We start from the raw sequence: 55,323 nt of genomic DNA, 5'->3' as shown, positions 1-55,323 counted from the left end.
GCGGCTGGTGGCGCCGGTGCGCCTGGCCTCGGGCGCGACCTGGGCCATGGTGGTGGACGTCACCGAGGACGCCCTGCTGGCGCCGGCCCGCAAGCTGGCCATGGGCCTGGCGATCGGCGGCCTGGTGCTGCTGGCCTGCGCGCTGGGCGTGCTGGCCCTGGCCTCGCGCCGGCTGATCGCCCAGCCGCTGCTGGCCCTGCGCGGCGCCGTGGGCGTGCTGGCCGAGCACCGCTACGACCAGCCGGTGGCCGAAGCCGCCCGCGCCGACGAGATCGGGGCCATCGCCCGGGCGCTCGACACGCTGCGGCAGGAACTGGCCCGCGCCCAGGCCATGCGCGAGGAGCAGGAAGGCCTGCGCCGCGCCGCCGACGCCGACCGCGACCGGGCCGCGGCCCTGACCCTGTCGATCGACGAGCAGACCGACGTGGTCCGCCAGGTGGGCGAGGCCCTGGCCGCCGTGGCCGAGGGCGATCTGGGCCGTCGCATCCCCGGTCCGTTCGCCGAGGTCTACGAGCCGCTGCGCCGCGACTTCAACACCGCCGTCGAGAGCCTGGAGCAGGCGATCGGCGAGATCGCCGAGGCCAGCGCCGCCATCGGCGAGGCCACGACCGCGCTCAGCCGCGCCTCGGGCGAGCTGGCCGGCCGCACCGAGCGCCAGGCCGCCGGCATCGAGCGGGCCGCGGGCTCCTTGAACGAGATCACCCAGGCCGTGGGCGAGGCGGCCGGCGGGGCCGACGAGACCCGCCGCCTGGTCGCCGCCGCCCGCGCCGAAGCCGACCAGGGCGGGACGGTGGTCACCCAGGCCGCCGCCACCATGGGCGAGATCGACGCCTCGGCGCGCCAGATCGGCGACATCGTCGGCCTGATCGACGAGATCGCCTTCCAGACCAATCTTCTGGCCCTGAACGCGGGCGTGGAAGCCGCTCGGGCCGGCGACGCCGGTCGCGGCTTCGCGGTGGTGGCCCAGGAGGTGCGGGCCCTGGCCCAGCGCTCGGCCGGCTCGGCCAAGGAGATCAAGACCCTGATCGGCGCCTCTGCCGTGCGGGTCGAAGCGGGCGTAGGCTTGGTCGAGCGGACCGGCTCGGCCCTGCATGGCGTGGCCGGGCGCATGGCCGGCATCGACGCCGCCGCCACCCGCATCGCCTCGTCGGTCCGCGAGCAGGCCCAGGGCCTGTCGGCGGTCAACGCCGAGGTCGCCGAGATGGAGCGCTTCACCCAGGAGAACCTGGTCATGGTCGACCAGGCCCGCGTGGCCGACCAGGCCCTGGCGGGCCAGGGCGCACGGCTGGAGGCCCTGGTGGGGCGGTTCCGGCTGGGGCGGACGGCGGGGCGGCGTCGGGCGGCGGCTTAGGCTTCGAGCCTTCGCCTTTCCCTATCCGCCCGTCATTCCCGCCCTTGTGGCGGGAACCCCTCTGTCAGCCGCAAGGGCGGAGGGGGCGGCGTGCTGAGCACGCCGCTGGCATTTCACGTGACAGCTGAACCAGGGTTTCCCGCCACAAGGGCGGGAATGACGGGCGGATAGGGGGAGCGGGCTAAATCACGCTCTCGACGATGTGAGCGCGGTATAGCACGGCGATCAGGTCGGTCTGGGTGATCACGCCCACCAGCTTGCGGTCGCGGTCGACGACCATGGCCTCGTGGGTCTGGCCGCTCGAGAGGATCGGCAGCAGGGCGGCGATCGGGGTGCCTTCGCGGACGCGGTGGACGAAGGGGTCGAGCGCGGCTTCGACCGTGCGGCGGCGGTTGGCCTGGAGTTCGGCGCGGCGGGCCATGCCGATGACGCGGCCCTCCTCGTCCACGACCGGGGCGACGCGCAGGTCGTGGCTCTGCAGGAAGGCCAGGGCGCTTTCGGCCGACTGGGCGCGGTCGAGCCGGATGACGTCGCGGGACATCACGTCGCCGCAGCGGATCTGCGAGTGCAGGCGCTGGTGGGCCTCGATCTCGACCTCGCGGAACAGGGCGTCGAGGTCCTCGCGGCTGACGTCGAGCAGCTCGCCGTAGCGGGCCAGGGCCTTGTCGAGGTCGCCGGTGCTGTAGCCGATGCGCGAGGCGGGGGCCGGATCGGCCGTGCCGTGCGGGTTGGCCGGCGGGGCCGGGGCCTTGTGCGGATAGGAGCGGCCGACCGCGCGGTTGTAGACCATGCCGGCCAGGACCAGCAGGATCGAGTCCACGGCCACCGGATTGAGCGCGAAGAGATAGCCGGCCTTGGTCACGGCCGGTCCGCCGATGACGGTGATCAGGGCCACCGCGCCGCCGGGCGGGTGCAGGCAGCCCAGCAGCACCATGGCGGCGATGGCCAGGCCCACGGCCAGGGGGGCGGCGAGCAGCGGCTGGGCCGGCAGCAGCAGGGCCACGGTGATGCCGATCAGCGCCGAGACGACATTGCCGCCGATCACGCCGCGCGGCTGGGCCAGGGGGCTGGCGGGCACGGCGAAGACCAGCACGGCCGAGGCCCCGATCGGCGCCACCAGCAGCGGATGCAGCCAGTCGCCGCCGCCGACGGCGAAGCGTCCCAGCACCCCGGCGAACAGCAGGCCCAGCAGTGCGCCGCCGCCGCCCTTCAGAGCGTCGGCCGGTCGGATCGGGGTCTTGCCGCGAAGCAGGGTCAGCAGGCGGTCGGTGTTGAGCGCGGTCGTCAAAGCGGTCATGGGCGTTTTGATAGGCGATGCGGACCGCCGATGGCGCCGAAAATCGCTGTCGAACGGCTCAGCCGCGCTGGAAGGCGAGGACGACGAGGCCGGCGACGATACAGGCCTGGGCGAAGACGATCAGGGCCAGCCAGGCGCCGAACGGCTGCTTGCGGGTCTTGTGGCGCAGCCAGCGCTGGGCCAGCAGCGCGCCGGGCGCCGCGCCCAGGCAGGCCGACAGCAGCAGCACCCGCTCGGGCACGCGGCGGTCGCCCTCGACGGCGGCGGCCTTGTCGTGGGCGAACAGCATGAAGCAGAAAAGGTTGGCCGCCAGCAGGGCCAGGACGACGATGAAGGTCACCGCACCTGTTCCGGCGGGGCGTGGTCGAGGGGCGCGAGGTCGGGCTCCACCCAGCCGCGGCGGGCGGCGACGCTGAACAGGCGCTCGCGCGACCAGAAGCCCAGCGGCCAGGCCTTGTCGCCCAGCGGCGTGGCCAGCAGGCGGGCGGCCGCCTCGGCGTCGTCCGCATCGGCGGGCAGGGCGGCGACGAAGGCGCGGATGGCGGCCAGATAGGCCTGGGTGATGGTCTCGTGATAGCCGCTGGTGTCGTCGTTCACCCCGCCGACGGCTTCGTTATAGGCGCGGATGATGCCCGGCAGGTCGCGCTCGAGGCCCGCGTCGCGGGTGCGGACGAGGCGCAGCGTCGCGGTCAGGTGGGCCGCGTGGGTCCACTCTTCCTTGGGCAGGCTGCGGTCGAGCAGGCGCTCGGCCAGGCGGGCGATTTCGGCGGTGGCGTAGGCGGTCATGGCGGGTTCCGTGGAACCCGTCTGTAGGGGAGGCGGGCGAGCGAGGCTAGGGGAGACCGCCTTCGGCGGCCCCCTCAGTCGGCTTCGCCGACAGCTCCCCCAGAGGGGGAGCATCTGCGCCGCGTAGATCCTCCCCCTTTGGGGGAGGTGGCCCGGAGGGCCGGAGGGGGTTACCGCCGCACGTCCATCAGCTTGCCCTTCTGGTGCATGTCGAGCAGTTGGGCGTTGGAGATGAAGTAGGTCTCGCCGGCGACGTAGTCGGAGGGGCTGGCGCCCCAGGGGACGTCGGACGAGCGGTTGTAGATCTTCTTGCTGGGATGGATGTAGACGCCCTCGGCGTTGACCGCGCTGACAACGGCCGCGCCGTACTGGCAATCGGGGCACTCGGTGTTGCGGCTGTCTCGGCCGAAATCCATCGTATAGACGTCGTCGACGTGGGGCGCGTGCAGATAGGTCAGGTTGTTCTTGCCGTCGACCGCGGCGCTGATACCGACCAGCACGATCAGGGCGCCGACGCCGCCCAGGCCCACCAGCCAGCCGCGACGATCGATGAACGGGATCGGCGGCTTGGAGAGGCCCGCCTCGAAGGTCTTCGAGTTCAGCAGGCGGTCGGCGTGGCCGCAGGTTTCGCAGACCTTGTGCCAGACCTTGCCGGTGGTCCAGCGGAACAGGAACCACAGGTGCCGCACGGTGTAGTCCAGGACCACGGTGCTGGGCTGTTCCTTCTCGCAGTGACTGCACTGGAACGCGCCGGCGTTGGCGAACACGCGTCGTTGGCCCTGATGCCCCCAGGCAAAGAACATGGTCGTTTCCCCCTTGTCGGCCGCCATCGTGATGGTTCGGCGACCGTTGTTCCTCGATGCTAAGACACCGGTGTCCAGGCAGGCAAGCGGGATGCGTGTGTTCGCGGTGAAGTTTCTCGCGGGGCGCGTATGTTGAAGCCGCCCCCGTGGAGACCAAACGAAAAAGGCCGCCCGGATCGCTCCGGGCGGCCTTCCTGTCTCGAAAGCTCGGGGCGTCTTACGACGCGTAGCTTTGCAGCGGGCGCACTTCCAGGGCCTTGGCCGGGGCCGAGGAGATGGCCTGGGCGGCGGCGAGGGCGCCGGCGCTGGTGGTGTAGTAGGGCACCTTCATCATCAGGGCCGTGCGGCGGATGTCGAAGCTGTCTTCCAGGGCCTGCTTGCCTTCGGTGGTGTTGAACACCAGCTGCACGCCGCCGTTCTTCATCACGTCGACGATGTTCGGGCGGCCTTCCAGCACCTTCTTGACCAGCTCGACCTCGACGCCCTGCTCGGCCAGGTAGCCGCGGGTGCCGACGGTGGAGATGACCTTGAAACCGGCCGCTTGCAGCAGCTTCACCGGCTCGACGATCCAGGGGCGGTCGCTTTCCTTGACCGACACGAACGCCGTGCCCGAGGTCGGCAGGGTGACGCCGCCGCCCAGCTGGCTCTTGGCGAAGGCGCGGGCGAAGGCCGGACCCAGGCCCGTCTCGCCTTCACGGATCCAGTCGAGGCCCATGACCTCGCCGGTCGAGCGCATTTCCGGGCCGAGGATGGTGTCGACGCCGGCGAAGCGGGCGAACGGGAAGACAGCTTCCTTGACCGCGATGTGGTCGTAGGGCTCGTCCTTCAGGCCGAACTCAGCGAGCTTGGCGCCGGCCATCAGCTTGGCGGCGATGGCGGCGACCGGCTGGCCAATCGTCTTGGCGACGAACGGCACGGTGCGCGAGGCGCGCGGGTTCACTTCCAGCACGTAGATGCGCGGGTTTTCGCCGTGCGGCTCCTCGATGGCGAACTGCACGTTCATCAGGCCGCGCACGTTGAGGGCCAGGGCCATCTGCACGGTCTGGCGCTTCAGCTCCTCGACGGTCTCGGCCTTCAGCGAGAAGGGGGGCATCGAGCAGGCCGAGTCGCCCGAGTGGACGCCGGCTTCCTCGATGTGCTCCAGCACGCCGGCCACGAACACGCTTTCGCCGTCGCACAGGGCGTCGACGTCCACTTCGGTGGCGCGGCTCAGATAGTGGTCGAGCAGGATCGGGTGCTCGAACGAGATCTCGCCGGTGTTGGCGATGTAGCGCTCAAGCTGCTCGTGGTCGCGGATGATCTCCATGCCGCGGCCGCCCAGCACGTAGGACGGACGCATCACGAACGGGAAGCCGATCTTGTCGCCTTCGGCGCGCGCTTCATCCCAAGTGCGGGCGATGGCGTTTTCCGGCTGGGCGATGTTCAGGCCGTTCAGCAGTTGCTGGAAGCGCTCGCGGTCCTCGGCCAGGTCGATGGCGTCGGGGCTGGTGCCCAGGATCGGCACGCCGGCCTCTTCAAGCGCGTGGGCCAGCTTCAGCGGGGTCTGGCCGCCGAACTGGACGATGACGCCGGCCAGCTCGCCCTTGCTCATCTCGACATGCAGCAGCTCCAGCACGTCCTCGGCCGTCAGCGGCTCGAAGTACAGGCGGTCGGAGGTGTCGTAGTCGGTCGAGACGGTCTCGGGGTTGCAGTTGACCATGATCGACTCCACGCCGATCTGGTCGAGCGCGAAGGCGGCGTGGCAGCAGCAGTAGTCGAACTCGATGCCCTGGCCGATGCGGTTGGGACCGCCGCCGAGGATGACGGCCTTCTTGGCGCCCGACGGCTCGCTCTCGCACTCGGGAACCTGGCCCAGGGCGCCGAACTCGTAGGTCGAGTACATGTAGGGCGTGGTGGCCAGGAACTCGCCGGCGCAGCTGTCGATGCGCTTGAAGACCGGGCGGACGTTCAGGCCCTGGCGGGCGGCGCGGACGGCCTTTTCATTGGAGGCGGTCAGCTTGGCCAGGCGGGCGTCGGAGAAGCCCTGGGCCTTGAGGGCGCGGAAGCCTTGGGCGTCCTTGGGCAGGCCGCCGGCCCGGACCAGGCCTTCCTGGCGGACGATCTCTGCGATCTGGCGCAGGAACCAGGGTTCATAGGAACAGGCTGCGTTGACCTCTTCCACGGTCAGGCCGTGGCGGAAGGCCTGGGCGATGACGCGCAGGCGGTCGGGGGTGGGCACGCCCAGGGCGCGGATGACCGCGGCCTTGCCGGTGTCCGGATCCTCGGCGCCGTGGATTTCCACCTCGTCGAAGCCGTTCAGGCCCGTCTCCAGGCCGCGCAGGGCCTTCTGGACGCTTTCCTTGAAGGTGCGGCCGATGGCCATCACTTCGCCGACCGACTTCATGGCGGTGGTCAGCAGGGGCTCCGAACCCGGATACTTCTCGAAGGCGAAGCGCGGGATCTTGGTGACCACGTAGTCGATCGACGGTTCGAACGAGGCCGGGGTCGCGCCGCCGGTGATGTCGTTCTTCAGTTCGTCGAGCGTGTAGCCGACGGCCAGGCGGGCGGCGACCTTGGCGATCGGGAAGCCGGTGGCCTTCGACGCCAGGGCCGACGAGCGCGACACGCGCGGGTTCATCTCGATGACGACCATGCGGCCGTCGGCCGGGTTCAGCGCGAACTGGACGTTCGAGCCGCCGGTCTCGACGCCGATCTCGCGCAGCACGGCGATCGAGGCCGCGCGCATCCACTGGTATTCCTTGTCCGTCAGGGTCAGGGCCGGGGCGACGGTGATGCTGTCGCCGGTGTGGACGCCCATCGGGTCGATGTTCTCGATCGAGCAGACGATGATGCAGTTGTCCGCCGTGTCGCGGACCACTTCCATCTCGTATTCCTTCCAGCCCAGGACGCTCTCTTCGATGAGCACCTCGGTGGTCGGCGACAGGTCGAGGCCGCGGGCGACGATCTCCTCGAATTCCTCGAGATTGTAGGCGATGCCGCCGCCGGTGCCGGCCAGGGTGAAGGACGGACGGATGATCGCCGGCAGGCCGACGAAGGCCAGGCCGTCACGGGCCTCTTCCATGTTGTGGGCGGCCTTGGACTTGGGGCTTTCGAGGCCCAGCTTGTCCATGGCGTCGCGGAACTTCTGGCGGTCCTCGGCCTTGTCGATGACCTCGGCCTTGGCGCCGATCATCTCTACGCCGAACTTCTTCAGGACGCCGGCTTCCTCGAGGGCGAGGGCGGTGTTGAGGGCCGTCTGGCCGCCCATGGTCGGGAGGAGGGCGTCGGGGCGCTCCTTCTCGATGATCTTGGCGACCATGTCCGGGGTGATCGGCTCGATGTAGGTCGCATCGGCCACGTCCGGATCGGTCATGATCGTGGCCGGGTTCGAGTTGACCAGGATGATGCGGTAGCCCTCGGCGCGCAGGGCTTTGCACGCCTGGACGCCCGAATAGTCGAACTCGCAGGCTTGACCGATGACGATCGGGCCGGCGCCGATGATCAGGATCGAGGAGAGGTCGGTACGTTTGGGCATGGCTACTTCTTCACGACTACTGTTTCCCAACCGTCGTAGTCCGCTTGGAAGCGGTCCGACCAGTCGAGAAACCGGCTGTTCAGGGAGTTGAGCGTTTTGGCGTCGACGGCGGTCTGGAGGGTCAGGATGCTGCCCTCCGGCTTGCCGTCGGTCTTGCGGGTCTTGAAACCAGAAGCCTTGGCGGCCTTGCGCAGGCCTTGCTGGTCGCCTTCGTAGAAATAGAAGTCGACCGGTCGGACGCTGGTCCCGTCGTCGCCCTGCTGGGCGAGCGAGTTGCGCACCGAGTCGTCGCCGGAAGCCTGGACCTCCAGGCGCGTGGGCCGCCAGGTCGCGAGTTCGGAGACCGGACGGCGCTCGGCGGTGATCGCGACGCCGGCGGGCGCCGCGATGGTTTTCAGGGCCGCGATCGTCCGGTCCGGCGCGTCGGTGACCAGCAGGTAGGTGCGGCGCCCTTGGGCGGGCTCGGTATGGGTGGCGGCCAGCCGCGACGGCGCGTCCTTGAGGATCTCGCCGAAGCGATCATCGATGGCCGTATGATAGTCCCAGTCCGTGACGTTTCCCTCGAAGGCCAGCGTCAGGGCGACGATCGTCTGGTCGGACGAGGTCTTGGCGGCCGTGTCGAAGACCACGATCGACCCGTGATCGGTCTCGCCGTCACGGAGATAGAGGATCAGTTCGTCGCTGAAGTGTTGGAACGATTGGGCGTGCGAGGCCTGGCCGCAGGCGCTCATAGCCAGAAACAGCGCGCCGATCAGGCCTCGCTTCATTCTGGCTAGAGGGTGCGTCATCGTGATCTCGCGCGAAGACACGGGCGCGCACCATCGCGCGTCCGCTGCCGGCCATCTTGCAGGTTAAGCCGCCCCTTTAGAGAGGGAGTCAGGCGGGCGCAACCCCAGAGTCGGGGAGTCTGGAAAAGCGCTGTTAGCTGTGAAGCTTAGGCGGCCGGCGCGGGAGGCTTCGGGGCGTTGTCAGGCCCCGATCGTGGAGGCCGGCGCCCAGGACGGGCGCCGCAGCCAGAGCTCGGCGATCGCCAGGTTGGGAACCCAGCACAGGAAGGCGATCGCGAGGTAGGCCTCGCGCATCGGCAGGCCCGAGATCGCCGCCAATGGCAGGTAGAGCCGCAGGGTGACAGCCGCGAAGGTCAGGGCGAAGGAGCGGATTATCCAGGCCCGGTGTTCAGGGATGCGGCGGGCGATCGCGTGGCGCACGGCCTGGACGGTGGTCCACAGCCAGGCTAGCGCGAGCAGGCCGAAGCCCGCCGTGGCGATCGGGCCCGCGGTCGAGCCGAGCGACAGGACGAGGCCCGCGAGCCCGCCCACCAGGCAGCCGGCGACATAGAGCCGACCGAGCGCGCGGTGCAGGGCGGGGCGGCGGGCGCGCAGGCCGGCCAGGAACTGGAAGGGTCCCACCAGCAGGGCGGCGCCCGCTCCGGTCACGTGCAGCAAAAGGAACGGCGAGAAGAACGGGTTGGCGCGGATGCCCGGCGGCGCGGGCGCGGCCGGCGCCACGTAGCGATAGGCGTAGAAGGCGATGGCGACGCTGAGCAGGGCGCCGAGCGTCCAGAGCGTGCGGGAAAGAGCGCGGGGCAAGGATGGTCTCCGGTCGGGTTCGCGCCGAGATTGCGAGGGGCGGCGGAGCGCGCTACCGGGGTTGCGCGAGCGGCGCCCATTCTGCGCGAGCGGCGCCGCGGGAGGTCGGGGATCAAGGATGACGCCCATCGACGGTTGGCCCATCGGGCGGCGGCTGGCGGCGGACCTGGCGCTGCTGACGGCTCTGGGCCTGTTCATGGGCGTGCTGGCCCCGTGGGGCACGGCCGACCTCGGCCCGGTCGGCAAGATCACCTACTGGCTGGCCTGCATCGTCGGCGGCGGCGTCGTCGGCGTGGCGGTGGACGAGGCTCTGGGCCGGCGGCTTGGCGGCTTCTGGAAGCGGCTGGTCGTCGTGACCCTGCTGATGACGCCGCTGGTCACGGCCTGGGTGTCGTCGATCGAGGTCTTCTATGGCGCCGACGACGTCCACATGCCGCTCGAGCTTTGGTGGCGGGTCTGGGTGATCAGCGCGCTGGTCATGGCCATGCGGGCCCTGGTCTGGCGGGCGCCGCGCAGGGTGGTCGAGACCCGGGTGGTGGTCGAGCCGCCGTTGCCGCAGGCCGAGGCCGCCTTCCGTCGCCGCCTGTCGGCCCGGCGGCGGAGCGCGCGGCTGATCGCGGTGGAGGCTCACGACCACTACCTGAAGGTCCACACCGATGCGGGCGAGGAATTGCTGACCCTGCGCTTTTCCGACGCCCTGAAGGATCTCGCCGGCGTCCACGGCCTGCAGGTGCACCGGTCCTGGTGGGTAGCGGCCGAGGCGATCGAGGGCGTGCGCTGGCGGCGCGGGGCGGGCGAGTTGGTGTTGGCGGGCGGCGTGAACGCGCCGGTCAGCCGGCGACATGCGCCGACGGTGCGCGCGGCGGGCTGGGTTTAACGCTTGGCCGCCGGGGCCTTCACCACCGGAACCTCTGCGGGCGGGGCCGCCAGGCTCCAGGCCCAGCCGGCGACGGCGCGGTCGTAGCCCATGTGGAACAGGGCCTTGCGGTTGTCGGCGGCGAAGTCGAGGCCCGAGGTGTCGGCCTCGGCGGCGTCCGGAATGGCGCTGTAGAACAGCTGGCCGCCGTTGCGCTGGGCGAAGCCGGCGCTGGCGGCCAGGTGGGTGCGGATCAGGGCCTTGCTCATGGTCTGCCATGAACGGCCGACGATCGAGGCCGCGCTGCCCTTGGTGAAGCCGAAGACGCCCCCGACCTGGCCGTTGACCACGACGAAGATCCGGCCCGGGCGGGCCTCGCCCTTGTCGACGGTCCACAGCAGCAGGGACTCGGGCGCGACAAAGAACGGGATCGAGACGCCGCCATCGACGTGCATCTCCGAGAGCCTCCGGCCCTGGCCCTCGACCTGGATCAGGGCGGGCGGGAAGACGCCGGGAATGCTGGCCGAGGCGACCAGCACGTCCTGGAACAGCTTGCGCGAGGCCTCGTCGCCCTTGGAGGCGATGGCGCCCATGTCCCAGATCACCGTCTCCTCGGTGTCGAGATTGGTGGTGGCGATGAGCAGGCGGCGGCCGCGGCGGTGCTCGGCGGCGACGGCCTGCATCATGTTGGCGTCGGCGTACTTCTCGACCAGGTCGCGCAGGGCGCCGCTGTCGTAGAAGCTGGGGTGGAACAGCACGCCCAGGCCGCGCGGCTGCAGGATGCGGTCGGCGGCCGGGCCGGTATAGACCTCGGTCAGCCGCTCGTCCCAGGTGGGGCCGAGGAAGGCGAAGGGGGCGGTGAGGGCGCCGGTGGAGACGCCGGTGACGATGTCGAACTCGGGCCGCTCGCCGGTCTTGGTCCAGCCGGCGACCACGCCGGCCCCGTAGGCGCCGTTCGAGCCGCCGCCCGACAGGGCCAGGACGTCGAAGGTCTTCTGGCCCTTGGCGCGGTTGCGGGCGGCTTCGGCGAAGCGGATGCCGGCGGCGCTGTCGCTGGCGTTGAAGCGGATGTCCGACAGGCCCGTGGGCGGCGGGCCGACCATGTCGCTGGCCTTGTAGGCGTCGCGCGAGATCGAGCCGCAGGCGGTCAGGGCCAGCAGGGCGAGGGCGGCGGCGAGGAGGCGGATCGGACGCATGGCGACTGGGTGGGCGGACTGGTTTGGAGACACCGCGCGAACCTAGGCGGGGAGGGCGCTTGCGTCCACCGGATGGCGCCAGCGTGCAAGACGGGAGCCGTAAACGCAAAACGGGCCGGCTTGCGCCGGCCCGTCTCAGTTCGTCAGGTCAGAGCGGCTTACGCCGACTGCAGTTGACCGGCCGACATCTTGCCGCTGCGACGGTCTTGTTCCAGCTCGTAGCTGACCTTTTGACCTTCGTTCAGCGAGCCCAGACCGGCGCGCTCAACGGCCGAGATGTGCACGAACACGTCGTTGCCGCCGTCGTCCGGCTGGATGAAGCCGAAGCCCTTGGTGCCGTTGAACCATTTCACGGTGCCGATAGCCATTTGGGTAGTCCTTTAGTTCATAGTTCAGGGCGTCGCGAGGCGCGTGCCGGCGACGATCAATTTCGTTGAGGGTCGGAGGGCTGGCTCGGCGCTCCTTGGAAGGAAGCATGGAGTAGCAGATCGAGCGGCAGCGAATTCGATGGGTGATCTGTAAAATGCGCGGCCGGGGATGGCAAGCGAAATATGGGGATTTTATTTTTTCGCCTGCAAGCGTCACCTTCGAAGCTCTTTGCGCGTTGTGGTTATCAACACCGCTGAATTTGAGTGGAGCGTGACCATGACGTTGATCGACCGCATTCCCACCTTGAAGGACTCTGAACTGGCGCAACTGCTCAGCAATGTGCGCCGACTGGACGTCAGCGGCACGCCAGACGAACGCCGCCAGGCGGCCGAGGTTGCGCCCCATCTGGAGCGCGAGGCCTCGCGCCGTCGCGAGAAGGTGCTGATGTCGCGTCGCGCGGCTACGGCGCGCTTCTAAAGGAAAGCGCGGCGACCGCGCGCTTCTAGGGGCGTGCTTATAGGTAGCGAACCTTAAGCGTCGAAATCGCCTTGATCAGGTCGCTATTGAGAGTCACTCTCAATAGCGACCTTGAGTCCTGGAGGCGATCATGGTGTTGCGGATGACGGGAACCCGCTGGCTGGCCCTGATGATGATGGCCGAACGCGCCGGCGGCGACGAGCGCCCGGACAGCGAATGGCTGCTGCACGGCCCCTCTGAAGAAGACGACGAAGAAGAGATCCTGGCGGGGGAGTGATCCCTCACCCTTCTTTCCTTGCGGGGCTTGTGGGCCTTGCGGGAGAGGGATCGAAGGCAAGCGTTCTGGCGAAGAAGGGCAGGGCCCTGTCCTCGACGCGGCCGCCGCGCGTCCAGTGCCGCTCGCCCCACCAGCCGCGATATTCCTCGGCCTCGTTGGCGACGCCGAGTTCTTCCAGCAGGCCGGCGAAGGCGCGGTTGGCGACCACGTGGTCGGCGTTGCCGTCGAAGCGGCCCCAGTCGAACATCAGTCCGCGCAGGGCCTTCAGTTTGGCCGCATGGGCGGGCAGAAGGCGGTCCAGCAGGAAGGCGTTCTGAAGCTTCGCGGTCAGGACGGGATCGGTCGCCAGGCTCGCGCCGCGACCGCTGGCGGGGAAGTCCGCGTAGAAAGGCGGCCTGTCCGGATTGGGCAGGAAGGCCTGGTACATGCCCAAGAACACCCGCGAGAAGCCGTCGTCGCCCAGGTCGTCCAGGGATTTGGCGGAGGCCAGGCGCTCGAAGTTCGGGCGTGAGTTCATGGTCTGGAGGCCGACGCCCGTGCCGACCGGATGCAGGGCGTAGACCGCGCCGAACACGCCGGGCGCCAGCATGGCCGTGCGGATCGCGCCGTAGCCGCCCATGCGGTCGCCCAGCAGCCCCCGCGCTTCGGGGCGGGGCAGGGTGCGAAAGCGCCCGTCGACGGCGGCGACCAGGTCCCTGGCCAGGAACCCTGTCCAGTCGCCGGTCACCGGCGAGGTGGCGTAGAACGAACTGCCGGTCGGGGTGGAGAAGTCGGCCGACACCAGGATCAGCGGCGGAACCTTGCCCTGCGCGACGGCGCGATCGAGCACGGCCCTGGCGCTGTCGCGGTCGAAGATCGCGCGGTGGTCGTCGAACAGGTTGGGCAGGAAGTAGACGACCGGATAGCGCCGGCTCCCGGCCTCATAGCCTTCGGGAAGATAGGCCACGGCCTTGCGGGTCGGGGAGACGCCGACCCGATTGCCGTCGAAGCGTTTCGAGGCGACCTCGAAATCGACCAGCCGGCTCTCCGCCCGCGCGGTCATGGGTCCGCTCAGGGGCGCGGCGAGCAGGAACGCGACACACACCGCACGCCACAGCAAGCCGAGCATAGCCGAGCCCCCGCCATCAAACGTCGAAGGCGGATGCTCGTCCTATGCGTGTGTCGAATTTGCGGCCGGGGAGGCTGCCTTAGGTCAGGGCCTTGCGGGCGGCTTCCCAGTACTGGGCGCCGGTGATCAGGGTGACCACGGCGGCCAGCCACAGCAGGCCGTGGGTGATCCACGAGGCCGGCTCGAAGACCGCCGGGTCCTGCGGCAGGTTGAACGCGCCCCACGAGACGATGATCATCTCGGCGCCGATCGCCACCAGCTGCAGGGTGGTCTTCCACTTGGCCAGCAGGGTGACGGGCAGCTTGATCCCCTTGCCGGCGCCGACCTCGCGCAGGGCGCTGACGGCGAATTCGCGGAACAGGATCAGGCCGGCCGGCAGGATGACCAGCGGGTTCGGGCCCAGCGCCATCAGGCCCAGCAGAGCGCCGCAGACCAGGATCTTGTCGCCGATCGGGTCGAGGATCGCGCCCCAGATGCTGACGGCGTCGAGCTTGCGGGCCAGCCAGCCGTCGAAGAAGTCGGTCACCGCCGCCACCACGAACGCCCAGAACGCCCAGCGCTGCAGCGAGAACTGCTGGTCGGCGGTCAGTTGCTCGCTCAGCCACGGCACGCCGCCGGCGGCGGCGGCCAGGGCGACGAACATGAACAGCGCGATGACCAGGCGGGCGGAGGTCAGGATGTTGGGCAGGGCTTTCATGGCGCCGTTCTAACGCATGAGCGCGGCGGAGGGCTATGGCGCATGCATGACATGGTGGCGCTCGCGGGCGGCCGTCCCCAGATAGGAGGTCGGGGGCGTACAGTGTAACAGTAAGTGGAGTAGTCCCTGATGAGCACGGAATTCGCGAACAAGGTGGCCATCGTCACCGGCGGCGCCTCGGGCATCGGCGAAGCGGTGGTGCGTGAGCTGGCGGCCGGCGGCGCCAAGGTGGTGATCGCCGACTTCAATCTCGAAGGCGCGGAGGCCCTGGCGGACGAGGTCGGCTCGGCCGCCGCCTTCAAGGTCGATGTCGGCGATCCGGAGCAGGTCGAGGCCATGGTCAGGTTCGCGGTCGACACCTATGGCGGCCTGCACCTGGCGGTGAACAACGCCGGCATCGGCGGCCCCAGCGCGCCCACGGCCGACTATCCGATCGACGCCTGGAAGCGGGTGATCGACGTCGACCTGCACAGCGTCCTCTATTCGATGAAGTACCAGATCCCGGCGATGCTGGCCTCGGGCGGCGGCTCGATCGTCAACATGGCCTCGATCTTGGGCAGCCACGGCTGGGCCGGCTCGGGTCCCTATGTCGCCGCCAAGCACGCCCTGGTCGGCATGACCAAGACGACCGCCATCGAATATTCCGGCCAGGGCGTGCGCATCAACGCCGTCGGCCCGGGCTTCATCGACACCCCGGCGGTGCGCGCCTCGATGGACGAGGCGGCCATGGCCGGCCTGGTGGCCCTGCACCCGATCGGGCGCCTTGGCCGCTCGGAGGAGGTTTCGGCCCTGACCTGCTTCCTGCTGTCGGACCGCGCCTCGTTCATCACCGGCAGCTACCACCTGGTGGACGGCGGCTTCTCGGCCCGCTGACGGGATCGGCCCCGCCGTTCGCGCGGCGGGGCAAGTCTCTTCCTGAACGGGCGGTCGCGCGAAGAAAACGCATCGATATCGGGGTAATTCTCCAGGGTGGCGGGTGATTTTTATCCGCTGCGTGGTTGACGTGGCGGTCTTCGGAAGCCAAGCCGTGGTCAAGTTCCCGAGGACGCCATGACCGCCAGCGCCGATCCGACCGCCAATTCCTCCCGCCGCGTGCTGCTGGCCAGCCTGGTGGGCACGGCGGTGGAGTTCTACGACTTCTACATCTACGCCACGGCCGCCTCGCTGGTGTTCGGGCCGCTGTTCTTCCCATCGCACTCGCCGTCGATGCAGCTGCTGGCCTCCTACGCCAGCCTGGCGGTGGCGTTCTTCGCCCGGCCGGTCGGGGCGATCGCCTTCGGCCACTTCGGCGACCGCATCGGCCGCAAGTCGACCCTGGTGGCGTCGCTGATGCTGATGGGCGGCTCGACCCTGCTGATCGCCTTCCTGCCGACCTATCAGATGGCCGGCTGGCTGGCGCCGGCCCTGCTGTGCCTGCTGCGCTTCGGCCAGGGCTTCGGCCTGGGCGGCGAGTGGGGCGGGGCGGCCTTGCTGGCGGTCGAGAACGCGCCTCCCGGCTGGAAGGCCCGCTTCGGCATGTTCCCGCAGCTGGGCGCCCCGGTCGGCTTCATCGCCGCCAACGGCCTCTTCCTCATTCTGGGCCTGCTGCTCAGCCCCGAGCAGTTCGAGGCCTGGGGCTGGCGCCTGCCGTTCCTGGCCAGCGCCGTGCTGGTGGGCCTGGGCCTGTGGGTGCGTCTGAAGCTGACCGAGACCCCGGCCTTCGCCGCCGCCCTGGCCCACGAGCCGCCGCCGGCCGTGCCGCTGGCCGAGCTGCTCAAGCGCCACTGGAAAGAGACCCTGGGCGGCACCTTCGCCGTGGTCTGCTGCTTCGCCCTGTTCTACCTGAGCACGGCCTTCGCGCTGGGCTACGGCGCCAAGACCCTGGGCTACGACCGCCAGCTGTTCCTGGGCGTGCAGCTGTTCGCCATCCTGTTCATGGCCGGCGGCATCGTCGTCTCGGGCTACTGGTCGGACGCCTCGTCGTCGCGCCGGGTGCTGATGGCCGGCTGCGCCATGACCGTGGCCGCCGGGGCGCTGCTGCCGGTGATGATGGGGGCCGGCTCGCTGGCCCTGATCTGCGCCTTCCTGTCGCTGGCCCTTTTCGCCATGGGCTTCGTCTACGGCCCGCTGGGCTCGTGGCTGCCCGAGCTGTTCCCGGCCCGGGTGCGCTACACCGGGGCCTCGATGGCCTTCAACGTCGGCGGCATCATCGGCGGCGGGCTGACGCCGATGGCCGCCACGGCCCTGGCCGCGAAGGGCGGCCTGGTTCCGGTGGGGATCTATCTGGCGGTCGCCGCGGGGATCAGCTTCGTCGCCCTCGTCCTGCTGAAGCCGCGCCGCGCCGAATAACGCTGGTCGCTTACCGGATGACAGGGCTGACGCATCGCGTAAGGTCGCGTCATCCGGGACTGGGCGGGAGACGATCATGGCGGTGACGGGCGGGTTGATCCACAAGGCGCCCGGCAACCTTCGGTCAGTCGTCGCGTAAACCCTCCCATGGCCCCAGCTTCCTCCGATACGCCCGCCTCCCGGCGGCGCGGGCTGCGCGGATCGGTCCGGGGCCTGCTGGTGCTGCTGACCGTCAGCCTGCTGGCGCCGGCCCTGGTCGCCACGGCCCTGCTGCTGGAGCGCGCCAACAGCCAGAGTCGCGATCAGCTCGACGAGCAGCTGATGGCGACGGCCCGGGCGCTGTCGGGGGCGGTCGACCGCCAGGTGGCCGAGGGCGTGGCCGTGGCCGAGACCCTGGCTACCGACCAGGCCCTGCTGAACGCCGACTGGAAGAGCTTTCACGCCCGCGCCAAGCGCACGACCGCCAATCGTCCCGGCTGGATCGTGGTCTCTCGGCCCGACGGTCAGCAGATGGTCAACACGCTGGTGCCATGGGGCGCGTCCCTGCCCAGGACCCCGCCGCCCGACTACATGGTCCGCGCCCGCGAGGAGGGCCGCACCGTCGTCTCGGACCTGCGCATGGGGGCGCTGGCCAAGCGCTACGTGGTGACGGTGGGCGCGCCGGTCGACATCAAGGGCGAGCCCTTCGTCGTGGCCTATGTGGTCGAGGCCTCCAGCTTCACCTCGGTGTTCCGCCAGCAGCGCGCGCCCGACCGCTGGGTGGCGACGATCCTCGACAACCAGCGCAAGGTGATCGCCCGCTCGGTGCGCAACGAGCGCTGGATGGGGGCGACGGCCTCTCCCGACATGGCCCGCAACCTGGCCAGGGCCAGCGAAGGGATCAGCAAGAGCGTCTCGCTGGAGAAGGTGAAGACCCACGTGGCCTACACCCGCTCGCCGCGGACGGGCTGGACCCTGGTGGTGGCCATTCCGCGCGACGAGATGTCCCGCAGCGGCGTCTCGGTGGCGCTGGGGACGGCGGCGGTGTTCCCGCTGCTGCTGCTGCTGGGCATCGGCCTGGCGCTGTTCTTCGCCAACCGCATCAATCGCGAGGTCGCCGACCTGGTCGAGGACGCCGCGACGATCGGGGAGGGGCGGCCGCTGGGTCCGGGACGGGGCGACGGCCTGGCCGAGATCGCCGCCGTGCGCGAGGCCCTGGTTGCGGCCTCCCACGAACTGGAGGCGCGCGAGGCCCGCCAGGCGGTGATGATCAACGAGCTGAACCACCGGGTGAAGAACAACCTGGCCACGGTGCAGTCGCTGGCCCGCCAGACCTTCGCCAAGCTCGACGCCGAGCAGGTGCGGATCTTCACCGAGCGCCTGGTGGCGTTCTCGGCCGCCCACGACCTGCTCACCCGCACCGGCTGGACCGAGGCCGACCTGACCGACGTGGTGGCGATCTGCGTGCGGGCTCACGGCGACCGCATCGACGCCGAGGGGCCAAGCGTGACGCTGAGCCCGCACGTGGCCGTGTCGCTGTCGATGGTGCTGCACGAGCTGGCCACCAACAGCGCCAAGTACGGCGGGCTGTCGGCGCCGGAAGGCCGCGTGGCCCTGCGCTGGAGCCTGGACGAGGCGGCGCGGCAGCTGCGCCTGACCTGGACCGAGACCGGCGGCCCGACGGTCAGCGAGCCGGCCACCTTCGGTTTCGGCGCGCGGCTGATCGAGAACCTCACCCAGCGCGAGCTGAAGGGCCGCTCGCGCTTCGACTTCCGCCCCGAGGGCCTGACGTTCGAGGCCTGGCTGCCGCTGGCCTCGATGCAGCGCTGGAAGAACGATTTTTAGGGTGGGCGACGTTCAGGCGCGGTGCGTGGTCCTCGTCCTTCGACAAGCTCAGGATGAGGACCATTTATAGGCTCGGGCGGTAGAAAAACCTCATGCTGAGCCTGTCGAAGCACGAGGTTTTCGCCTCAAACGCCGCATGTCGCCACCCTTAGGGCTCGGGAACGTAGGGCTCCTCGAGCGGGCCCTGGCCGGGGCACTCCCAGGTGCGCACCCGCTTGACGTAGCGCAGGTCGCGCAGGCCGGTGGCGACGACGCCGGCGACGCACAGGCTGCCCTGGCGGGCCAGGTCGCCTTCCTGCTTGGTCAGGACCCAGTCGGACGGACGATCGGCGACGGTGACAGTCGCCTCGTATTCCGTGGGGTTGGGGTCGTCGTGGTCGTAGCGCAGCTCGGTCAGCACGGCGGGGACGTCCGCTTCCGACCGTGTCAGCCACCGGTTGGCGCGCAGCTGCAGCAGGTCGGTGCTGAACGGGGTCAGCACCAGGGCGACCAGCCCGAGGGTCAGCAGCGTGCGATGGGCGGCCGGTCGGCGCAGGCCCGCCAGCAGGAAGGGGACGAACGCGACCCCCAGCCAGACGCCAAGGCCCAGCCAGTCGATCTGGGCATAGGTCTCGATCTGGCGGGCGGTGACGGTCTCGCTCTTCCAGGCGGCGATCGGCACGGCCGCCAGAACCAGGGCGGCCCAGCCCAGGCCGATGGACTGGAAGACCGCGCCGGCGGTCGGTCCCGGGGCGGGACGTTCGGGCCACAACGAGGCGACGGCGCTGATCGCGTCGCCGGCGGCGATCAGGTCGTGCTCGCCCTCGGGATCGTCCGGGCGCAGGCCGCCGGTCATGGTCGCCTGGACGCCGCTCTTGTCGATGGCGATGGTCTTGGCCCCGGCGTCGAGCAGGGCGATGACGGCGGCGCGCAAGGCGGGTTGGGCGCGGAGGATGTCGGCCAGGCCTGGGTCGTCGGTTCCCAGATAGACCCGGGCGTCGAAGTCGGGATCGCCGGTCTGGTGTTCGGCGGCGTAGCCGATGCGCTTGGCCAGGCGGTCGTAACCGGTTTCGGCGAACAGCCTGCTGTGGCGCAGGCCTCGGCGATATGCCGACAGGGTGTTGGAAAGCCGCATGCTGTTGCGCTGGCCGTCGAACAGGCCCGAGCGCGAGCCGCAAAAGCCCAGGGTCTCGCCGCTCGGACCCGTGCCGGTCCAGTCGTGATTGCCCTGGTGCGTCCAGCAGGAGCGGTGTGGCGGGGAAGCGGTGGATTCGGCCAGGGACATGGCTGCAAGCTAAGCTTGCAGCCATGGGTTCGTCATCCCCGGTGAAGGTTCAGAGCGCCTGTTCGATCCAGCCCGTCCCGGAGGTCGGCTTGCCCTGGAAGGTCCCTTCGGCGGAGGCGATGCCTTCGTAGATCGAGCCGGTGGGCAGGAGCGGGAACTCCTGGTCGGGAACCAGGGCCTTGAAGTTCAGCACCGCGTCGAAGCCGGCGATGTCGAGCTGGTAGTCGAGATAGTACTGGGTCTTCGAGTGCGGGCTGATCCAGGGGCGGTCGGCGATCATGACGCCGGACACCAGGTACATCTGGCCTTCCGGATCCTGCAGGGTGACCTCGCAGGGCACGGGTTCGCCCGGGTTGGGCTTCTTGTTGGGGCCGTACAGCACGTAGTGGTTCGACAGGGTCCAGCCGTTGTCGAGCTGGGCGTTCTGCAGCAGCCACTTCACCGGATTGGCCGCCGAGCCGAAGAAGCCGTACTCGTGGTCCATCCAGGTCTTGCCCGTGACCTCGAAGACCTCGCCGTCGATGGTGATCGTGCCGGCGGCGGCGACGTTGGTCAGCGAGTAGTAGTAGTTGCCCGTCTGCAGGTGCGAGCCCCAGGCCGGCGGCAGGACCTGGCTGACGCCCGTGCCCCAGACCAGGAAGGGATCGCCTTTCTGCGACATGGTCAGGTCGAACACCACTTCAGTGCCCGTGGCGTCGTCGGTCAGCTTGGTGACCACGGCCATGTTCTGGGTCGGATCGCCCCAGGCCGCGTCCATGGTGATGAAGGTGTGCAGAGCCTTGGCCGTGGCGCCCGAGCCGGCGCCGCTGGGATCGCTGATGGTGATGTCGGGAAGCGAGGTGTAGCCGCGGCCGAGGTTGGCGACCTGGATCGAGGCGATCATGCCGCCGACGATCACCGGATAGGCCACGGCCTGCGAGCCGCCGCCGCCCGACACCGTCACCACCGTGTGGGCCGGATCGTAGCCCGAGCCGGGATTGGTCACCTTGACGGCGGTGAACAGGCTGCCGGCCTTGCCCAGGCCCACGTGCCAGTCACGGGCGACGTCGTGCTCGGCCCAGGTCGCCGGGTCGTAGCCGGCGGGCGTGTTGTAGACCGTGGTGGCCTGGTAGTGCTTCTGGTTCTGCACGTCGGTCAGCATGATCTGCGAGAAGCCGAACGCCGGCGCGCGGCCCGGGAACGAGGCGGCGTTGATCTCGAAGCCGAACACCCGGTCGCCGGCCTTCAGCGTGCCGATGTGCCACCACCACTCGGTCGGCGCGTCGCGGTGCAGGTAGTGGTCGGCGGGCAGGTGGATCACCGACTTCGAGCGCGGGACCGGCGCCGGGGCGGCGGTGTCGGCGCAGGCGTCGGCGAGCGGGCGCGCGAGGCCTCGGCCCCGCAGGAACGGCAGAATGGTCATGGCGATGTTTTCCCCAGGCGTCTCCGGGCGGCGCGCCCGGCGCGCGCCGCATGTCAGGTTGCAGACATGTCCAGAGCGGCCGGAGGTTGCGTTCACCTAACGGCGTTGTCAATCGCCGCCCCGGGTCGTTTTGGGCGCCGATTTTGGGGGAGAGGTGGTCAGCTCTTGCGGAAGAAGGCGTGGATGCGCTCGGCCAGGGCCTGGCTGACGCCGTCGACCTTCACGAGGTCCTCGACGCTGGCCCGGCCGACGCCCTTGGCCGAGCCGAAGGCGTGCAGCAGGGCCTTCTTGCGGCCGGGACCGACGCCCTCGATCTCGTCGAGCGGGTTCTTCTTCAGGTCCATGCTGCGGCGGGTGCGGTGGGCCCCGATGGCGAAGCGGTGGGCCTCGTCGCGCAGGCGCTGAAGGTAATACAGAACCGGCGACTTGGGCTCGAGCATGAACGGCGTCTGGCCGGGGATGAAGAAGCGCTCCAGCCCCGCGTCGCGGTCCGGCCCCTTGGCGACGCCGACCACCGGGATGTCGTCGACGCCCAGGTCGGCCATGATCTCCAGCGCCGCGTCGAGCTGGCCCTGGCCGCCGTCGACCAGCACCAGGTCGGGGCGGTTGGCGTCGTCGCCTTCTTCCTCTTCCTTCACGAGGCGGGCGAAGCGGCGCTTCAGCACCTCCTTCATCATGCCGTAGTCGTCGCCGGGCGTGAGCTCGGTGCTCTTGATGTTGAACTTGCGGTACTGGCCCTTCATGAAGCCTTCGGGCCCGGCCACGATCATGCCGCCGACGGCGTTGGTGCCCTGGATGTGGCTGTTGTCGTAGACCTCGATCCGCTCGGGCGGGGCGTCCAGCTTGAAGGCCTCGGCGACGCCGGCCAGCAGCTTGGTCTGGGCGCTGCCCTCGGCCATCCGGCGGCCCAGGGCCTCCCTGGCGTTGGTCAGGGCGTGGCCGACCAGGTCGGCCTTCTCGCCGCGCTTGGGCACGGCGATCTCGACCTTGCGGCCGCTTTTCAGGGCGAAGGCCTCGCTGAGGAGATCCACCTCGGCCGGCTGGACGTTGGCCAGGATCAGGCGCGGGATCGGCTTGTCGTCGTAGAACTGGCCCAGGAAGGCGGTGATGATCCGCTGCTCCTCGGTGGCGCCGTCCTCCTCGTCTTCCGCAGCGCCGGTGATCCGCGGGAAGTAGGCGTGGTTGCCCCAGTTCTGGCCGGCCCGGAAGAAGAACACCTGCACGCAGGCCTGGCCGCCTTCGACATGCAGGGCGACGACGTCGGCCTCGTCGACGGTCTCGGGGTTGATCTGGCTTTCCTGGGCGACGGCGGCCAGGGCGCGGATGCGGTCGCGCAAGCGGGCGGCGCGCTCGAACTCCAGGTCCTCGGCGGCGGCCTCCATCTCCTTGGCCATGGTCGCCATGACCGCGCGGGACTTCCCTCTCAGGAAAGCCTCGGCCTGGTCGACCAGGGCGCCGTAGTCCTCCAGGCTGACCAGGCCCGTGCAGGGGGCGGCGCAGCGCTTGATCTGGTGCAGCATGCAGGGCCGGTCGCGCGTCTCGTAGACGCTGTCGCTGCACGAGCGCAGAAGAAAGGCCTTCTGCAGGGTGTTGAGCGTGCGGTTCACCGCCCAGGCGCTGGCGAAGGGGCCGAAATAGTCGCCCTTGATCGTGTGGGCGCCGCGATGTTTCCGCAGCTGGGCGGCGGCGTGGTCGCGGCGGATGAGGATCTCGGGAAAGCTCTTGTCGTCGCGCAGCAGCACGTTGAAGCGCGGCTTCAGCTGCTTGATCAGGTTGATCTCGAGCAGCAGGGCGTCGGCTTCGGTTCGGGTGGTGACGAACTCCATGGCCCGCGTGGCGTCGACCATGTGGGCGATGCGGTTGGTGTGGAAGCGGCCTTGGGCGTACTGCACCACCCGCTTCTTCAGGCTCTTGGCCTTGCCGACGTACAGCACCTCGCCGCCGTCGCCGATCATGCGATAGACGCCCGGCGCATCGGGCAGGCGCGTCACCTCGTCCTTGATCAGGGCGGCGCCGGCGAGGCGAGGGGAGGCGTCGGTGTCGGTGGTGGTGTCGGTCACGAGGCAGATATAGGCGAGTCCGGCGGGTTCAGCGATCTTCGAGGGCGTGATGAATGCGTGCGATCGTCACGTGGTCCGGACGGACCCGATAGCTGATGACATAGGTCCAGGTTCGGAAGGGAACGACGAACTCGCGCATGTCGCTGACCTCTGAGAGGCGGCCGCGCTCGGGGAAGTCGCGAAGACCGTTGATGGCCGTTCGGAGAGCCACGCCTAACGTTTCCGCATAGGGTGCGTCGCGACCGGCAAGCCAAGTTTCCAAGCGTTCGAGATCAGCCCAGACCGGGCCAGCGATAACGATCCGTCGCACGGATCAGCGCTTTTTTCCGAAATTCAACAGTCGGGCCTCGACCTGCTCCCAAGGAATGCCGCCTGTCTTGTCCGCTTCATCACAGATGGCCTCGAGCTCTCGCCAATAGGCCGGGCTTCGCTCTCCAAAGGCGACGCTTTGCTCTGCAACACCGCGCGGATCGGCGGCCACATCCAGTGCATGGAGAGCGTAGTCTTCAACGCTCTGACCGGCGGCCTCGGCGCGCGCCTTCAGGCGCTCGGCGCGCGCCGCATCGATCTTCAGGATGAATGCATCTTCGGCCATGTTCACATGATGTTCCAATAGCGGTTTGTCGTCAATCACGAGGAGCGCTATGACCCCGCCCCATGACCACCCGCTCCCTCTTCGTCACTCCGCTCTATGAAGCCAGTCTCGCCGGCGAGAAGGACTTCGAGATCTTCATCGACGAGCTGCACGACGCCTGCATCGCCGTGGCCGAGGACGACGAGGCCGGCCAGGCGTGGGCCGAGCGCAAGGGCTATCTGGGCTACACCTCCTACGCCTCGCTCGACGACCTGCCGCAGCGCGACAGCCTGTTCGCCGACCTCAAGAAGAAGCTCGACAAGCACGCCGCCGCCTTCGCCAAGGCGCTGCGCTTCGACCTGGCCGGCGGCAAGCTGGTGATGGACAGCTTCTGGATCAACATCCTCGATCCGGGCGGCCAGCACACCGGCCATATCCATCCCCACAGCGTGATCTCCGGCACGGTCTACGTGACCATTCCGGCCGGCGCCTCGGCGCTGAAGTTCGAGGATCCGCGGCTGCCGATGATGATGGCCGCGCCGACCCGCCAGGACGACGCGCCAGAGACCTTGCAGCCCTTCGTCTATGTGCAGCCCGAGCCCGGCACGATCCTGATGTGGGAAAGCTGGCTGCGGCACGAGGTGACGCCCAACCAGGCCGAGGAACAGAGGATCAGTATCAGCTTCAACTACGCCTGGCGCTAGGCTTCTAAACCTGTGCGAAAGCGCACAAAAATTGTGACTTCAAGTTTATCGGCGCAAGAGTACAGTTCTCCCAGGGGTTGAAGGATCGGGGAGGCTGCGATGGGCTATGCTCACGGGCGATGCACTGTACGTGGACGGCGTCTGGCGCTGGCGACGGGGGCGGCGTTAGCCGTCATGGCGTTGCAGGCCGCGAGCGCGGCGGCGCAGGACCGGGTCGTCGATGATCCGCGGGTGCTGGGCGCGCCGCTTCCCTCGAAGGAACTGGGCGCGGCCAAGCCGCCCGAGCCGCTGGCCCTGACCGGCACCGCCTCGAAGGACAAGAGCTACGTCATCGCCCCGGCCAGCACGGCCGAGACCGGCGACCGGCGGCTGAACCTCAACGTGGTCTACACCGACGGCCAGCTCTACAACCCGGCCAACGGGCGCAACGACAAGGTCCACCTGCGCAGCTACAACGGCACCGACGTCTCGGCGACCACGCCCTATGTGGCGCCGACCATCCAGGTGCGGCCCGGCGACACGGTGCGGGTGGCGCTGGACAACAAGCTGCCGGCCGATCCCAGCTGCACCGATCCCAACTGGTTGATCAACGTGCCGCACTGCTACAACGGCACCAACCTGCACAGCCACGGCCTGTGGGTCAGCCCGACCGGCAACAGCGACAACGTGCTGCTGTCGATCAATCCCGGGGTGCAGTTCGAGTACGAATACAACATCCCGCGCGACCATCCGGCCGGCACCTTCTGGTACCACACCCACCGTCACGGCTCGACGGCGCTGCAGGTTTCCAGCGGCATGGCCGGGGCCCTGGTCATCAAGGGCGACCGCAAGCCGACCCCAAAGACCAACGGCGACCTCGACACCCTGCTCTACAAGGGCTCGGCGCCGATCCCCGAGAAGCTGCTGGTGTTCCAGCAGATCCAGTACGCCTGCCTCGACGCCAGCGGCAACATCAAGGTCAAGACCGACGCCCAGGGCAATGTGATCGAGTGGGTCTGCGACCCGGGCGACACCGGCGTCATCGAGTTCTACAGCGACGCCAACGGCAACGGCTTCGGGCCGGGCAGCTGGGGGCAGTCGGGCCGCTACACCAGCATCAACGGCCAAGTGCTGGCCACCCTGCCGGCCAAGCAGGGCGAGCTGGCCCGCTGGCGGATGATCCACGCCGGGGTGCGCGACACCATCTCGCTGCAGTTCGTGAAGATGGCCGACGGCGGCGCCGCGGCCCTGGACCGCCTGGCCGCCGCCGACGGTCCCAAGTTCCAGAAGACCTACTGCATCGGCGAGCCGGTTTCGGTCTACATCGTCGCCGACGACGGCCTGACCGACGCCCAGGCCCGCAAGACCACGGTCGTCACCCTGCAGCCGGGCTACCGCAACGACCTGCTGGTGGTTTTCCCCAAGGCGGGGAACTACTGCATGCTCGACGCGCAGACCTCGACCGCCGGCACGGTCAATGGCGAGGCTGTCGGCACCCGCCTGCTGGGCAAGGTCGCCGTCGCGCCGGGCAAGGAGGTCAAGGACATCCCGGCCTTCGTCACCGCCGAGCTGGTCGCCGCGGCCAGCGTCCAGATGCCGACCGACGTGCGCGCCAGCGTCGTGGCCGACCTCAAGGACGGGCTGAAGCTGACCCGCTTCGTGCCGCACCCGACGATCACCGACGCCGAGATCAAGGGCTCGAAGACCGAGAAGGTGCTCTTCAACATCGCCATTCCCGGCCAGAACACCAACATGCCGGTGCAGTTCGAGGTCGGCTCGCAGGACTATGCGCCGCGGCCCTACGCGCCCGACCGCATCGACCGCACCCTGGTGCTGGGCACGGCCCAGGAGTGGGAGCTGCGCTCGGAATTCGTCAGCCACCCGTTCCACATCCACGTGAACCCGTTCCAGATCGTCAAGATCCTGGATCCGACCGGCAAGGACGTCAGCGAGCCCGGGGCGGTCGACGACTTCGGCCTCGACGGCGTGGATCCGCAGTATCCTGGCCTGAAGGGCGTCTGGAAGGACACCCTGTGGGTCAAGAGCGCCCAGAAGGTCGAGAACGGACCCTATCTGCCCTACACCCTGATCGTGCGCACCCGTTACCAGCGCTACATCGGCGAGTACGTCCTGCACTGCCACATCCTCGACCACGAGGACCAGGGCATGATGCAGAACGTCCAGATCGTGCTGCCCGACGGCGCCGGCGGCGTCTCGCACGGCCACCACTGAGTTTCGAGCCTTCCGGCCTCCGGCGCGATGAGCGCGCCGGAGGCCGTCGTTCGTCATCAAAATCCGAGAGCCCTTCCATGACCCACGATCCCGCGGCCGGTCCGTATTCGTCCCTGCTGCCCTCGCGCCGCGCCCTGATGGCGAGCGGCGCGGCGGCCGCGCTCGGCATGCTCGTGGCCGGGCAGGGCCAGGCCCAGCCGGCCGCCCCGACCAAGGCCCGCTGGCGGCGCTGGAACGTCAGCAGCCCGCAGGGCCAGAAGGCCCTGGCCAGCTACGCCAAGGCCATCAAGATCATGCTGGCCCTGCCGCCTGACGATCCCAACAACTGGTACAACCACGCCCTGACCCACACGGTCGACTGCCCGCACGGCAACTGGTGGTTCGTGGTCTGGCACCGCGGCTATGTCGGCCTGTTCGAGCAGGCCGTGCGCAAGATCAGCGGCGATCCCGACTTCGCCTTCCCCTACTGGGACTGGACCGCCGACCCCAAGGTGCCGGCGCAGATGTTCGAGGGCGTGCTCAATCCCAACGACGCCGCCTACATCCAGAGCCTGGACGCCTTCAACAAGGCCTATGGGCCGGTGCTGGAGACGTTCTGGAACAACCTGACCCCGGCGCAGAACGGGCAACTGCTGATCCGCGGCCTGCGCTTCCCGGCCGACCTGCTGTTCGACATCGGGCCCAAGGGCGGGCCGATGTTCTTCGCGCCGCCCAACGCCCGCGGCTCGACGCCGCAGAACCCGGGCTTCGACGGCGTCACCAACCGGGCCGTCTCGCCCTGGATGCTCGACAACGCCCTGTCGCCGCGCGACTTCATCGGCTTCGCCAGCCCCAAGTCGCAGTTCCACAGCAGCATCACCGGCTTCGGGGTGATGGAGGGCCAGCCGCACAACAAGGTGCACAACTGCGTCGGCGGCATCTGGACCGACAAGGACGGCAACACGACCTATGGCGACGGCTTCATGCAGTCGAACCTGTCGCCGGTGGACCCGCTGTTCTTCCTGCACCACGCCAACATCGACCGCATCTGGGACGTCTGGACGCGCAAGCAGCAGGGCTACGGCTATCCGACCTTGCCGGACGACAATCCCAGCTACATCAACGGCAAGGGCGATCTGGCCAAGTGGCGGGCCGAGCCCTTCCTGTTCTTCCACGACGCCGACGGCAAGCCGGTGACCGGAGCCAAGGCCACGGCCGCCGCCTACGAGACCATCGGTTCCTTCGACTACGACTACCAGCCCGGCTCGGGCGAGAACGTCGTGCCGCCGGCGGGAACCACCAAACTGAAGGCCGGCAAGCCGGCGCCGGCGACCAAGTACGCCGCCAAGCTGAAGGCCCCCGGTCCGAGCAGCCTGGCGGCGGGCGACGTGACCCTGCCGGCCGCGCTGCTGGCCGACGCGGCCAAGCCGGGCGGGACGCACCTGCTGGCCACGATCACCGTGGACCTGCCGCCGTTCGAGCACGCCAACGACCTGGCGGTGGTGATCAACACGCCCGAGGGCCAGGCGGTGGGCGTCGACTCGCCGGGCTTTGTCACCACCCTGTCGATGTTCGGCCGCCACCTGGTGACGCGGCCGGTCAGCTTCACGGTGCCGCTGTCGCAGCCGCTGGCCAACCTGGCCAAGGCCAAGGGACCGGGCGTGGCCGCCGCCGCGCCGACGGGGCTGAGCATTCGCCTGGTGCGTCTGGCCGGCAAGCCGATGCTGTCGGCCGCCGGGCCGCACGCCCATCACGCCGACGGCGGCGCGACCACGGCCACGCCGCAGGTGCTGGACATCGTGGTCCACGCACAGTGAGCGCACGCCCAGTGATGAAGCGCTTCAGCAAGGGAGGATCCCGATGACGTTCGACGGCAAGTGGACCTATCGCAGCTACCTGAACAATCCCGAGCTGGTGGACGGCAACGCCCAGACCGCGCTCAGCCTGATCTGGGGCGAGGGCGTGTTCACGTTCGAGAGCCCGGAATGGTGCTCGCTCATTGGCACGCTCGACATGGGCGGCGGCTACGTGCTGGACCTCAAGGGCCACATCCTGCGCGAGGGGACGGGGCCGGAGACTCTGGTGATCAACGGCTATGGCCGTGACGGCACGCCGACCGCCGGCTGGGAGTACGACTACCACTGCTGGCCGGGCTACACCTGGCCCGACGGCGTGGACCAGGTTCCGTCGCTGGTGGGCACGGTGGTGCGCGCCAAGCCGCACAACGGCGAGCCGGCCGGGGTGGTGGCCTCGTTCATCGCGGTGTTCCAGTGAGCGATGCGCGACTGGCGGCCCCGCCGCAGCCCGACCTGCCGCCGTTCACGGTGGGCATCGTGCTCTATCCGGGCGTCGACATCCTCGACGTCTCGGGTCCGCACGAGGTGTTCGCCTTCTTCGACGCCTCGGTGATCGGCCGGACGAGCCAGGTGGCGGTGGTGGCCGCCACCACCCAGCCGATCCAGACCTCCGGCCCGCTGAAGGTGGTGGCCGAGTACGACTTCTGCTCGTGCCCGCATCTCGACATGCTGTTCGTGCCGGGCGGCGGAAACGGCCTGCAGGAGACGATCGGCGACAAGGACCTGCTGGCTTTCCTCGTCGAGCGGGCCAAGACGGCGACCTATGTCGTTTCGGTCTGCACCGGCGGGTTGATCCTGGCCTCGGCGGGCCTGCTGGACGGCTATCGGGCGACCACCCACTGGGCCTTCATCGACTGCCTGAAGCTGTTCCCCGACGTGACCGTGGTCAACGGCTGCCCGCGCTGGGTGAAGGACCGCAACCGCGTCACTGGCGGGGGCATCTCGTCGACGGTCGATGAGTCGCTGTTCATGGTCCAGACGATCGTGACCGACCTGGCCGGCGGGCCGGACGCGGCCGACAAGGCCGCCCTGGCCACCCAGAAGGTTCAGCTGTCGATCCAGTACCATCCCGATCCGCCGTTCCCGGGGGGCGATCCGTGCTCGGTCGACTACGCCGTCTACGAGCCGGTCAACGCCGGCATGACGGATTTCCGCGCCAGCATCGACGCGGCCATCGAAAAGCGGCTGCATCCGACGGCGGCGGCGAAGGTCGGGGCGACGGTCGAGGCGTAACAGAGCCTGAGGCTTAACCTCCTCCGAGCATCCCCGCGCAGGCGGGGATCCAAGCCGAGGTGGCGGGGAGACCACGGCCGCGCCGCATCCTGGACGTCAGCTTGGGTCCCCGCCTGCGCGGGGATGGACGGATTTCAAACTGTCCGCTCGGTCTCGGTCACCGAACCTGCGCCGCGCCCACAGGCGCACATTGTCGCAAATCGGCCTTTTGCGGGACGTCGGGCCTTGCCGCGGCTATGGTCGCGCCCAATTTGCGCTGATAAGGCTCGCTTCGAGTCGCTTCCTCGCCCTTTTCGTTCCGCCTTCGCCGCCTCGCGCGGCGCGTTCGAGTTTCCCGCATGCAGTCGCCGGTCAAAGCCATCATCCTCAGCGCCGGGCAGGGCAAGCGCCTGTCGCCGCTGACCGACACCCGGCCCAAGTGCCTGGTCGAGCTGTCGGGCCGCTCGGTCCTGGAATGGCAGATCCGCCACCTGCACCGCGCCGGCGTCGCCGAGGTGGTGGTGGTCACCGGCTTCGCCGCCGACCTGGTCGAGGCCGAGCTGGCCAAGCTGCGCCTTCCGGGCCTGACCGTGCGCACGCTGTTCAACCCGTTCTACAGCGTCAGCGACAACCTGGCCTCGGTGTGGATGGCGCGCGCCGAGATGCAGGGCTCGTTCCTGCTGCTGAACGGCGACACCCTGTTCGAGCCGGCCATCGCCGAGCGCCTGCTGTCGGCCCCGCCGGCCCCGATCACCGTCACCATCGACCGCAAGGCTGGCGGCTACGACGCCGACGACATGAAGGTGCGCACCGACGGCGAGGCCCTGCGCGAGATCGGCAAGACCATCACCGAGTACGACGCGGAGTCGATCGGCTTCCTGCGCTTCGAGCCCGAGGGCGCGGCGTTGTTCACCGACATCGTCGAGCGCGCCCTGCGCACGCCCGAGGGTCTGCGCCGCTGGTATCTGTCGGCCATCGACCAGATCGCCCGCGCCCACGACGCCGTGGCCGTGCGCTCGATCGAGGGCCTGGACTGGGCCGAGATGGACTTCCCTGAGGACCTGCCGAAGAACCGCGAGCTGGCGGAAGCCTGGGCCGCGGCCGAGGCGACGCCAGCCTGAAACGACGAGGCGGCGCCTGCTCTTTCGGCAGGCGCGCGATCGGCTCCTCAGGGGCGGCGTTAGTCGTTCCTCCAAAGAATGTGTCATGCGTCAATGCGATCATAGGTTGCGCGAAATCGTCGCGCCGCCATGGATCGAGGAAGCGCCATGCCCGACGCCACCACCCTCAAGCTGACGGTCTACAAGCCCGACATCCTGGCCGACGGCCAGGTGGGCTTCGACTACGAACTGGCCCTGGTCGTCGCCGACGAGAAGGCCGACCTGCTGACGGCCGGCTGCGCCTCGCTGGAGGCCGCATCCACCGCGCGGTGCGAGGTGCTTCCAGTGACGGGGACGCTGTCGTTCCCCAATCCGGCCGCGCCGGTGATCTCGCCGTTCACCGGGCTGCTGTTCATCTACGACAACGCCCCGGCCATCGGCTTTCCGCTGTCGATCATGGCCCAGAGCACCAGCGACGAACTGCTGAAGTTCAGGCTGAACCTGTGCTTCCCGTCGGTGTCGACCGACCCGCTCTCGGGCTCGATCGTGTTCGGCGAATGGCCGGGTCCGCTCAGCAACGTGGCGGCCAGCTTCCTGTCGCCGCGGGCGTAAAGCGCCAAGGCCCTAGCGGGCGTCCAGCACCCGCACGCCCAGCTGGTTGGCCACCGGTCGTTCGCGGCCGGGCACGCCGGTGTGGATCGGCGAGTTCAGCACGCGCGGACGGCCAAAGCCGTCGTCCACGGCCAGGGTGGTCGAGCCGCCGCCGTCCAGGTTGATGGCGTCGGCCGCGCCCAGGTCGCGGAAGAAGGCGGTCAGTTCGGCCAGGGTCGCGCCCTCGCTGATCACGGTCTGGCGGCCGTCGACCACCACCAGCCAGCCGGTGCGGCCGTCGGCCGAGACGCCCAGGGCGGTGCGCGGATGGCGGTCGGCGGCGTATTTCGGTCCCGCGTGCTTGAACGACTGCTCGGCGCCGTCGACCAGCAGCACCGGCCCGGCCGCCACGGCGTCGATCACGTCCCAGCGGCAGGTGTGGCCCGAGCGGATCTCGACGAACGACGGGTGGATGCAGAGGATGGCGTTGACGCGCGGGTCGAGCTCCGGAACCTCCGGCGGGGCGACGATGGCGCCGGCGACGATCACCTTGCCGACCGGATCGACGTGCTGGCCGGCGTGGGGCACGAAGTCGTCGCCGCCGCGCGCGCCTGGCTTGAAGGGCGTGAAATAGCTGGCGTTGACGGCCAGCAGGGCGCCCGAGGCGGTCACGAAGTCGGACGTGGTGCGGGCGTGGTACTGGCCGGCCCCGTCATTGGGCGGCGAGACGAACAGCTGCACTTTCGGATTGGCCAGGTCCAGCCGCACGACGTGGAACACCTGCCGCAGCGGGTTCTCGCGCGTCTCGCTCCAGTAGGTGACGCCTTCGGAGAGGGTGCTGGTCTCGCTGCGGCCAAAGGCCGTCTGCGGGGTGGCGGGGATATGGACGCTGGCGCAGGCCGACAGCAGCAGAAGACCGCCGATAGCGGCGGCGCGAAGAACGGATCGGAACACGGGCGGGACTTTGAAATCGGAAAACAGGCCGCCGCCGTCGGGGGGGCGACGGCGGCGTTCGACCGGCAGATAGGGGGCGTGGCGGTGGCTTGCAAAGGCCGTCGGCCGCGTTTCTCCGAGAGGTGACGTCCAAGCCACAGACGCTGGTTTACGGGTGCGAAAGCCTGGCCGCTGCGAGCGGCGCTAAGCCGTCTCGCCGACGATCCTGCGCACGAGATCGAGGTCCGCCGGCTTGTCGACGTCCACGGCGGCCAGGCCGTCCTGAGCGCGCACCGCCGCCGCCTTGACGCCGGCCAGGGCGCCGAGGCGGGCTATGGCTTCGTCGAGGGTCAGCAGGCCCAGCAGGTAGCGGACCAGCAGGCCCGGGCCGAGCATGGCGGCGATCTTCCAGGGCTGCTTGCGATTCTGCTCGACGCGGCGCCACAGGGCGATGGCGGGCAGGGCGGCCTCGCTGCGGAACAGGAAGAGGTTGCAGCCCGAGAAGCGGCCGTCGCGGAACTTCAGATAGGTGCGCTGGGTGTCCGGCGCGGCGGCGCGCACGCGCGCCTCCGGGGCCAGCATCAGGGCGACGTCGGCGCCTTCCGGGGCGTCGGCCAGGAACTGGGTGATCCACTCGGGCTTGAGCAGGGCGTGATCGACCGTGGTGATCAGCAGCGGAAAGCCCAGGCTCTCCGCGCCCCCGCGCACGCTCTGGCTGGGGCCTTCGGTCGAGGCGGCGATGGCGGTGACGCCGGCCGGCAGGGCCGAGACGATGGCCGCGTCGGAGGTCGAGACGCCGACCGCCTGCGCGCCCGCCGCCTGCACCGCGCCCAGGACCCGGTCGAGCAGGGTGCGCCCCTCCAGCGTGATCAGGCCCTTGTGCGAGACGCCGGCATAGGCCGCGGCGCTGTCGATCTCGCCCGGCCGCGAGCCGGCCAGGACGAGCGCCTTGAACCCCTGGATCACAGCGCCTTCTCGTAGACGCGATAGGTCTTGTAGATCTCCGAGCTGATGGCCTCGGCGATACGGCGCATGGGCATGTTCTCTTCCAGCACCCACGAGATCTCGAAGCGCTCGTAGCCCAGCGCCAGCGCCGAGGTGCGGCCGGCGTGCATCATCTGGAACGGCAGCATGCGGCCGCGGATGCCCTCGGCGAACTTGCGCTTCACGCCCATCAGCGGGATGCGGGCAGACTTCACGCGCTTGACCTTCAGCCGCCACAGCAGCTTGGCCCAGCCGAACGGCAGCAGCTTGCCGCCCAGGTCGCGGATGGCCTCGTTGACGTTGGGCAGGAACACCAGGAACCCGGCGGCCTCGCCGTCGATCTCGGCGAACCAGGTCAGGCGCTTGTCGATCACGGCCTTGAGGGCCTTGGCCAGCTGGGCGGTCTCGGCCTCGGTGGTGGGAGTGAAGCCCCAGTTGTCCTTCCAGGCGTCGTTGAGGATGTCGGTCAGGGTGGCGACCTCCTCGTCGTAGCGGCTCATGTCGAGCTGGCGCAGCACGACGCCGTCGGCCGGCGGGCGCTCGGCGCGGCGGCGTACGGCCGGCGGCAGGTCGACGTGCATCGGGGCGTAATAGGCGTAGACGTCCTTGGCCTTGGCGTAGCCCTGCTGCTCGACGCGGCGGCCGGCATAGGCCGGATCATGGCCCATCATCACCATAGGCGGGGTGTCGAAGCCGTCGACCAGCAGGCCGACCTCCTCGTTGATCGACAGGTTGAACGGACCCAGCACGTGGGTGCGGCCGCGCTCGCGCAGCCAGGACTCGGCGGCCGCGAACAGGGCGGCGAAGACGTCGGCGTCGTCCTCGGCGGCGATCAGGCCGAAGTGGCCGTCGAGGCGGCCGGGGATCTTCTGCGGCGTCAGTTCGTCGATCTGGGCGCTGATCCGGCCGACGTCGCGCCCGCCGCGCACGGCCAGGAACAGCTGCACCTGGGCGTGGGCGAAGAACGGGTTGGTCTTGGGCGACAGGGCCTCGGTCCGCTCCAGCTCCAGGGGCGCGATCCAGTTCGGATCCTTGGCGTTGAGGCGGTTGGGCAGGGCGATGAAGCGCTTCAGCTCTTCGGGCGTGCGCACGGGCAGGACCGAGATCGCTTCGGCCGCGGAATCGAAAGGCATCATCCCTCCAGGGATACGAAGGCGCGCACCGCGAGGGCGGCGAAGACGGCGGGGGCGGCCCAGGCGGCCAGGATCGGCGACAGCGAGCCGGACTCGCCAAGCGCCGACAGCAAGCCGTCGGCTACAAGGTAGACGAGGCCGGCGGCCAGGCCCGAGGTCAGCAGGATCGCGCCCTGGCCGCTGCGGAAATTGGCCCAGGCGACAGGGGCGCTGAGCAGCAGCATGACCAGGGCCGCCAGCGGTCCTGAGAAGGCCGTCTGCAGGCGGGTGGCGTAGAAGCTCTGCGGCCGGTCCGAGCCGCCGTTCTCCAGCGCCCGGCGGGCCGAGGCGGCCGAAGGGGCGGGGGCGTCGGCGAACAGGGCCTGCACGTCGGCGGGGCGCAGGGCGGTGGGCCAGGTGGCCGAGGCGGCGACCATGGGTTCCACGCGATCGCCGATGAAGCGGGTGGTGACGGGCTTTTCCAGCCGCCAGGCGCCCTTCTGGAAGCTGGCGACGGGGGCCACGACCCGCTCGGTCAGGGCGCCGGACTTGTCGCGGCGATAGATGGTCAGGTCGCGCAGCTCCGCGCCGTCGGCCAGGGCTTCCTTGGCGGTGACCAGGTCCTCGCCGGCGCGGAAGGTGCGGGCGGTGGGGGGCTTGCGCTCGGCGACCGGCGTGGTGGCGGCCCACCAGGCGCTGAGCGTCGGGTCGGTGCGCGGCGAGATCACCTGGGCGCACAGGGCGTCGAGCGACAGGACGGCGATCGCCACCGGCACGGCCATCAGCACGATGCGATAGCCCGAGATGCCGCTGGCGCGCATGGCGACCACGGCGTTCTCGCGGGCCAGCTGCGAGAAGGCGAACAGGCCGCCGGCCAGCACGCCCAGCGGCGCGACCTGCTCGAACAGGCGCGGGGCGCGCAGGGCGGCGTAGTAAAACACCCCGGCCACGCCCAGGCCGCGATCGAGGATGTCGGTGGTGACTTCCAGCAGGTCGAGGATCTGCAGGATGGCCATCAGGATGAGGATCGCGCCGAGCACGCGCGTGGCCACGGTGCGCAGGATGTAGAGCGGCAGCTTCATGCGGCGCGCTCCTTGCGCTGGAAGGCTCTCAGCACGCGGCGGAACCAGGCGCTCATGGCCAGGACGAGGCGCGAGATCGGCGTGTCGCCGGGCCGCGTGCGGCTGCCGACGAACAGCCAGACGGCCAGGCCGGTGAACACCAGGAACGGCGCGCCGACGGCGGGAATGGGGGCCAGACGGCCGGATTCGGCCAGGCTCTGGCCCAGCAGCAGGCTGTGCTGGAATGCCAGCAGCAGCACCCCGGCCAGCAGCAGGCCCGGCGCGCGGTTGCCGCGCTTGGCGGCCAGGCCCAGCGGGAAGGCCAGCAGCGGCAGGAACGGCAGGAAGGCGGCGCGGGCCAGGCGGCCGTAGAACTCGGCCCACAGGGTGGCCTTGGGCACGACCGGGTTGGGCGAATTGGCCTGGCGGGTCAGTTCGACCAGGGTCAGCTCGCGCTCGTCGCCGCCTCTGGCGCGCAGCAGGCCGGCGGCGGCCTTCAGCGGGGCCTGGGTGGTCAGGTCGTCGAAGGCCAGGCTGCGGTAGTTGCCGCGCGCGTCGCTGCCGATGCGGCGACCCGACCTCAGGCGCATGGTCACGGTCTTGCCGTCGGCGGCGACCTGCAGGGTGGCGCTGGCGGCGGTGATCAGCTCCTCGTGGCCGGCCGCGTCGGGGCGGCGGATGAAGACGCGGGTCAGGGTCTGGCCGGCCAGATCGGCGCTGTCGGCCGTCATCAGCGAGCCGTCGTCGTCGATGAAGGCCCCGCCGGAGAGGCGGCCGTTCCAGCCGGCGTTGACGGCCGCGTGCATGACGGCGCGATAGGCGTAGCGGCTGTAGGGCTGGACGTAGCCGAACACGGCGATGCTGAAGACGCTGAGCGCCAGGCCGATGCAGACGAAGGGCGCGGCGACCCGTTCGAGGGATTGTCCGCCGGCCAGCAGGGCGTCGATCTCCGAGCCGTCCGACAGCTTGCTGATGACGATGAACAGCGCCACGAAGAAGGCCACCGGCAGGGCCAGGCCCAGATAGTGCGGCACCAGGTTGAGGGCCAGCTGGGTGACGTAGTCGAAGCGGGCGCTGCTCTGCGACAAGAGGTCGAGCAGGCGCAGCACGCGCTCCAGCAGCAGGGCGACGACGGTCAGGCCCAGGCACCCGACCAGGGGCCAGAACAGCAGGCGCAGCAGATAGCGGTCGATCAGGCCAAGGACCGTCAACCGTCGCGGATCGGGTTTCTTCCTCTTGCGGCTCACGCGGCGACCCAAGCCTCGGCGAAGTCCTGGGCCAGGCGGGCGACGGCGTCGTCATCGAGAGCGACGGCCGTTCCCAGGGCCGGAGCGGCCGGCCAGCCGGCGTCGGGGAAGCTTAGCCCCTCGTGCTCGCGCGCGCCCTCGTAACGGGGCAGCACGTGGAAATGGACGTCGCGGTCGACCATCATCAGCATCAGGTAGTTGATCTTCTCGTACGCAACCTTGGCCTTCAAAACGCGTTCGATCCCGGCGATCGCCGTCTGCATGTCGGCGAAGGCTTCGGGGCTCAACTCCGAAAAGGCGTGAGCAGGTTCCTTGCATACGAGGACGAGAGACCCGAAAGTCGGCTGCTTGGGACGGACCAAGACCAGCCAGCGATCGGTCTCCGCGACTTTCGAGCGGGGATAGCCGAACGCGAGGGCTGTGGGATTGGGCATACGGCAACCGATACTGCGGGCGAGTCCGGACGCGGATCGCGACGCGGCGACAATAGGGACACGACGTTTTACATGGAAGCACGAACCGTTCTTCCAGGCTTGGCGGCGCTAGGGACGCTGCTGGGCTTGCTGGGGATGGCCGCGCCGGCGGCGGCGAAGCAGGACTGCGTCGGACGCGACACGGGCGTTCGGCTGACGGTCGAGGTCGGAAAGCTGAAGTCCGACTCGGGGCTGGTGACGGTGACGATCTATCCGTCCGATCCCAGCCGGTTCCTGGCCCCGCGCGGCAAGCTCTTGCGCCTGCGGGTGCCGGCCAGCGCCCCGACCACCGAGGCCTGTTTCAACCTGCCCAAGGCCGACATCTATGCGGTGGCGGTCTATCACGACAGCAACGGCAACAAGGACTTCGACCGCAACGCGGTGGGCGTGCCGACCGAGGGCTACGGCTTCTCCAACGACGCCCCGTCGCGGTTCGGCGTGCCGTCGTTCGATTCGGCGCGGATCAACGTGAAGTCGGGCGACAACACGATCCGGGTGCGGATGCGCTACGGGAAGTAGGCTTAGGTGCGTGGTCCTCGTCCTTCGACAGGCTCAGGATGAGGACCATTGCCCGCTCCGAGGCTCAGTAGAAACCTCATCCTGAGCTTGTCGAAGGACGAGGTTTCGGCCCCGCTGGCTCTCAAGCCAGCGAATACCGCCCCAGCTCCCGAATCCCGCCGGTCTCCGGATCGAGCCCGCGCGCCACGACCCGCAGCGAGAAGCCGCCGTCGCGCTCCTCGATCTCCAGCGCGTGCCAGCGGGCCGGCGAGTGGCCGCCGCTCCAGGCCGAGGCCGACGGCACGCCCAGCACCGGGATCGCCTTGCCGTCCGGACCGGGTACGGTCGCCGTCAGCGACTCGTGGGCGTGGCCGTGCAGGACGAGGTCGGCGCCGCGGCGGGCTAGCACGGCGCGCAGGTCGGCCTGATCCTCCAGCGCCTTGCGCGACGACACCGCCCCGGCGTTGGGCGGATGGTGCAGCAGCACCACCTTGAAGCGGTCGCCATAGGCCGGGTCGGCCAGCAGGGCGTCGAGCTTTTCGAGCTGGTCCGAGCCGAGGCGGCCGGTGGCCAGGTGCGGGGCGGTCGGCACGGCCGAGCACAGGTTGAACAGGGCCACGGGCCCGCGCAGCCGCACCTGTGGGAAGGCGGTCTCCTCGTCGTCGCCCAGCCAGGCGGTCCAGGGGGCGAAGCGGCCTTGCGCGCTCTCGCCGACCAGGGCGTCGTGGTTGCCGGGGCTGACGGTGACGGTCTCGGCCGGGCCCAGGGTTCGCAGCCAGCGCGTCGCGGCGTCGACCTCGGCTTGTGAGGCGAAGTTGGTCAAATCGCCGGTGATCGCCACATGGTCGGGGGCGTGGGCCTGCAGGTCGGCGACCAGGGCGGCCAGCACGTCGGGGCGGTGGACCTTGCGCTTGCGGCGCCAGGCGATCCGGCTCAGCAGGCGCTTGGAGGCGAGGTCGCGCAGCCGAAAGGCGCCCGGCGGCGGCGGCAGGTGAGGGTCGGAAAGATGGGCGAGGCGGAATATCGACAAGAGCGGCCGGTGCGATTGTGGCGGATTGCGACGAAGCTGCTTATCAATCGCCTCGGCTTTCAAGGGGTTTAAGTTCCGGTGACGGGTGAAATCAATCCGGCAGGTTCGCGCGCCGTGACGGTGGGCGAGAGCCAGGGACGCATCTGGGGCATGACCTCGGGCGAGCGGCTGTCGCGCATCTATCGACGGATCGGCCTTTCCGAGGGCGCTGGAGAAGGCGGCACTGTCGCCGTCCACGCCGGCTGGGTGTTCGACGAGTCGCTGATCAAGGCCCTGGCCGGACGGCCCTGGGCGGTGCTGGTCGACGAGGCCGGCGCGGCTGTGGCGGTCAACGCCCCGGCCGAGGTGGCGCAAGCCGCCGTCGCGGCCCTGGCGGCCGGCGGCGATCCCGCGAGCATCGACCCGCGCTTCATCCGCCTGACCGCGCTGGAAGTGGGCTCGGCCTACAACAGCGCCCTGCGCAAGCGCGAGCCGCCGGTGCTGGAGCGCCTGGACAAGGACACCGTCCGCGCGGTCGAAAAGCGCCTGTTCCAGGGCTCGTACAAGGGCGTCACCGACCTGGTCACCAAGTACGTCTGGCCGACCCCGGCGCGGATCGTCACCCGCTGGTGCGCCCTGGCCAAGATGACGCCCAACCAGGTGACCTTCATCGGCTTCCTGCTGACCATCGCCGCCTTCGTGCTGTTCTGGCGCGGACAGTTCGGCTGGGGCCTGGTCTGCGCCTGGATCATGACCTTCCTCGACACGGTCGACGGCAAGCTGGCGCGGGTGACCCTGACCTCGTCCAAGTGGGGCAACGTCTTCGACCACGGCATCGACCTGGTGCACCCGCCGTTCTGGTGGTGGGCCTGGTATGTCGGCGTGTTCGCGGTCGGCCTGTCGATGCCTTGGGCGCCTTGGCTGCTGGCCATCGTCGTCGGCGGCTACGTGGCCCAGCGGGTGGAGGAGGGGATCTTCCTGTCCCTCTTCAAGCTGGAGATGCACGCCTGGCGGCCGTTCGACAGCTTCTTCCGGCTGATCACCGCCCGTCGCAATCCCAACCTCATCCTGCTGACCGCCACCGCCCTGGTCGGCCGCCCGGACATCGGCTTCGTGCTGGTGGCCGCCTGGACGGCGATCTGCTTCGTCGTCCACGCCGTCCAGATCCTGCAGGGCTTCGCCGCCCCGAAGGGCTCGATCCAGAGCTGGCTGTCGCGGTGATGCGCGTCGGCGTCGTCCGCAACCCGCGCAGCCACGCCAACCAGGGGCGGGTGCATGCGCCGACGCCCGAGGGCGTGCGCGTGGTCGAGCCGGCGACGCGCGAGGCGCTGTCCGAGGAACTGGCCCGCTTCGCCGACGAGAAGATCGACCTGCTGGTCATCGACGGCGGCGACGGCACCGTGCGCGACGTGCTGGGCCTGACGCCGGCGACCTTCGGCGACGACATGCCGATGCTGGCGGTGGTGCCCTCGGGCAAGACCAACGTGCTGGCCATCGACCTGGGCGCCCCGCGCGACTGGCGGCTGGAAGAGGCCCTGGCGGCCGCCGCCCAGCCCGAACCGCGGGTCAAGATCCGCGCCCCGCTGGAGGTGCGCTTCGCCGACGGCCGCCCGCCGCTGCGGGGCTTCTTCTTCGGCCTGGGCGCCCTGGTGCGGGCCACGGCCCTGTCCAAGCGCGTCAACCGCATGGGCGTGTTCCAGAGCCTGTCAGTGGCGGTGACCCTGGCGGGGGCCGCGATCGGGGCCCTGTTCGGCGGGGCGCGCGACCAGTGGCGCCAGGGCGTGGCGGTCAAGGTGGCCATCGACGGCGAAGCCCAGCCGGCCGGAGAGCGCTTCGTGCTGCTGGCCACGGCGCTGAAGCGCCTTCCGTTCGGCCTCAAGCCCTTCGGCCCGCCGCGCGAGGGGCTGAAGGTGCTGGACGTCGATGCGCCCCCCAGGCGCCTGCTGCGCATGCTGCCGACCGTGCTGTCGGGCAAGCCAAAGCCCACCCTCGAGGCGCGCGGTTATCGCCGCCGCGACCCGGCGGCGCTGTACGCCTCGGGCCAGTTCGACTTCGTGCTCGACGGCGAGGTGTTCGAGGGCGGCAAGATCGCCGTGGCCCTGGGCGCGCCGCTGCGGTTCGTGGTCGGATGAGCGCCGTCCGGCCGCTGGTCGAGGCCGAACTGGACCAGCCGATCCCCGCGCCGATCCGCGCCTTCGCCGAGCATCTGACGACGGTGTTCCCGAGCGCCCAGGCGGTGCTGTTCTACGGCTCGATCCTGCGCACCGGCGACCTGTCGGGCGTGCTGGACTTCTATGTCCTGACGGAGCGGCCGCCGCGCGGCCTGCGGGGTGTCGCCACCCGCATCCTGTGGCCCGACGTCAGCTATCACGAGCTCGAGCACGGGGGCGTCACCCTGCGGGCCAAGGTCGCCTCCATGACCCTGTCGCGCTTCGCCCAGGCCGTGAAGGGCAGGGGGATCGACACCACCCTGTGGACCCGCTTCGTGCAGCCCTCGGGCCTGGTCTGGGCGGTGGACGCCGCTGCGCGCGAGACGGTGATCGAGGCCGTGCGCCGCGCCGCCCGCACCGCCGCCCGCTTCGCCACGGCCCTGGGACCCGAGGAGGGGCCGCCCGAGGCCTATTGGGCGGCGCTGTTCCAGGAGACCTACGCCGCCGAGTTCCGGGTCGAGAAGTCCGGCCGCGAGGCCTCGATCCTGGCCTTCGACCCCGGCCACTACCAGCGCCTGCTGCCGGCCTGCTGGGCCGACGACGGCCGGCTGGACGGCGAGGGGCGGCCGGTTCCCGAGATGTCGGCCATCGAGCGCAAGCGGCTGAAGAGCGCCTGGCGGCTGCGGCGCAACCTCGGCAAGCCGCTGAACGTCGCCCGCCTGGTCAAGGCGGCCTTCACCTTCCAGGGCGCGGCCCGCTACGCCGCCTGGAAGATCGGGCGCCACACCGGCTTCAAGGTCGAGCTGACGCCCTGGCGCGAGCGCCACCCCGTGCTGGCCGCGCCGGGCGTCCTGCTGAGCCTGTGGAAGTGGCGGCGGGCGCGGGGCGGCTAGCCTCCGCGCGGGCGTAGCGTTACCCTGGCGCCATGCTGCACGACCTTCCCGTCGGCCGGGCCTTGCGCAGGTTCCGGCGCCTCAACGCCGTCAAGCAGGGCCATCTGGCCGAGCTGCTGGCGGTGTCGCAGGCGACCGTGTCGCGCTGGGAAAGCGGGGCGCAGGAGCCGGACGAGGCCCATCGCGAGCGCATCGTCGCCCTGATCGCCGCCCAGGCCGACCATCGCGGCGACGCGGCGCTCAAGCGCCTGGTCGAGACATCGACCCTGCCGGTGCACCTGGTCTGCGACGCCACCCACCAGCTGCTGGCGGTCTCGCGGCCCCGGGCGGCGACCTGGGCGGTGGACGCGTCCGAGATGCTGGGAACCTCGCTGTGGCGCTTCGCCAGTCCCGGCGTCGTGGCGGCCCAGGACGGCCTGGCCGATGGCGGCTGGTTCGAACGGCCGTATCAGCAGCTGCGGTTCGAGACCGGCTCGAACGGCCATGACGACATCCCGATCCGGCCGGGCCTGCTGCAGTGGGAGACCGTGCCGCTGTCGGACGGCCGCACGGGCCGGCTGGCGACGACGGTCGGGTAGCTCGGCCGCCGATGACCGACGACGCCGTCACCATTCCCGTCCGCACGCCGGAGTCGAAGGCGTTCGCCGCCGATGTCGAACGGGCCATGGCGTTGACGGCGAAGCTCAATCGGCTGGGTTATGCCGACGGCGACGAGGTGCGGGCGCTGTTCGAGGAACTGGCCGGCCACAAGGTCGGCGAGCACTTCCGGCTGGCCCCGCCGTTCTACACCGACTGCGGCCGCAACATCCGGGTCGGCGACCGGGTGTTCATCAACCAGAACTGCACCTTCTACGCCCTGGCCGACATCACGATCGGCGACGACGTGCTGATCGGACCGAACGTCAGCCTGATCACCTCCGGCCATCCGGTCGCGCCCTCGCAGCGCCGCGCGGCCCTGGTCGGCAAGCCGATCACCGTCGGCAACGGGGTCTGGATCGCGGCGGGCGCGACCGTCATCGGCGGGGTGACGATCGGAGAGAATTCGGTCGTGGCCGCCGGATCGGTCGTCACCCGCGACGTGCCCGCCAACACGCTGGTCGGTGGCAATCCGGCCCGGATCATCCGCTCGATCGAGGGCGAATAGGGGCGTCTCCCACTCCCGCGCATAAGTTTTACGTGTCCTCGCGCGACGGGGCGCCCTAGAGGGGCGGCCATGATCCGTACATGGCTGAACATCATCGCGCTCTGGCTCATCGGAGTGCTGGCCGCCGCGCAACTGCCCAAGATCGCCGTGCTGGCGCCCGTGCTGCGCGAGACCTTCCACCTGTCGCTGGCGCAGGCGGGCCTGCTGGTGTCGCTGCTGGAGATCGGCGGGGCGGTGTTCGGCATCGCCGCGGGCCTGGCGCTGGGCCGGTTCGGCGGGCGGCGGTTCCTGGTCAGCGGCTTGGCCATCCTGCTGGTCTGCAGCATCGTCGAGGCTTTCGCGCCGAACGCCGGCGTGCTGTTTACGGCCCGGGCGGTCGAGGGCGTCGGCTACGTGCTGGTGGTGATCGCCGCCCCGACCATGATCGTCGCCATCGCGCCCGAGCGCATTCGCGGCCCGGCGCTGGTGCTGTGGAGCACCTTCGTGCCGGTCGGCGTCGCCGCCGGCAGCGGCGTCACGGGCCTGGCTGTCGCCGCGACCAGTCCGAAGGGCGCGCTGCTGCTGTGGGCGGTGCTGTGCGGCCTGGGCCTCGTGGCCGCCGCTCGCCAGGCGCGGGGCGGGCGCAGCGAGGCGCGCATGACCTGGCCGGCCCCGGCCGCCGTGATGCTGACCTTCGGTTTCGGCCTCTTCACCGTCTTCGTCTGCGCCCTGACCATGCTGCTGCCCAGCTTCCTGACCGAGCGGGTCGGCGCGAGCCTGTCGGGCGCCAGCCTGGCCACGGCTCTGGTCTCGCTGACCGCCCTGCCGGCCTCGGCCATCGCCATGCGCATCCTGCACGCGGCGGGCGTGGATCCGCGTCGGGCGGTGGTGGCCACCGTGATTCCGGCGCTGCTGGCGGCGGCGGCCGTGGCGGTGTTCGTCTTCCACCCGGCGGTGGTCGGTCGCGGAGCGGTCGCCGTTTCGGTCGTCGCGGGCCTGGCCTTGCTGCTCGGCGGGGTCGCCTCGCCGATGGTGTTCGCCCGCCTGCCCAGCCTGGCCGGCGCCAGCGCGCCCGATGATCCGAGGATCGCCTCCGCCAACGGCCTGCTGACCCAGTTCGGGGCCGGCGGCGCCCTGATCGGCCCGCCGCTGGGCGGCCTGGTGGTCGGCCGCTGGGGCTGGCAGGGCCTGGGCGTCTGCGTCGCCGTGCTGGCCGTGGCCATGCTGGCGGCGCTGCTGGCGGCCGAGCGGATGGGGCGGGCGAGCGTCGAGGCCGAAGGGGACTTGGCGCCCCAGCGGACCTGACGCGGGTTGCGGGTTCAGATCCTCCCCCTCTGGGAGAGGTGGCCCAGAGGGCCGGAGGGGGCGGCGCCGGCGGTGAAGACCCCCTCAGTCGCTCCGCGACAGCTCCCCCAGAGGGGGAGCATCTGAGCAAAGAAAAAGCCCCGGCCTTGCGACCGGGGCTTTCGTCTTTTCAGCGGTTTGCCGCGTCTCAGGCCGTGGCGCGCTTCTGGCCGTCGATGACGCCCAGCGCCGCGCCGACTTCGGCGAACACCTTGAGGACCTGGTCGATCTGCTCGTGGGTGTGGGCGGCGCTGATGCTGGCGCGCAGCAGCGGGCGGCTGTCGGGCGTGGCCGGCGGCAGGGCGAGGTTCAGGTAGACGCCCGATTGCAGCAGGCCGTTCCACATGGCGATGGCGCGCTCGACGTCGGGCATGGTGGCCGCGACGATCGGGCTGGCGGCCGGGCCGGTGACGAAGCCCAAGGCGTTGAGGCCGTCATAGAGGCGGCAGGCGTTGCTGTTGAGCTGTTCGCGCAGCTGCGGCTTGGCGATCATCTGCTCCAGGGCCACCAGGGTCGAGGCGACCACGGCCGGGGGCAGCGAGGCGGTGAACATGTACGGGCGGCAGATCACCCGCATGACCTCGAAGTCGTCGAGGCTGGAGACGCAGAAGCCGCCGATGGCGCCCAGGCTCTTGGAGAAGGTGCCGACGATGAAGTCGACGTCGTCTTCCACGCCCGCGGCCTCGGCCAGGCCCCGGCCGGTGGCGCCGAGCACGCCCATCGAGTGGGCTTCGTCCACCAGCAGGTAGCCGCCCATCTCGCGCTTGATCGCGGCGATTTCCTTGAGCGGCGCGGTGTCGCCGATCATCGAATAGATGCCTTCGACGACGATCAGGCGCTCGCCGGGAACGTCCTTCAGGCGACGCAGGCGCTTGGCCAGGTCTTCGGGATCGTTGTGGCGGAAGCGGATGACCTCGGCGTGGCCCAGGCGCGAGCCGTCATAGATCGAGGCGTGGCTGTCGGCGTCGAGGATCAGGTGGTCGCCGCGGCCCACGAGCGTGGACAGCACGCCGAGATTGGCCTGGTAGCCGGTCGTGAACACCATGGCGTGCTTGCGGCCGTAGAACTTGGCCAGCGCTGTCTCCAGGGCCACGTGGGCCTCGAAGCTGCCGTTGGCGATGCGGGAACCGGTGGTGCCGGTGCCGCGTTCCTGCACCGCCTTGACCGAGGCGGCGATCGCCTTCTCGTCGAAGGTCAGGCCCAGATAGTTGTTGGTGCCCAGCAGGATCGTGGGACGACCATCGACCACGCCCTCAGTGGGCGAGACCACGGCGTCGAAGCGGACGGTGAACGGGTCGGCGCCCGCCTGCTGGATGGCCTTGTACGCGTCGCGATAGGCCAGATGCTTGTCGAACAGACCCATCGGTCAAGCCTTGGTTCGGAGATCGTTGATCAGTTTGGAGAGGTCGCCGGTGGTCTCCACCGAGGCGAGGCGATCGAGGGGGATGGAGATGTCGAAGGTGTCTTCTAGCTCCATCACGATATTCATCAGGGCCAGCGAATCCACGGCGAGGTCGCGGCCGATATGGGTGTCGTGGGTCACCTCGACGGTCCGGCCGAGCACCTTGCTCGCGGCCAGGCCGATCTCACGCAAACTAAGATCCGTCACTGTATCCATGCCAAACGCCAGTCGCCCCCGACACAAGCACTGTCACCGTACCGTAACAGCGTCCATGTCAGATATCTGCCACAATTGAACTAGTCGCTGTATTTTTTCGGCAACCAGCCGTGAAGGCGATACCAGGTCACCGTATCGCCGAAGCCGGCGGCAACATCGTGTCGACTCGACGAGGGCGCAAGGGACGGATCGGTCAAAAAGGCCCAATCGAGGTGCGACAGTTCGCGCGCCTTGCCAGAACCGAACACCGTGGGTTGCTTTGAGAACTGGCTCGCCACATCGGCGACCGCTCCGGCGGCGTGAATGACCGCGTCGGGGATGCGGAAGAGATGCGGGCGGGGCGCGCTGACGGCGGTCGCGGCGGCGGCCATGATCTCGCTCCAGCCATAGCCGTCGGGACGGTCGTCGCAGATCGAGGCCAGGCCCGTGCGATCGCCTTCCAGCAGGTCGAGGATCTGGGTCGCGGCGTCGTGCACGTGGATCATGGCCACGCGCGAGGCGGGCGACAGCACCGGCAGCAGGCGGCTTTTCCCCGCGGCGGCGAACAGGCCCAGGGTCTCGCGGTCGCCGGGGCCGTAGATGGCCGGCGGGCGAATGATCAGGGCCGAAGGCAGGGCGGCCAGCACCGCCTCTTCGCCGGCGCGCTTGCTGGCGGCGTAGTCGGAGAGTTGCGGCTCGCGGGCGGCGAGGCTGGAGATCAGCACCAGCCGGGCGCCGGCGTCACGGGCCGCTTCGGCCACCGCGACCGCGCCGGCCACATTGACCTTGTCGAAGCCCGTGCGTGAGGCGGCCTTGATCAGGCCCGCGGCGTGGATCACCGCGCCGGCGCCGTCGCAGAGGCGCTTCAGGGCTTCGGCGTTGCCGAGGTCGCCCAGCACCACCTGCGGCTCGATCCCCCGCCAGAACGGCGAGACCGGATCGCGGCGCGACAGGATGCGCGGGACGTAGCCCCGCTCGGCGAGGGCCCGGATCAGGTGCTGGCCGAGAAAGCCGGTCGCGCCGGTGACGGCGACGACGCGATTTCCGGCCTTGGCCACCTCAGGCGCGCTCGTAGGCGCCGGCCAGGTAGGCGGCCTTGGCCTTGGAGCGGCTGAGCTTGCCCGACGAGGTCTGCGGCAGGGCGTGGGCGCCGACCAGCTTGACCTGGGTCTCGACACCGTGGCGAGCGCGCAGCACCCCGGCCACGTTCTCGACCAGGGCCGCGCGGGTCTCGGCGTCGCCGCCGCGGGCCTGGACCAGGATGGTGACGATCTCTTCCTCCTCGGCGTCGCCGGGGACGGAGAAGGCGGCCACGTCGCCGCTGCGCAGGCCGGGGATCTCGCGCTCGGCGGTCCACTCCAGGTCCTGCGGCCAGATGTTGCGGCCGTTGAGGATGATCAGGTCCTTGGCGCGGCCGGTGATGACGATCTCGCCCTCGACCAGGAAGCCGATGTCGCCGGTGTCGAGCCAGCCGTCGGGCGCCAGCACGCGGGCGGTCTCTTCGGGTTGGTCGAAATAGCCGCCCATCAGGCTGGGGCCGCGCGCGAAGATGCGGCCCACCTGGCGCTCGGCCAGCACCGCGCCGTCGGCGTCGCGCACTTCCAGCTCGTGGTCGGGCAGGGCCGGGCCGCAGCGGGCGAAGGCCCGGGCGCGCGGGGCGTCGCTTCCGACGGTCACGGCCAGGTCGTCGCGCTCCAGGCGTTCGATGTCGAGGATCTCGAGCTTCAGGCCCTGGCCCAGCGGGGCCATGGAAAGCGCCAGGGTGGCCTCGGCCATGCCGTAGCTGGCGACATAGGCTTTCTCGGAGAAGCCGACGGACGCGAAGCGCTCGGCGAAGGCCTCGACCGGGGCCGTGCGGATCATGTCGCCGCCCAGGCCGGCGCTGCGCCAGCGCGACAGGTCCAGGTGCTCGATCGAGGCGGCCTCGGCGCGGCGGGCGCAGAGCTCGTAGCCGAAGGTCGGGCTGTAGGCGATGGTGCCGCCGTTGCGGCTGATCAGGTCGAGCCACAGCAGCGGCCGGCGCACGAAGGCGCCGGTGGGCAGGAGGTCGACGCTCATCTGGCTGGTCAGCGGGCTGAGCAGGAAGCCGATCAGGCCCATGTCGTGATAGAGCGGCAGCCACGAGACGGCGCGATCTTCTGGCTTCACCTGCAGGCCGTCGCGGGTGATGGCCACGGCGTTGGCCATCAGGGCCTTGTGGGTCACCAGCACGCCGGTCGGGAAGCGGGTGCTGCCCGACGAGAACTGCAGATAGCAGGGGTGCTCGGGCGTGATGTCGGGCAGGGCCGCGCTGGCGTCTTCCGGCAGCTGCGCCAGCGAACCGGAAAAGGCCAGATCGCCGGCCGCGCCGATGTCCTTCAGCCACTCGGCCATGCCGGCCGGACCGATCAGGATCCTGGCGTGAGCCGAGGCGCACATGCGGGCGATCTGCTCGATATAGGCCTCGCGGCCGCCCAGCGGCGCGGGCAGGGGCAGGGGCGCGGGCACAAGGCCGGCGTACTGGCAGGCGAAGAAGGCGCGCACGAAGTCGCCGTCGGTCTCGGCGATCAGGGCGACGCTGTCGCCGACCTTGGCCCCGCCCTCTGCTCCAAGCGCCAGCAGGCGGCGGGCGAGCTCGAGGGATTGCTCGCGCAGGCGGGCGTAGGACAGGGCCTCGACCAGTTCGCCACGCAGCGAATGCAGGTTGATCCCGGTCTCGCCGGTCGCGGCGAAATCCAGGGCGGCGGTCAGGGTCGGAAAGTCGGCGAACCGAACGGTCCGGCCGGAAGCGGTGGGCGTAGTCATTGCGGATCGCCTTTGCGCTCGTTCCGGGGTTCCACGCAAGCCTGTTCGCGCGCGCGGGCGCTCGCGGCGAGGATTTCGGCCTCGCGCTCGGCGGCGGCTTCCTGTCGGAGCTTCGATCTGAGGGTGATGAACATGCCCAGCGCCATGCCCGCCATGGCCAGGACCAGGGCCGCGCCGGCCCCCGTCAGGCCGAAGGTCTTCAGCAGCGGGGCGAGCGCCAGGAGGTAGGCGACGCTGACGACGATGCGCACGCGCAGGGCCGCGCCGGCCGCGCGCATCGACACCAGCATCGGCTCGATCGGCAGGGCCATGACGCCGATGGCGGCGGCCGCCACCTGCCAGGTCATGATGCCGGCGGCGGGGGCGAACTCGGCGCCCATGATGACCGTCAGCAGCCATTGGCCGCCGACCAGGCAGACCAGCAGCAGCAGCCCCGCGACTCCGCCGCCGATCAGGCCGATCTGTCGGGCCAGGCGCAGCATGGCGGCGTCGTTCTTTTGCGCGCGCAGCTTGGCGAATTCGGGATGCAGGGCCGGCAGCATCAGGCGGGCGGGCTTGGCCATGCCGTCGGCCACCTGCCGGCCCACGCGCCACAGCGCCGCCGGACCGGGGCCGACCAGGGCGCCGACCGCCAGGGTCAGGACGTGGGTGAAGCCGACGTCGATGGTGCTGCTGAAATTGGTCGCCCAGGCGAAGCGCCAGACGCCCGGCAGGCCTTCGCCGAGCGGTCCCCGGAGCGAGAAGCCCTGCAGCAGGCCGCGCCCGTGCAGGCTCCACACCGCGACGGCGGCGACGTAGGTGAAGGAGGCGAGCGTGCCGGCCGCCCAGGCCAGCAGGAAGCCCTCGACGGGCGCATGCAGGGCGGCGGCGATCGCGCAGCCGACCAGGCGCACGGTCGAGGAGATCGCCTGCTCGCCGGCCAGCACCTTGAAGCGGTCGAACAGGCGCAGCAGGCCCACCGCCGTGGCCGAGGTCATGGCGGCGATCGACAGGCAGTAGAGCGCCGCCGCCGGAGCCAGGTCCTGCGACCAGCCCAGCCAGCGGCTGAACAGCAGGGCGCCGCCGACTCCCAGGGTGACGCCGACAAGCGCGCCGACGAGGTCGAGCACCAGGGCGAACCGCAGCACCTGCTGGAAGGTGGTCTTGTCGCCGTCGAGCAGGGGTTTCGCGCCATACTGCACGACGGTCTGCCAGGACTGGAACTTGGCCATGTCGCCCAGGGTCTGGGCGAAGGCGTTGATCAGGGTCAGGGCGCCGAACAGGGCCAGGCCCAGGCTGCGGCCGGCCAGGGCCATGTAGGCCAGGCCGACCACGGCGTTGACCCCCCGGCCGCCGAGCAGGGCGCCGGCGTTGGCCAGCACGCGGGCCAGGGGATTGGCCTTTTGCGAGCTCATCGGTCTAGAGCGGCCAGGCGGTCGACGATGGCGCGGGCGGCGCGCAGCGACGAGGCCTCGTCGGTCAGGTCGAAGGTCTCGGCGACGCCCGTCGTCTGGGCGTCCAGATAGTCGCCATGGCCGGCGAAGGCGGCGGCAGTCGCGTCGCAGACGCCGTCGGCGGTCTCCAGCACGGGGCCGTAGCGCCAGTGGTGGAAGCTCTCGTCGCCCTTCCAGTCGGCGTGGGCGGGGTTGAGGAACAGGCACGGCTTGGGCGTGCGCAGGAACTCGTAGACCTGGCTGGAGGCGTCGCCGAGATAGAGATCGGCCGAGCGTGTGTAGGTCATGTCGAAGGCCGCCGGGCCGCCGAGATCGATGTGGATGCGCGGATGGCCCACGAAGCGGGCGACGGCGCGATGGTCGGCCTCCGAGGCGGTCTCGAACAGGCGCACATGCGGGGCGAAGATCAGGTTGAACCGCTCGTCGGCGGCGAACTGCTCCAGGATCGACAGGCCGAAGGCCGGCCACGAGCCCAGGGTCTCATGGAAGTGCGGATTGTAGACGACGGTCGGCAGCGGCTTTTCGAAAGCCGGCACGGCGCTGGGCGGCAGGGCGTCCACGAGGTCGAACTTCGGATAGCCGACCATGGCGCAGGCTTCCGGCTTGACCCAGCCTTCGTCGACCATCCGGTCGCGCTGCTTGGGGCCGGCGGCCATCACCAGGTCGAAGGCCCGCAGGCGCGGCTCGAACGGCCCGCCGCGATCGCCGGCGCCGTGCTGGGTGTAGACCAGCGCCGTGCGCCGCACGCCCAGCTTGCGCAGCAGGGCGGTGGTGCGCTCGGGCGTGACCACGGCGTCGTAGGTGGACAGGCGCGCGGCGTTCAGCGCCAGCATCAGGGCCTTGGACGGCGGCGCGTTCTTCGACAGCTTCCGCAGCCAGGCCGGCGGCAGCAGGCGCAGGGTGACCGGCGCGCCGCCCAGGCCGTCGAGCATGCCCTGGATGTAGTCGAGGTGTCCGGCCGAGGTGGCGGCGATCTCGACCTGGATCTCCGGCCAGCCGCGCGCCAGGGCCACGGCCGTCGACAGGCTGTGCCAGACCTGGTGCGGCTGGGCGATGTAGAGGAAGCAGATGCGGGTCGCGCGGGCGCGGTCCAGGAGTCCGAGGCCGGTCATGACGTGCGGGGCCTACTGGGTCTGGACGCGGGTGCGGACGCGACCCTTGAAGACCACGCGGTCGCCCTTGTCGCTGACGCTGTAGCTGTCGGCGCGGACATTGCCCTGGGGCCCGGCCCCGGCGATCGGCGCGCCGCCCACGGCCTCGCCGGTCTTGGTGTCGATGCGGGCTTCCTGCGAGGCGAACTGGTAGCCCTGGCCGTTGTCGATCTTCACGTCCTTGGTCAGCACCAGCAGGTTCTGGGCTTCCTGGTAGACGCCGTCCTTCGAGGTCACTCGGGTGGCGTCGGGCTGGCCGTAGCCGCGCACCAGGGTCGGGTCGACCAGCTTGACCTTGTTGGGATCGACCGCGTCGCGCTCGGCGCGGCGGGCGGTGATCAGGAAGGCGCGGCCGTCGCGCATGGCCCCGGTGAAGCGCGGATTGTCCATGGCCAGCGGCGCGGCGGTCGCGGCCTTGGTGGCGTTGCGGGCGTCGATCATCCGATACGCCGTCTGGCCGACCACGGCGACGCTGACCCCGACGGCGAACACCAGCAGGCCCGCCCGCGTCCAGCGCGCGGAAGGCCGACGCCGGTTGCGGCGGGGCTTCTTGGCGGCGGTCGAGAGGGCGGCGGTGGTCATGCGGCGGACGATCCAGAACGGACGCCATGGATAGTCTTCAACGCGCCACAGGCCAAAGGGGTTTTTCTGGACAAAGGTTCGCGTCGAAGGCGGGCGGAGGTTCACTTCAGCCGGAAGACGGTCACCTCGTCCTGCCGCATGGACGCCAGGGTCTCGTTCAAGGGCGCGCCCGCCGACGCCTCGCGACGCCGGGCGTCGAAGGTCTCGGCCTCGATCGCGCCCGAATAGAGCCTGACCACCAGCCCGGCATGGGGCAGCTTCAGTTCCTCGCCCAGGTCGCGCAGCACGGCCGCCCAGAGGTCGATGCTGTCGGGGGCGCGATCGTCCGGCCGGGCTTCGGCCTTGCGCCGGCCCTCCATGGCCCGCGCGATCTTCGCGGCCGACCAGCCCTTGCGCTTCAGGCGCTCGGCTTCCTTGGCGAAGCCCTCTTCGGCCGCGTCGGGATCGTCCGGACCGGAGGCCAGGACGGTTCCGCAATCACAGTGGCTGCGCGTCGTCAGGAACTGGCGGTCGTCGTCGCCCAGCACCTTGCGGATGGACGCATTGTCGACCGGCGTGGCCCCGCGGCCATGCCGCTTCATCACCGCCTGCAAGGCGGCGACATCGTCGGTGGGCGCGACCAGGGTGATGAAGTGGCACATGCACGCCTGCCTACACCGGTCCTGCAAACTCCACCATGGATCGATCGCGGCTTTCGCGTGTCTCGGCGCTAGCGCCGCGAAAGGTGATGCTTGGCCGCCCAGACGATCGCCGCCGACGACAGCAGCATGCCGGTCAGCAGCGCCCCGACGGCCAGGATGCCCGCCGGGGTGACGCGCACCTCGGCCCGGTAGCGCAGCGGGCCGGCCTCGAACTCGGCGACGGCGGTCTGCTCCTGGCGATCGAGGATCGGGGCGTCGTACATGGGGCTCAACCTCCGGCGTCGCCGGAGCTTAGCCTCGCTCGCGGGTCAGCGCGAGCGCCCGCGCGCCGTCACCGGCCAGATCGCCACCAGCGTCCCGCCCTCGACCACGTGATAGGCGTCGTAGAGGTTCACGGTCGGGTCGCAGTGCGGCACGGCCAGGGTGACGCGGGCGCCGAGCGGCGGGGGCGAGCCGGAGGCGGGGACCAGGGCCCCGTGCTCGTCGCCCATGAAGAAGTAGCGCGAGCCTTCCGGCGCGCCGGCCACGACCTGCGGCGGATCGGCGTCGGTGGACATCGACTTGAAGCCGGCATCGACGGTGACCATGCCCGGGCTGTTGGCGCTGACCACGCGGGCGTCGATGACCAGCGAGCGCTGGTAGGGGCTGGCCTCGGCGCCTTCGCCCGTCAGGTCGCAGGCCAGGTACTGGTCGTCCATGAACACGTAGGAGCCGACCTGCAGCTCGGTGAAGATCGAAAGTTCGGCGTCGATGCGGTGCGAGCCGGTGCCCGAGCCGCTGACGATCGGCGGCGCGCCGCCGGCGGCGGTCAGGGCGGCGATGACCTCGCGGATATAGGCCCCGCGATCCTCCAGGGCCGCCTTGCGCAGGTCGAAGGCCTCGATGTGCTGCTGGACGCCGCAATAGCACTGCAGGCCGGCGTAGGTGAGGGCGGGCTGGGCCTGGATGGCCTCGAACAGCGCCACGGCCGCTTCGGGGGAGGCGACGCCCGTGCGGTGGATGCCGGGGTCGAGGTCGATGACCACCTCCAGCGGCTTGCCGGCCGCGGCGGCCGCGGCGCCAAGGGCGGCGACGTTGTCGGGGTGGTCGGCGACGACCTTGAGGCCGATGGTCGCAAGGTTGAGGGCCGCCAGGCGGGCGATGGCCGGCGCCGAGACGACGGGCGAGGTGATCAAGAGGCCCTCGGTCACGCCTTGGGCCGCCAGGGCCTCGGCCTCGCCGATCTTGGCGCAGCATAGGCCGACGGCCCCGGCCTCGATCTGAAGCCGGGCGATGTCGGCGCTCTTGTGGGTCTTGGCGTGCGGGCGAAGCTTCAGGCCCTTGGACGCGGCGAAGGCGGCCATGGTCGCGATGTTGGCCGTGAGCGCGGCGCGATCCACGACCAGGACGGGCGTGTTCAGCTGCTCGCGCGAGCCTTGTTGGCCGACCAGATCGGCGTGCAGGGCGATATCCGTCATCGATGGTCCCTTAAATACCGAACAGCTGGGTCATGTGGGCGTTGGCGAACTTGGCGGTCGGGTCCCAGGCCTGGCGCACGCGCAGGAAGTCGGCCGCGCGGGGATAGAGCCGGTGGACGTCGGCGGGGGTCAAGCTGTGGCGCTTGGCCCAGTGCGGCCGGCCGCCGCCGCTGGCCAGCACCGGCTCGACCTCGGCGAAGGCCGGCTTCCAGTCCATCCTGGCGTACTGGTGGAACGAGATCGAGGCGCCGGGGCCGATGTTGAAGGGGCTCAGCCAGATGTCGTCGCCGGCCACGAGGCGGAACTCGAACGGGAAGGTGATCGGCAGGCGGCGCTTGCGGATATGGGCGATCGCCGCCTTCAGGGTCGGCAGGCCGGTCTCGCGCGGCATCTCGTATTCCATCTCCTCGAAGCGGACGTTCCGCTCGGAGGGGAAGATCTCGTAGGCCGGGGCCGCGCGGCGGCTGGGCGCGCCGGCCAGCTTCATCAGCAGGCGCTGCATCGGTCCGGTGAGGGCAGGGGCGGCGGCGCAGAGGTCGCAGACGGCCTTGAAGATCGCCTCGTCGCCTTCGCCGCCCTTGCCGGGCTTCTCGTCGGCGGCCTCGGCCGGGACCGGGTGCAGGGTCTTGAAGATCACCTGGTCGCTGTAGGGGAAGACCCAGAACTCCATGTGCCGGGTGGCGGCGGTCAACTCGTCGAAGCGCTCGATCACCTGCGCCAGCGGCAGACGGCTGATCCGCTCCTCCAGGTGATAGGCCGGGACGACGTTGATGCGGATGGCGACGGCGACGCCCAGCAGGCCCAGCGACAGGCGCTGGGCCTGGTAGAGTTCGGGCTCCAGGTCAGGGCCGCATTCGACGAGGCGGCCGTCGGCGGTGAGCAGGCGAAAGCCGCAGGCCTGGGTCGCCAGGCTGCCCAGTTCCGCGCCCGTGCCGTGGGTGCCGGTCGAGACGGCGCCGGCCAGGGACTGCGGATTGATGTCGCCCTGATTGATCAGCGACAGCCCCTCGGCCCACAGGGCGGCGGTCAGGCGCTTGAGGCTCCAGCCGGCCGGGGCCCAGACGGTCTTGCGATCGGGCGCGATCTCGACCGCGCCTTCCAGCTCGGACAGGTTCAGCAGCAGGTCGTCGGTCTGGCACAGCGGCATGAACGAGTGGCCGGCCCCGGTGACGCGGACCTTGCCGGTCTGGATCACCAGGGTGGAAAGCTCCTCGATCGTCCTCGGTCGGGCGATCCTGCTGGGCGTCGCCGTGACGCTGCCCGACCAGTTCTTCCAGCCCTCCATCGGCGCTCCCCCGCTGCGATGGACTGACGATAGTAAAAACTATCGTTATTGCAAGCCGGTGTTATGCGCCGTGGAAGACCCCCTCCGGCCCTCCGGGCCACCTCCCCCAGAGGGGGAGGATCTATCGCCGCAGATGCTCCC

General features: G+C 70.1%; 55 protein-coding genes (1 of these 55 only partly in view). 21 read left to right on the top strand and 34 right to left on the bottom strand.

What is annotated here, in order from left to right; translation table 11 throughout:
- Positions 1 to 1,351, top strand: the 3' portion of a protein-coding gene (locus AC07NG_RS20085; protein WP_494595915.1) for a methyl-accepting chemotaxis protein. The gene continues 863 nt to the left of window position 1, outside the view; the window shows 1,351 of its 2,214 coding nt (coding positions 864-2,214); its start codon lies off the left edge, out of view; the stop codon is at positions 1,349 to 1,351.
- 181 nt (positions 1,352 to 1,532) lie between these two features.
- On the opposite strand, the gene AC07NG_RS20080 is transcribed toward AC07NG_RS20085, so the two are convergent.
- The 7 genes from AC07NG_RS20080 to AC07NG_RS20050 all read right to left on the bottom strand — a co-directional run bounded on the left by AC07NG_RS20080 (position 1,533) and on the right by AC07NG_RS20050 (position 9,340).
- Entirely contained in the window at positions 1,533 to 2,648 is a 1,116-nt protein-coding gene (locus AC07NG_RS20080; protein WP_494595913.1) for an HPP family protein, read from the bottom strand.
- A 58-nt stretch (positions 2,649 to 2,706) separates the two neighbouring features.
- Positions 2,707 to 2,988, bottom strand: coding sequence for a DUF1294 domain-containing protein (locus AC07NG_RS20075; protein WP_494595912.1), 282 nt, complete (start codon positions 2,986 to 2,988; stop codon positions 2,707 to 2,709).
- On the bottom strand, positions 2,985 to 3,434 hold the full coding sequence (locus AC07NG_RS20070; RefSeq protein WP_494595911.1) for a hypothetical protein: 450 nt from the start codon (positions 3,432 to 3,434) through the stop codon (positions 2,985 to 2,987). The genes AC07NG_RS20075 and AC07NG_RS20070 overlap by 4 nt, the downstream gene beginning before the upstream one ends.
- 170 nt (positions 3,435 to 3,604) lie before the next feature.
- Positions 3,605 to 4,237, bottom strand: a complete 633-nt coding sequence (locus AC07NG_RS20065; protein WP_494595909.1) for a hypothetical protein — start codon at positions 4,235 to 4,237, stop codon at positions 3,605 to 3,607.
- Positions 4,238 to 4,454: 217 nt separating this feature from the next.
- Positions 4,455 to 7,751 (bottom strand): carbamoyl-phosphate synthase large subunit, encoded by a 3,297-nt coding sequence (gene carB / locus AC07NG_RS20060; protein ID WP_494595907.1) that lies wholly within the window; start codon positions 7,749 to 7,751, stop codon positions 4,455 to 4,457.
- Between the two features lie 2 nt (positions 7,752 to 7,753).
- Positions 7,754 to 8,518 (bottom strand): ribonuclease E inhibitor RraB, encoded by a 765-nt coding sequence (locus tag AC07NG_RS20055; RefSeq protein WP_494595906.1) that lies wholly within the window; start codon positions 8,516 to 8,518, stop codon positions 7,754 to 7,756.
- Between the two features lie 201 nt (positions 8,519 to 8,719).
- On the bottom strand, positions 8,720 to 9,340 hold the full coding sequence (locus AC07NG_RS20050; protein ID WP_494595904.1) for a DUF2306 domain-containing protein: 621 nt from the start codon (positions 9,338 to 9,340) through the stop codon (positions 8,720 to 8,722).
- A 118-nt stretch (positions 9,341 to 9,458) separates the two neighbouring features.
- On the opposite strand from AC07NG_RS20050, the gene AC07NG_RS20045 reads away from it, so the two are divergent.
- A complete protein-coding gene (locus tag AC07NG_RS20045) occupies positions 9,459 to 10,217 on the top strand; it encodes a LytTR family DNA-binding domain-containing protein (RefSeq protein WP_494595902.1) in 759 nt (252 codons plus the stop codon).
- On the opposite strand, the gene AC07NG_RS20040 is transcribed toward AC07NG_RS20045, so the two are convergent.
- On the bottom strand, positions 10,214 to 11,392 hold the full coding sequence (locus tag AC07NG_RS20040; RefSeq protein ID WP_494595900.1) for a patatin-like phospholipase family protein: 1,179 nt from the start codon (positions 11,390 to 11,392) through the stop codon (positions 10,214 to 10,216). The two genes, AC07NG_RS20045 and AC07NG_RS20040, sit on opposite strands and share 4 nt — an antisense overlap.
- 158 nt (positions 11,393 to 11,550) lie before the next feature.
- Complete coding sequence (locus tag AC07NG_RS20035; RefSeq protein WP_110118155.1) at positions 11,551 to 11,760, bottom strand: cold-shock protein; 210 nt, start codon at positions 11,758 to 11,760, stop codon at positions 11,551 to 11,553.
- 277 nt (positions 11,761 to 12,037) lie between these two features.
- Between AC07NG_RS20035 and AC07NG_RS20030 the strand changes: the two genes are divergently transcribed.
- On the top strand, positions 12,038 to 12,238 hold the full coding sequence (locus tag AC07NG_RS20030) for a hypothetical protein (protein WP_110118154.1): 201 nt from the start codon (positions 12,038 to 12,040) through the stop codon (positions 12,236 to 12,238).
- 130 nt (positions 12,239 to 12,368) lie between these two features.
- Positions 12,369 to 12,515: a hypothetical protein gene (locus tag AC07NG_RS20025; RefSeq protein ID WP_199228314.1), complete on the top strand. Its 147-nt coding sequence runs from the start codon at positions 12,369 to 12,371 to the stop codon at positions 12,513 to 12,515.
- A gap of 4 nt (positions 12,516 to 12,519) precedes the next feature.
- Here the strand turns inward: AC07NG_RS20025 and AC07NG_RS20020 are convergent, their stop codons facing one another.
- Both AC07NG_RS20020 and pgsA read right to left on the bottom strand, forming a co-directional pair.
- Positions 12,520 to 13,557 (bottom strand): alpha/beta hydrolase-fold protein, encoded by a 1,038-nt coding sequence (locus tag AC07NG_RS20020; RefSeq protein WP_494595897.1) that lies wholly within the window; start codon positions 13,555 to 13,557, stop codon positions 12,520 to 12,522.
- 145 nt (positions 13,558 to 13,702) lie between these two features.
- Positions 13,703 to 14,320, bottom strand: coding sequence for a CDP-diacylglycerol--glycerol-3-phosphate 3-phosphatidyltransferase (pgsA, locus tag AC07NG_RS20015; protein ID WP_494595896.1), 618 nt, complete (start codon positions 14,318 to 14,320; stop codon positions 13,703 to 13,705).
- Positions 14,321 to 14,449: 129 nt separating this feature from the next.
- On the opposite strand from pgsA, the gene AC07NG_RS20010 reads away from it, so the two are divergent.
- From AC07NG_RS20010 to AC07NG_RS20000, 3 genes are all read left to right on the top strand, one after another.
- Positions 14,450 to 15,193, top strand: a complete 744-nt coding sequence (locus tag AC07NG_RS20010; RefSeq protein ID WP_494595894.1) for an SDR family NAD(P)-dependent oxidoreductase — start codon at positions 14,450 to 14,452, stop codon at positions 15,191 to 15,193.
- 177 nt (positions 15,194 to 15,370) lie between these two features.
- Positions 15,371 to 16,648 carry an MFS transporter gene (locus AC07NG_RS20005; RefSeq protein ID WP_492855002.1) on the top strand — a complete coding sequence of 426 codons (1,278 nt, stop codon included), beginning with the start codon at positions 15,371 to 15,373 and terminating at the stop codon, positions 16,646 to 16,648.
- A gap of 147 nt (positions 16,649 to 16,795) precedes the next feature.
- Positions 16,796 to 18,472: a sensor histidine kinase gene (locus tag AC07NG_RS20000; RefSeq protein WP_494595892.1), complete on the top strand. Its 1,677-nt coding sequence runs from the start codon at positions 16,796 to 16,798 to the stop codon at positions 18,470 to 18,472.
- 148 nt (positions 18,473 to 18,620) lie between these two features.
- Here the strand turns inward: AC07NG_RS20000 and AC07NG_RS19995 are convergent, their stop codons facing one another.
- The 5 genes from AC07NG_RS19995 to AC07NG_RS19975 form a co-directional block, all read right to left on the bottom strand.
- A complete protein-coding gene (locus AC07NG_RS19995; RefSeq protein WP_494595891.1) occupies positions 18,621 to 19,736 on the bottom strand; it encodes a hypothetical protein in 1,116 nt (371 codons plus the stop codon).
- 49 nt (positions 19,737 to 19,785) lie between these two features.
- Positions 19,786 to 21,138 (bottom strand): lipocalin-like domain-containing protein, encoded by a 1,353-nt coding sequence (locus AC07NG_RS19990; RefSeq protein ID WP_494595889.1) that lies wholly within the window; start codon positions 21,136 to 21,138, stop codon positions 19,786 to 19,788.
- Positions 21,139 to 21,296: 158 nt separating this feature from the next.
- Positions 21,297 to 23,207: an excinuclease ABC subunit UvrC gene (uvrC, locus tag AC07NG_RS19985; RefSeq protein ID WP_494595993.1), complete on the bottom strand. Its 1,911-nt coding sequence runs from the start codon at positions 23,205 to 23,207 to the stop codon at positions 21,297 to 21,299.
- A gap of 19 nt (positions 23,208 to 23,226) precedes the next feature.
- The gene (locus tag AC07NG_RS19980; protein WP_494595887.1) at positions 23,227 to 23,508 is read right to left on the bottom strand and encodes a type II toxin-antitoxin system RelE/ParE family toxin; all 282 of its coding nucleotides are present in this window, start codon (positions 23,506 to 23,508) and stop codon (positions 23,227 to 23,229) included.
- A 3-nt stretch (positions 23,509 to 23,511) separates the two neighbouring features.
- On the bottom strand, positions 23,512 to 23,832 hold the full coding sequence (locus AC07NG_RS19975) for an antitoxin (RefSeq protein WP_494595885.1): 321 nt from the start codon (positions 23,830 to 23,832) through the stop codon (positions 23,512 to 23,514).
- Positions 23,833 to 23,855: 23 nt separating this feature from the next.
- On the opposite strand from AC07NG_RS19975, the gene AC07NG_RS19970 reads away from it, so the two are divergent.
- The 7 genes from AC07NG_RS19970 (at position 23,856) to AC07NG_RS19940 (ending at position 31,446) form a co-directional block, all read left to right on the top strand.
- Positions 23,856 to 24,476 carry a TIGR02466 family protein gene (locus AC07NG_RS19970; protein ID WP_494595883.1) on the top strand — a complete coding sequence of 207 codons (621 nt, stop codon included), beginning with the start codon at positions 23,856 to 23,858 and terminating at the stop codon, positions 24,474 to 24,476.
- A 174-nt stretch (positions 24,477 to 24,650) separates the two neighbouring features.
- Positions 24,651 to 26,687 (top strand): multicopper oxidase family protein, encoded by a 2,037-nt coding sequence (locus tag AC07NG_RS19965; protein ID WP_494595881.1) that lies wholly within the window; start codon positions 24,651 to 24,653, stop codon positions 26,685 to 26,687.
- A gap of 77 nt (positions 26,688 to 26,764) precedes the next feature.
- A complete protein-coding gene (locus tag AC07NG_RS19960) occupies positions 26,765 to 28,483 on the top strand; it encodes a tyrosinase family protein (protein WP_494595879.1) in 1,719 nt (572 codons plus the stop codon).
- 43 nt (positions 28,484 to 28,526) lie between these two features.
- Positions 28,527 to 28,940 carry a hypothetical protein gene (locus tag AC07NG_RS19955; protein WP_494595877.1) on the top strand — a complete coding sequence of 138 codons (414 nt, stop codon included), beginning with the start codon at positions 28,527 to 28,529 and terminating at the stop codon, positions 28,938 to 28,940.
- Entirely contained in the window at positions 28,937 to 29,755 is an 819-nt protein-coding gene (locus AC07NG_RS19950; protein WP_487287620.1) for a DJ-1/PfpI family protein, read from the top strand. Before AC07NG_RS19955 ends, AC07NG_RS19950 begins: the two co-directional genes overlap by 4 nt.
- Before the next feature lie 338 nt (positions 29,756 to 30,093).
- Positions 30,094 to 30,855 (top strand): phosphocholine cytidylyltransferase family protein, encoded by a 762-nt coding sequence (locus tag AC07NG_RS19945; RefSeq protein WP_494595876.1) that lies wholly within the window; start codon positions 30,094 to 30,096, stop codon positions 30,853 to 30,855.
- A 147-nt stretch (positions 30,856 to 31,002) separates the two neighbouring features.
- Positions 31,003 to 31,446, top strand: coding sequence for a hypothetical protein (locus AC07NG_RS19940; RefSeq protein ID WP_494595874.1), 444 nt, complete (start codon positions 31,003 to 31,005; stop codon positions 31,444 to 31,446).
- Positions 31,447 to 31,458: 12 nt separating this feature from the next.
- Here AC07NG_RS19940 and AC07NG_RS19935 read toward each other — a convergent pair whose 3' ends face one another.
- The 6 genes from AC07NG_RS19935 to AC07NG_RS19910 form a co-directional block, all read right to left on the bottom strand.
- A complete protein-coding gene (locus AC07NG_RS19935) occupies positions 31,459 to 32,379 on the bottom strand; it encodes a phosphodiester glycosidase family protein (RefSeq protein ID WP_494595872.1) in 921 nt (306 codons plus the stop codon).
- Positions 32,380 to 32,562: 183 nt separating this feature from the next.
- Positions 32,563 to 33,417 carry an NTP transferase domain-containing protein gene (locus AC07NG_RS19930; protein ID WP_494595870.1) on the bottom strand — a complete coding sequence of 285 codons (855 nt, stop codon included), beginning with the start codon at positions 33,415 to 33,417 and terminating at the stop codon, positions 32,563 to 32,565.
- A complete protein-coding gene (gene bcerS, locus AC07NG_RS19925; RefSeq protein ID WP_494595868.1) occupies positions 33,321 to 34,475 on the bottom strand; it encodes a ceramide synthase in 1,155 nt (384 codons plus the stop codon). The genes AC07NG_RS19930 and bcerS overlap by 97 nt, the downstream gene beginning before the upstream one ends.
- A complete protein-coding gene (locus AC07NG_RS19920; RefSeq protein WP_494595866.1) occupies positions 34,475 to 35,536 on the bottom strand; it encodes an LptF/LptG family permease in 1,062 nt (353 codons plus the stop codon). The genes bcerS and AC07NG_RS19920 overlap by 1 nt, the downstream gene beginning before the upstream one ends.
- Complete coding sequence (locus tag AC07NG_RS19915; RefSeq protein ID WP_494595991.1) at positions 35,533 to 36,726, bottom strand: LptF/LptG family permease; 1,194 nt, start codon at positions 36,724 to 36,726, stop codon at positions 35,533 to 35,535. The genes AC07NG_RS19920 and AC07NG_RS19915 overlap by 4 nt, the downstream gene beginning before the upstream one ends.
- A 32-nt stretch (positions 36,727 to 36,758) precedes the next feature.
- On the bottom strand, positions 36,759 to 37,196 hold the full coding sequence (locus tag AC07NG_RS19910; RefSeq protein WP_494595865.1) for an HIT family protein: 438 nt from the start codon (positions 37,194 to 37,196) through the stop codon (positions 36,759 to 36,761).
- 72 nt (positions 37,197 to 37,268) lie between these two features.
- Here AC07NG_RS19910 and AC07NG_RS19905 point away from each other — a divergent pair, with 72 nt between their 5' ends.
- On the top strand, positions 37,269 to 37,754 hold the full coding sequence (locus AC07NG_RS19905) for a DUF2141 domain-containing protein (RefSeq protein ID WP_494595864.1): 486 nt from the start codon (positions 37,269 to 37,271) through the stop codon (positions 37,752 to 37,754).
- Between the two features lie 121 nt (positions 37,755 to 37,875).
- Here AC07NG_RS19905 and AC07NG_RS19900 read toward each other — a convergent pair whose 3' ends face one another.
- Complete coding sequence (locus AC07NG_RS19900; RefSeq protein WP_494595863.1) at positions 37,876 to 38,763, bottom strand: metallophosphoesterase family protein; 888 nt, start codon at positions 38,761 to 38,763, stop codon at positions 37,876 to 37,878.
- Positions 38,764 to 38,913: 150 nt separating this feature from the next.
- On the opposite strand from AC07NG_RS19900, the gene AC07NG_RS19895 reads away from it, so the two are divergent.
- From AC07NG_RS19895 to AC07NG_RS19870, 6 genes are all read left to right on the top strand, one after another.
- Positions 38,914 to 39,963, top strand: a complete 1,050-nt coding sequence (locus AC07NG_RS19895) for a CDP-alcohol phosphatidyltransferase family protein (RefSeq protein ID WP_494595989.1) — start codon at positions 38,914 to 38,916, stop codon at positions 39,961 to 39,963.
- Entirely contained in the window at positions 39,963 to 40,874 is a 912-nt protein-coding gene (locus AC07NG_RS19890; RefSeq protein ID WP_492854984.1) for a diacylglycerol/lipid kinase family protein, read from the top strand. Before AC07NG_RS19895 ends, AC07NG_RS19890 begins: the two co-directional genes overlap by 1 nt.
- On the top strand, positions 40,871 to 41,785 hold the full coding sequence (locus AC07NG_RS19885; protein ID WP_494595862.1) for a hypothetical protein: 915 nt from the start codon (positions 40,871 to 40,873) through the stop codon (positions 41,783 to 41,785). The genes AC07NG_RS19890 and AC07NG_RS19885 overlap by 4 nt, the downstream gene beginning before the upstream one ends.
- A 32-nt stretch (positions 41,786 to 41,817) precedes the next feature.
- Positions 41,818 to 42,363 carry a helix-turn-helix domain-containing protein gene (locus AC07NG_RS19880; RefSeq protein ID WP_494595860.1) on the top strand — a complete coding sequence of 182 codons (546 nt, stop codon included), beginning with the start codon at positions 41,818 to 41,820 and terminating at the stop codon, positions 42,361 to 42,363.
- 11 nt (positions 42,364 to 42,374) lie between these two features.
- Positions 42,375 to 42,929 carry a sugar O-acetyltransferase gene (locus tag AC07NG_RS19875; RefSeq protein WP_494595858.1) on the top strand — a complete coding sequence of 185 codons (555 nt, stop codon included), beginning with the start codon at positions 42,375 to 42,377 and terminating at the stop codon, positions 42,927 to 42,929.
- Between the two features lie 69 nt (positions 42,930 to 42,998).
- Entirely contained in the window at positions 42,999 to 44,213 is a 1,215-nt protein-coding gene (locus AC07NG_RS19870) for an MFS transporter (RefSeq protein ID WP_494595857.1), read from the top strand.
- Positions 44,214 to 44,400: 187 nt separating this feature from the next.
- Here AC07NG_RS19870 and spt read toward each other — a convergent pair whose 3' ends face one another.
- The 11 genes from spt to AC07NG_RS19815 form a co-directional block, all read right to left on the bottom strand.
- Positions 44,401 to 45,615 carry a serine palmitoyltransferase gene (gene spt / locus AC07NG_RS19865; protein ID WP_110118121.1) on the bottom strand — a complete coding sequence of 405 codons (1,215 nt, stop codon included), beginning with the start codon at positions 45,613 to 45,615 and terminating at the stop codon, positions 44,401 to 44,403.
- A gap of 3 nt (positions 45,616 to 45,618) precedes the next feature.
- The gene (locus AC07NG_RS19860; protein WP_198575767.1) at positions 45,619 to 45,870 is read right to left on the bottom strand and encodes an acyl carrier protein; all 252 of its coding nucleotides are present in this window, start codon (positions 45,868 to 45,870) and stop codon (positions 45,619 to 45,621) included.
- 80 nt (positions 45,871 to 45,950) lie between these two features.
- Positions 45,951 to 46,907: an NAD-dependent epimerase/dehydratase family protein gene (locus AC07NG_RS19855; protein WP_494595855.1), complete on the bottom strand. Its 957-nt coding sequence runs from the start codon at positions 46,905 to 46,907 to the stop codon at positions 45,951 to 45,953.
- A gap of 1 nt (position 46,908) precedes the next feature.
- Positions 46,909 to 48,633 carry a fatty acyl-AMP ligase gene (locus tag AC07NG_RS19850; protein ID WP_494595853.1) on the bottom strand — a complete coding sequence of 575 codons (1,725 nt, stop codon included), beginning with the start codon at positions 48,631 to 48,633 and terminating at the stop codon, positions 46,909 to 46,911.
- Positions 48,630 to 50,027 (bottom strand): lipopolysaccharide biosynthesis protein, encoded by a 1,398-nt coding sequence (locus AC07NG_RS19845; protein WP_494595851.1) that lies wholly within the window; start codon positions 50,025 to 50,027, stop codon positions 48,630 to 48,632. The genes AC07NG_RS19850 and AC07NG_RS19845 overlap by 4 nt, the downstream gene beginning before the upstream one ends.
- Positions 50,024 to 51,178 carry a CDP-glycerol glycerophosphotransferase family protein gene (locus AC07NG_RS19840; RefSeq protein WP_494595849.1) on the bottom strand — a complete coding sequence of 385 codons (1,155 nt, stop codon included), beginning with the start codon at positions 51,176 to 51,178 and terminating at the stop codon, positions 50,024 to 50,026. The genes AC07NG_RS19845 and AC07NG_RS19840 overlap by 4 nt, the downstream gene beginning before the upstream one ends.
- Before the next feature lie 12 nt (positions 51,179 to 51,190).
- Positions 51,191 to 51,799 carry an LPS export ABC transporter periplasmic protein LptC gene (gene lptC, locus AC07NG_RS19835; protein ID WP_487287602.1) on the bottom strand — a complete coding sequence of 203 codons (609 nt, stop codon included), beginning with the start codon at positions 51,797 to 51,799 and terminating at the stop codon, positions 51,191 to 51,193.
- 101 nt (positions 51,800 to 51,900) lie between these two features.
- Entirely contained in the window at positions 51,901 to 52,440 is a 540-nt protein-coding gene (locus AC07NG_RS19830) for a hypothetical protein (RefSeq protein WP_494595847.1), read from the bottom strand.
- A gap of 68 nt (positions 52,441 to 52,508) precedes the next feature.
- A complete protein-coding gene (locus AC07NG_RS19825; protein ID WP_487287601.1) occupies positions 52,509 to 52,703 on the bottom strand; it encodes a hypothetical protein in 195 nt (64 codons plus the stop codon).
- Between the two features lie 45 nt (positions 52,704 to 52,748).
- Positions 52,749 to 53,897 carry a DSD1 family PLP-dependent enzyme gene (locus AC07NG_RS19820; protein WP_494595845.1) on the bottom strand — a complete coding sequence of 383 codons (1,149 nt, stop codon included), beginning with the start codon at positions 53,895 to 53,897 and terminating at the stop codon, positions 52,749 to 52,751.
- Between the two features lie 10 nt (positions 53,898 to 53,907).
- A complete protein-coding gene (locus AC07NG_RS19815; RefSeq protein ID WP_494595844.1) occupies positions 53,908 to 55,182 on the bottom strand; it encodes a D-arabinono-1,4-lactone oxidase in 1,275 nt (424 codons plus the stop codon).
- Between the last annotated feature and the right edge of the window lie 141 nt (positions 55,183 to 55,323).

Source organism: Caulobacter sp. GW821-FHT10C03, assembly GCF_059415485.1.
This window is presented reverse-complemented; position numbering and strand designations above follow the sequence as displayed.

Coding starts and splice junctions, on each gene's coding strand:
- AC07NG_RS20080 (WP_494595913.1), bottom strand. CDS start 2,648: ATGACCGCTTTGACGACCGCGCTCAACACCGACCGCCTGCTGACCCTG.
- AC07NG_RS20070 (WP_494595911.1), bottom strand. CDS start 3,434: ATGACCGCCTACGCCACCGCCGAAATCGCCCGCCTGGCCGAGCGCCTG.
- AC07NG_RS20065 (WP_494595909.1), bottom strand. CDS start 4,237: ATGTTCTTTGCCTGGGGGCATCAGGGCCAACGACGCGTGTTCGCCAAC.
- carB (WP_494595907.1), bottom strand. CDS start 7,751: ATGCCCAAACGTACCGACCTCTCCTCGATCCTGATCATCGGCGCCGGC.
- AC07NG_RS20055 (WP_494595906.1), bottom strand. CDS start 8,518: ATGAAGCGAGGCCTGATCGGCGCGCTGTTTCTGGCTATGAGCGCCTGC.
- AC07NG_RS20045 (WP_494595902.1), top strand. CDS start 9,459: ATGACGCCCATCGACGGTTGGCCCATCGGGCGGCGGCTGGCGGCGGAC.
- AC07NG_RS20040 (WP_494595900.1), bottom strand. CDS start 11,392: ATGCGTCCGATCCGCCTCCTCGCCGCCGCCCTCGCCCTGCTGGCCCTG.
- AC07NG_RS20035 (WP_110118155.1), bottom strand. CDS start 11,760: ATGGCTATCGGCACCGTGAAATGGTTCAACGGCACCAAGGGCTTCGGC.
- AC07NG_RS20030 (WP_110118154.1), top strand. CDS start 12,038: ATGACGTTGATCGACCGCATTCCCACCTTGAAGGACTCTGAACTGGCG.
- AC07NG_RS20025 (WP_199228314.1), top strand. CDS start 12,369: ATGGTGTTGCGGATGACGGGAACCCGCTGGCTGGCCCTGATGATGATG.
- AC07NG_RS20020 (WP_494595897.1), bottom strand. CDS start 13,557: ATGACCGCGCGGGCGGAGAGCCGGCTGGTCGATTTCGAGGTCGCCTCG.
- pgsA (WP_494595896.1), bottom strand. CDS start 14,320: ATGAAAGCCCTGCCCAACATCCTGACCTCCGCCCGCCTGGTCATCGCG.
- AC07NG_RS20010 (WP_494595894.1), top strand. CDS start 14,450: ATGAGCACGGAATTCGCGAACAAGGTGGCCATCGTCACCGGCGGCGCC.
- AC07NG_RS20005 (WP_492855002.1), top strand. CDS start 15,371: ATGACCGCCAGCGCCGATCCGACCGCCAATTCCTCCCGCCGCGTGCTG.
- AC07NG_RS20000 (WP_494595892.1), top strand. CDS start 16,796: ATGGCCCCAGCTTCCTCCGATACGCCCGCCTCCCGGCGGCGCGGGCTG.
- AC07NG_RS19995 (WP_494595891.1), bottom strand. CDS start 19,736: ATGTCCCTGGCCGAATCCACCGCTTCCCCGCCACACCGCTCCTGCTGG.
- AC07NG_RS19990 (WP_494595889.1), bottom strand. CDS start 21,138: ATGACCATTCTGCCGTTCCTGCGGGGCCGAGGCCTCGCGCGCCCGCTC.
- AC07NG_RS19970 (WP_494595883.1), top strand. CDS start 23,856: ATGACCACCCGCTCCCTCTTCGTCACTCCGCTCTATGAAGCCAGTCTC.
- AC07NG_RS19965 (WP_494595881.1), top strand. CDS start 24,651: ATGGCGTTGCAGGCCGCGAGCGCGGCGGCGCAGGACCGGGTCGTCGAT.
- AC07NG_RS19960 (WP_494595879.1), top strand. CDS start 26,765: ATGACCCACGATCCCGCGGCCGGTCCGTATTCGTCCCTGCTGCCCTCG.
- AC07NG_RS19955 (WP_494595877.1), top strand. CDS start 28,527: ATGACGTTCGACGGCAAGTGGACCTATCGCAGCTACCTGAACAATCCC.
- AC07NG_RS19945 (WP_494595876.1), top strand. CDS start 30,094: ATGCAGTCGCCGGTCAAAGCCATCATCCTCAGCGCCGGGCAGGGCAAG.
- AC07NG_RS19940 (WP_494595874.1), top strand. CDS start 31,003: ATGCCCGACGCCACCACCCTCAAGCTGACGGTCTACAAGCCCGACATC.
- bcerS (WP_494595868.1), bottom strand. CDS start 34,475: ATGCCTTTCGATTCCGCGGCCGAAGCGATCTCGGTCCTGCCCGTGCGC.
- AC07NG_RS19920 (WP_494595866.1), bottom strand. CDS start 35,536: ATGAAGCTGCCGCTCTACATCCTGCGCACCGTGGCCACGCGCGTGCTC.
- AC07NG_RS19910 (WP_494595865.1), bottom strand. CDS start 37,196: ATGCCCAATCCCACAGCCCTCGCGTTCGGCTATCCCCGCTCGAAAGTC.
- AC07NG_RS19905 (WP_494595864.1), top strand. CDS start 37,269: ATGGAAGCACGAACCGTTCTTCCAGGCTTGGCGGCGCTAGGGACGCTG.
- AC07NG_RS19895 (WP_494595989.1), top strand. CDS start 38,914: ATGACCTCGGGCGAGCGGCTGTCGCGCATCTATCGACGGATCGGCCTT.
- AC07NG_RS19890 (WP_492854984.1), top strand. CDS start 39,963: ATGCGCGTCGGCGTCGTCCGCAACCCGCGCAGCCACGCCAACCAGGGG.
- AC07NG_RS19885 (WP_494595862.1), top strand. CDS start 40,871: ATGAGCGCCGTCCGGCCGCTGGTCGAGGCCGAACTGGACCAGCCGATC.
- AC07NG_RS19880 (WP_494595860.1), top strand. CDS start 41,818: ATGCTGCACGACCTTCCCGTCGGCCGGGCCTTGCGCAGGTTCCGGCGC.
- AC07NG_RS19875 (WP_494595858.1), top strand. CDS start 42,375: ATGACCGACGACGCCGTCACCATTCCCGTCCGCACGCCGGAGTCGAAG.
- AC07NG_RS19870 (WP_494595857.1), top strand. CDS start 42,999: ATGATCCGTACATGGCTGAACATCATCGCGCTCTGGCTCATCGGAGTG.
- spt (WP_110118121.1), bottom strand. CDS start 45,615: ATGGGTCTGTTCGACAAGCATCTGGCCTATCGCGACGCGTACAAGGCC.
- AC07NG_RS19860 (WP_198575767.1), bottom strand. CDS start 45,870: ATGGATACAGTGACGGATCTTAGTTTGCGTGAGATCGGCCTGGCCGCG.
- AC07NG_RS19850 (WP_494595853.1), bottom strand. CDS start 48,633: ATGACTACGCCCACCGCTTCCGGCCGGACCGTTCGGTTCGCCGACTTT.
- AC07NG_RS19845 (WP_494595851.1), bottom strand. CDS start 50,027: ATGAGCTCGCAAAAGGCCAATCCCCTGGCCCGCGTGCTGGCCAACGCC.
- AC07NG_RS19840 (WP_494595849.1), bottom strand. CDS start 51,178: ATGACCGGCCTCGGACTCCTGGACCGCGCCCGCGCGACCCGCATCTGC.
- lptC (WP_487287602.1), bottom strand. CDS start 51,799: ATGACCACCGCCGCCCTCTCGACCGCCGCCAAGAAGCCCCGCCGCAAC.
- AC07NG_RS19830 (WP_494595847.1), bottom strand. CDS start 52,440: ATGTGCCACTTCATCACCCTGGTCGCGCCCACCGACGATGTCGCCGCC.
- AC07NG_RS19825 (WP_487287601.1), bottom strand. CDS start 52,703: ATGTACGACGCCCCGATCCTCGATCGCCAGGAGCAGACCGCCGTCGCC.
- AC07NG_RS19820 (WP_494595845.1), bottom strand. CDS start 53,897: ATGACGGATATCGCCCTGCACGCCGATCTGGTCGGCCAACAAGGCTCG.
- AC07NG_RS19815 (WP_494595844.1), bottom strand. CDS start 55,182: ATGGAGGGCTGGAAGAACTGGTCGGGCAGCGTCACGGCGACGCCCAGC.